Annotated in this window: 45 protein-coding genes; 21 read left to right on the top strand and 24 right to left on the bottom strand. The window is 67.3% G+C overall.

Features of this window, described 5'->3' with window-relative positions:
• From HCZ97_RS17250 to HCZ97_RS17225, 6 genes are all read left to right on the top strand, one after another.
• On the top strand, positions 1-456 hold a 456-nt coding region (locus tag HCZ97_RS17250), incomplete at its 5' end, for an HlyD family efflux transporter periplasmic adaptor subunit (protein WP_167690329.1).
• A 175-nt stretch (positions 457-631) separates the two neighbouring features.
• A complete protein-coding gene (locus HCZ97_RS17245; protein ID WP_167690327.1) occupies positions 632-1,096 on the top strand; it encodes a RidA family protein in 465 nt (154 codons plus the stop codon).
• 3 nt (positions 1,097-1,099) lie between these two features.
• Complete coding sequence (locus HCZ97_RS17240) at positions 1,100-1,876, top strand: glycerophosphodiester phosphodiesterase family protein (protein WP_167690325.1); 777 nt, start codon at positions 1,100-1,102, stop codon at positions 1,874-1,876.
• Between the two features lie 32 nt (positions 1,877-1,908).
• On the top strand, positions 1,909-3,105 hold the full coding sequence (locus tag HCZ97_RS17235; RefSeq protein WP_167690324.1) for a GNAT family N-acetyltransferase: 1,197 nt from the start codon (positions 1,909-1,911) through the stop codon (positions 3,103-3,105).
• Positions 3,102-3,398: a 4a-hydroxytetrahydrobiopterin dehydratase gene (locus HCZ97_RS17230; protein WP_167690322.1), complete on the top strand. Its 297-nt coding sequence runs from the start codon at positions 3,102-3,104 to the stop codon at positions 3,396-3,398. Before HCZ97_RS17235 ends, HCZ97_RS17230 begins: the two co-directional genes overlap by 4 nt.
• The gene (locus HCZ97_RS17225) at positions 3,395-4,270 is read left to right on the top strand and encodes a mechanosensitive ion channel family protein (protein WP_167690320.1); all 876 of its coding nucleotides are present in this window, start codon (positions 3,395-3,397) and stop codon (positions 4,268-4,270) included. Before HCZ97_RS17230 ends, HCZ97_RS17225 begins: the two co-directional genes overlap by 4 nt.
• Before the next feature lie 102 nt (positions 4,271-4,372).
• Here HCZ97_RS17225 and HCZ97_RS17220 read toward each other — a convergent pair whose 3' ends face one another.
• A complete protein-coding gene (locus HCZ97_RS17220) occupies positions 4,373-4,984 on the bottom strand; it encodes a GntR family transcriptional regulator (protein ID WP_167690318.1) in 612 nt (203 codons plus the stop codon).
• A 156-nt stretch (positions 4,985-5,140) separates the two neighbouring features.
• On the opposite strand from HCZ97_RS17220, the gene HCZ97_RS17215 reads away from it, so the two are divergent.
• On the top strand, positions 5,141-5,749 hold the full coding sequence (locus HCZ97_RS17215) for a hypothetical protein (protein ID WP_167690317.1): 609 nt from the start codon (positions 5,141-5,143) through the stop codon (positions 5,747-5,749).
• 389 nt (positions 5,750-6,138) lie between these two features.
• On the opposite strand, the gene HCZ97_RS17210 is transcribed toward HCZ97_RS17215, so the two are convergent.
• On the bottom strand, positions 6,139-6,627 hold the full coding sequence (locus tag HCZ97_RS17210) for a peroxiredoxin (RefSeq protein ID WP_167690315.1): 489 nt from the start codon (positions 6,625-6,627) through the stop codon (positions 6,139-6,141).
• A gap of 104 nt (positions 6,628-6,731) precedes the next feature.
• Between HCZ97_RS17210 and HCZ97_RS17205 the strand changes: the two genes are divergently transcribed.
• Entirely contained in the window at positions 6,732-7,940 is a 1,209-nt protein-coding gene (locus tag HCZ97_RS17205) for an NAD(P)/FAD-dependent oxidoreductase (protein ID WP_167690314.1), read from the top strand.
• Entirely contained in the window at positions 7,940-8,542 is a 603-nt protein-coding gene (gene rsmD / locus HCZ97_RS17200; protein WP_167690312.1) for a 16S rRNA (guanine(966)-N(2))-methyltransferase RsmD, read from the top strand. Before HCZ97_RS17205 ends, rsmD begins: the two co-directional genes overlap by 1 nt.
• A 66-nt stretch (positions 8,543-8,608) precedes the next feature.
• Here rsmD and map read toward each other — a convergent pair whose 3' ends face one another.
• Entirely contained in the window at positions 8,609-9,403 is a 795-nt protein-coding gene (gene map / locus HCZ97_RS17195; protein WP_167690337.1) for a type I methionyl aminopeptidase, read from the bottom strand.
• 129 nt (positions 9,404-9,532) lie between these two features.
• A complete protein-coding gene (gene sfsA / locus HCZ97_RS17190; protein WP_167690311.1) occupies positions 9,533-10,240 on the bottom strand; it encodes a DNA/RNA nuclease SfsA in 708 nt (235 codons plus the stop codon).
• 64 nt (positions 10,241-10,304) lie between these two features.
• Here sfsA and HCZ97_RS17185 point away from each other — a divergent pair, with 64 nt between their 5' ends.
• From HCZ97_RS17185 to HCZ97_RS17175, 3 genes are read left to right on the top strand one after another with little or no spacing between them, the layout of a single operon-like run.
• Positions 10,305-11,027, top strand: a complete 723-nt coding sequence (locus HCZ97_RS17185; protein WP_167690310.1) for a molybdopterin-binding protein — start codon at positions 10,305-10,307, stop codon at positions 11,025-11,027.
• Entirely contained in the window at positions 11,024-11,776 is a 753-nt protein-coding gene (locus HCZ97_RS17180) for a GNAT family N-acetyltransferase (RefSeq protein WP_167690308.1), read from the top strand. The genes HCZ97_RS17185 and HCZ97_RS17180 overlap by 4 nt, the downstream gene beginning before the upstream one ends.
• Positions 11,773-12,813, top strand: a complete 1,041-nt coding sequence (locus tag HCZ97_RS17175; protein WP_167690307.1) for an OmpA family protein — start codon at positions 11,773-11,775, stop codon at positions 12,811-12,813. Before HCZ97_RS17180 ends, HCZ97_RS17175 begins: the two co-directional genes overlap by 4 nt.
• Positions 12,814-12,830: 17 nt before the next feature.
• On the opposite strand, the gene HCZ97_RS17170 is transcribed toward HCZ97_RS17175, so the two are convergent.
• From HCZ97_RS17170 to HCZ97_RS17155, 4 genes are all read right to left on the bottom strand, one after another.
• Positions 12,831-13,739 carry a LysR family transcriptional regulator gene (locus HCZ97_RS17170; protein ID WP_167690305.1) on the bottom strand — a complete coding sequence of 303 codons (909 nt, stop codon included), beginning with the start codon at positions 13,737-13,739 and terminating at the stop codon, positions 12,831-12,833.
• Between the two features lie 194 nt (positions 13,740-13,933).
• A complete protein-coding gene (locus tag HCZ97_RS17165; protein WP_167690303.1) occupies positions 13,934-14,305 on the bottom strand; it encodes a hypothetical protein in 372 nt (123 codons plus the stop codon).
• Between the two features lie 60 nt (positions 14,306-14,365).
• Positions 14,366-15,136 (bottom strand): DUF6478 family protein, encoded by a 771-nt coding sequence (locus tag HCZ97_RS17160; RefSeq protein WP_368484391.1) that lies wholly within the window; start codon positions 15,134-15,136, stop codon positions 14,366-14,368.
• Positions 15,137-15,324: 188 nt separating this feature from the next.
• A complete protein-coding gene (locus HCZ97_RS17155; RefSeq protein WP_167690301.1) occupies positions 15,325-15,984 on the bottom strand; it encodes a hypothetical protein in 660 nt (219 codons plus the stop codon).
• Positions 15,985-16,301: 317 nt separating this feature from the next.
• On the opposite strand from HCZ97_RS17155, the gene HCZ97_RS17150 reads away from it, so the two are divergent.
• The 4 genes from HCZ97_RS17150 to HCZ97_RS17135 all read left to right on the top strand — a co-directional run bounded on the left by HCZ97_RS17150 (position 16,302) and on the right by HCZ97_RS17135 (position 20,420).
• A complete protein-coding gene (locus tag HCZ97_RS17150; RefSeq protein ID WP_167690300.1) occupies positions 16,302-17,132 on the top strand; it encodes a CPBP family intramembrane glutamic endopeptidase in 831 nt (276 codons plus the stop codon).
• On the top strand, positions 17,129-18,034 hold the full coding sequence (locus HCZ97_RS17145; protein WP_167690298.1) for a CPBP family intramembrane glutamic endopeptidase: 906 nt from the start codon (positions 17,129-17,131) through the stop codon (positions 18,032-18,034). Before HCZ97_RS17150 ends, HCZ97_RS17145 begins: the two co-directional genes overlap by 4 nt.
• Before the next feature lie 62 nt (positions 18,035-18,096).
• The gene (gene accD / locus HCZ97_RS17140; RefSeq protein ID WP_167690297.1) at positions 18,097-19,149 is read left to right on the top strand and encodes an acetyl-CoA carboxylase, carboxyltransferase subunit beta; all 1,053 of its coding nucleotides are present in this window, start codon (positions 18,097-18,099) and stop codon (positions 19,147-19,149) included.
• On the top strand, positions 19,146-20,420 hold the full coding sequence (locus HCZ97_RS17135) for a folylpolyglutamate synthase/dihydrofolate synthase family protein (protein ID WP_167690295.1): 1,275 nt from the start codon (positions 19,146-19,148) through the stop codon (positions 20,418-20,420). Before accD ends, HCZ97_RS17135 begins: the two co-directional genes overlap by 4 nt.
• Positions 20,421-20,791: 371 nt before the next feature.
• On the opposite strand, the gene zapE is transcribed toward HCZ97_RS17135, so the two are convergent.
• Positions 20,792-21,874 (bottom strand): cell division protein ZapE, encoded by a 1,083-nt coding sequence (gene zapE, locus HCZ97_RS17130; RefSeq protein ID WP_167690294.1) that lies wholly within the window; start codon positions 21,872-21,874, stop codon positions 20,792-20,794.
• Between the two features lie 143 nt (positions 21,875-22,017).
• Between zapE and HCZ97_RS17125 the strand changes: the two genes are divergently transcribed.
• Positions 22,018-23,262 carry an MFS transporter gene (locus HCZ97_RS17125; RefSeq protein WP_167690292.1) on the top strand — a complete coding sequence of 415 codons (1,245 nt, stop codon included), beginning with the start codon at positions 22,018-22,020 and terminating at the stop codon, positions 23,260-23,262.
• A 23-nt stretch (positions 23,263-23,285) separates the two neighbouring features.
• Here HCZ97_RS17125 and HCZ97_RS17120 read toward each other — a convergent pair whose 3' ends face one another.
• From HCZ97_RS17120 to HCZ97_RS17110, 3 genes are read right to left on the bottom strand one after another with little or no spacing between them, the layout of a single operon-like run.
• Positions 23,286-24,230, bottom strand: coding sequence for an alpha/beta fold hydrolase (locus tag HCZ97_RS17120; RefSeq protein ID WP_167690290.1), 945 nt, complete (start codon positions 24,228-24,230; stop codon positions 23,286-23,288).
• A 49-nt stretch (positions 24,231-24,279) separates the two neighbouring features.
• Positions 24,280-24,909: an HAD family phosphatase gene (locus HCZ97_RS17115; RefSeq protein ID WP_167690289.1), complete on the bottom strand. Its 630-nt coding sequence runs from the start codon at positions 24,907-24,909 to the stop codon at positions 24,280-24,282.
• A gap of 16 nt (positions 24,910-24,925) precedes the next feature.
• Positions 24,926-25,381 (bottom strand): YaiI/YqxD family protein, encoded by a 456-nt coding sequence (locus tag HCZ97_RS17110; protein WP_167690287.1) that lies wholly within the window; start codon positions 25,379-25,381, stop codon positions 24,926-24,928.
• Between the two features lie 122 nt (positions 25,382-25,503).
• On the opposite strand from HCZ97_RS17110, the gene HCZ97_RS17105 reads away from it, so the two are divergent.
• Positions 25,504-26,148, top strand: a complete 645-nt coding sequence (locus HCZ97_RS17105) for a TetR/AcrR family transcriptional regulator (RefSeq protein WP_167690286.1) — start codon at positions 25,504-25,506, stop codon at positions 26,146-26,148.
• A 100-nt stretch (positions 26,149-26,248) separates the two neighbouring features.
• On the opposite strand, the gene HCZ97_RS17100 is transcribed toward HCZ97_RS17105, so the two are convergent.
• On the bottom strand, positions 26,249-26,686 hold the full coding sequence (locus tag HCZ97_RS17100) for a cytochrome c (RefSeq protein WP_167690284.1): 438 nt from the start codon (positions 26,684-26,686) through the stop codon (positions 26,249-26,251).
• Positions 26,687-26,824: 138 nt separating this feature from the next.
• On the opposite strand from HCZ97_RS17100, the gene HCZ97_RS17095 reads away from it, so the two are divergent.
• Positions 26,825-28,525: a DNA polymerase Y family protein gene (locus tag HCZ97_RS17095; protein WP_167690282.1), complete on the top strand. Its 1,701-nt coding sequence runs from the start codon at positions 26,825-26,827 to the stop codon at positions 28,523-28,525.
• A gap of 136 nt (positions 28,526-28,661) precedes the next feature.
• Entirely contained in the window at positions 28,662-29,003 is a 342-nt protein-coding gene (locus tag HCZ97_RS17090; RefSeq protein ID WP_167690281.1) for a DUF2794 domain-containing protein, read from the top strand.
• 28 nt (positions 29,004-29,031) lie between these two features.
• Here HCZ97_RS17090 and HCZ97_RS17085 read toward each other — a convergent pair whose 3' ends face one another.
• The 3 genes from HCZ97_RS17085 to HCZ97_RS17075 form a co-directional block, all read right to left on the bottom strand.
• Entirely contained in the window at positions 29,032-29,880 is an 849-nt protein-coding gene (locus HCZ97_RS17085) for a C40 family peptidase (protein WP_368484390.1), read from the bottom strand.
• Positions 29,877-31,280, bottom strand: coding sequence for a M17 family metallopeptidase (locus HCZ97_RS17080; RefSeq protein WP_167690279.1), 1,404 nt, complete (start codon positions 31,278-31,280; stop codon positions 29,877-29,879). The genes HCZ97_RS17085 and HCZ97_RS17080 overlap by 4 nt, the downstream gene beginning before the upstream one ends.
• A 244-nt stretch (positions 31,281-31,524) precedes the next feature.
• Positions 31,525-31,884 carry a hypothetical protein gene (locus HCZ97_RS17075; protein ID WP_175581761.1) on the bottom strand — a complete coding sequence of 120 codons (360 nt, stop codon included), beginning with the start codon at positions 31,882-31,884 and terminating at the stop codon, positions 31,525-31,527.
• 366 nt (positions 31,885-32,250) lie between these two features.
• Between HCZ97_RS17075 and HCZ97_RS17070 the strand changes: the two genes are divergently transcribed.
• The gene (locus HCZ97_RS17070) at positions 32,251-32,901 is read left to right on the top strand and encodes a carbonic anhydrase (protein ID WP_167690276.1); all 651 of its coding nucleotides are present in this window, start codon (positions 32,251-32,253) and stop codon (positions 32,899-32,901) included.
• Positions 32,902-33,273: 372 nt separating this feature from the next.
• Here the strand turns inward: HCZ97_RS17070 and HCZ97_RS17065 are convergent, their stop codons facing one another.
• From HCZ97_RS17065 to HCZ97_RS17030, 8 genes are all read right to left on the bottom strand, one after another.
• Complete coding sequence (locus tag HCZ97_RS17065; protein WP_167690274.1) at positions 33,274-35,004, bottom strand: DUF4139 domain-containing protein; 1,731 nt, start codon at positions 35,002-35,004, stop codon at positions 33,274-33,276.
• 216 nt (positions 35,005-35,220) lie between these two features.
• Positions 35,221-36,243, bottom strand: coding sequence for an aspartate-semialdehyde dehydrogenase (locus HCZ97_RS17060; protein ID WP_167690272.1), 1,023 nt, complete (start codon positions 36,241-36,243; stop codon positions 35,221-35,223).
• 448 nt (positions 36,244-36,691) lie between these two features.
• A complete protein-coding gene (locus HCZ97_RS17055) occupies positions 36,692-37,447 on the bottom strand; it encodes a glucose 1-dehydrogenase (RefSeq protein ID WP_167690270.1) in 756 nt (251 codons plus the stop codon).
• Positions 37,448-37,483: 36 nt separating this feature from the next.
• Positions 37,484-38,926: an aldehyde dehydrogenase family protein gene (locus HCZ97_RS17050; RefSeq protein WP_167690268.1), complete on the bottom strand. Its 1,443-nt coding sequence runs from the start codon at positions 38,924-38,926 to the stop codon at positions 37,484-37,486.
• 13 nt (positions 38,927-38,939) lie between these two features.
• Entirely contained in the window at positions 38,940-40,529 is a 1,590-nt protein-coding gene (locus HCZ97_RS17045) for an ABC transporter ATP-binding protein (RefSeq protein ID WP_167690267.1), read from the bottom strand.
• Positions 40,526-41,368, bottom strand: coding sequence for an ABC transporter permease (locus tag HCZ97_RS17040; protein ID WP_254871587.1), 843 nt, complete (start codon positions 41,366-41,368; stop codon positions 40,526-40,528). The genes HCZ97_RS17045 and HCZ97_RS17040 overlap by 4 nt, the downstream gene beginning before the upstream one ends.
• Positions 41,365-42,312: an ABC transporter permease gene (locus tag HCZ97_RS17035; protein WP_167690265.1), complete on the bottom strand. Its 948-nt coding sequence runs from the start codon at positions 42,310-42,312 to the stop codon at positions 41,365-41,367. The genes HCZ97_RS17040 and HCZ97_RS17035 overlap by 4 nt, the downstream gene beginning before the upstream one ends.
• A 210-nt stretch (positions 42,313-42,522) precedes the next feature.
• The gene (locus tag HCZ97_RS17030; protein WP_254871588.1) at positions 42,523-43,947 is read right to left on the bottom strand and encodes an ABC transporter substrate-binding protein; all 1,425 of its coding nucleotides are present in this window, start codon (positions 43,945-43,947) and stop codon (positions 42,523-42,525) included.
• Positions 43,948-44,013 lie beyond the last annotated feature (66 nt).

Here is a 44,013-nt window from a genome sequence, read left to right as displayed (position 1 = left end):
CAGCTGCAGATCCGCGCGCCCGTCACCGGCATCGTCTACGGGCTGCAGGTCACCGGGCCGGGATCGGTCATCACCCCGGCAGAGCCGCTGCTGAACATCGTGCCGGAAGACCGCCCGCTGGTCATCGGCGCCCAGGTCGCCCCGATCCATGTCGATGCGCTGCACCTGGGCCAGGACGTGCTGCTGCGCTTCCCGGCCTTCGACCAGCGCACCACGCCGGAACTGGAAGGGACCCTGACCCGGATCAGCGCCGATGCCTTCCGGGACGAGAGCAGCGGCGCGACCTATTTCCAGGTCGAGATCCGCCTGAACGAGGGCGAGGCAGAGAAACTGCCCGGCAACCTTCGCCTGATCCCCGGCATGCCGGTCGAGGCCTACCTGCGTACCGGCGACCGGTCGCCGCTGGCCTACCTGGTCAAGCCCTTCACCGATTACTTCGCCCGGGCCTTCCGCTGATCCCCGCTGCCCGGCCCCTCGCTTTGGGCCGGTGCAGGGAACTGGCGGCGCAGGTTCAGCGGGCAGCCCCCTGCGCTGCGCGCGCCCGCCCGCTTTCGCGGTTGCAATCGCCGGCACGCCTAGTAGCGTCGCGGCAATTGCGACACCCACACCTGCGACCGTGAGAGGTATTTCCATGACCACCGATATCGACGCCCGCCTGGAAGAACTTGGCCTGACCCTGCCCGAAGCCATGGCGCCCGTTGCCAACTACGTGCCCTTCGTCCAGGTCGGCAACATGCTCTTCGTGTCCGGCCAGATCTCCAAGGATGACAGCGGCCCGATCGAGGGCAAGGTCGGCGCAGAGCTGTCCCCGGAACAGGGCGCCGAAGCGGCGAAAAACTGCGGCCTGGCCCTGCTGGCACAGGTCAAGGCGGCCTGCGGCGGCGACTGGAGCAAGTTCAAGCGCGTGGTCAAGCTGACCGGCTTCGTGAACTCCACCCCGGAATTCGGCGGCCAGCCCGTGGTCATCAACGGCTGCTCGGACCTGCTGGTCGAAGTGCTGGGCGATGCCGGCCGTCATTCGCGCTCTGCCGTCTCTGCCGGGGCGCTGCCCGGCAATGTCGCGGTAGAGATCGAAGGCATCTTCGAGCTCGCCTGACAGATGCCCAGCACCCCTGCCCTTCCCGGCGCCTTCCTGAGGGCGCCGGTTGCCCATCGCGCCTATCATGACCGCGATGCGGGCCGCCCCGAAAACAGCATCGAAGCCGTGCAGGCCGCCATTGACGCGGGCTACGGGATAGAGATCGACCTGCAGCTGTCTGCCGATGGCGTGGCCATGGTCTTTCACGACGCCACCCTGGATCGCGTGACCGGCGAAAGCGGCCCCATCAACGGCAAGACCGCCCGCCAGCTGGGGGAAATCCCGCTGACCGGCGGCAAGGCGGGGATCCCCACCTTTGCCGAGGTGCTGGAGCTGGTCGCGGGCCGCGTGCCCCTGCTGGTGGAGATCAAGGACCAGCACGGCGCCATGGGCCCGGTGCCTGGCGCGCTGGAAGAGGCCGCCGCGCAGGATGCCATGGGCTACGAGGGGCCGCTGGCGTTCATGTCCTTCAACCCGCACAGCATGGTGCAGATCGCCCGCCAGGCGCCGCAGTTTCCGCGCGGGCTGACCACCGCCGCCTATGATCCGGAGCACTGGTCCCACCTGTCGGACGACCGCCGCGCAGAACTGGCCGCGATTTCCGCGCTGGAAGACGTGGGCGCCAGCTTCATCAGCCACCAGGCCAATGACCTGACCCGCGAAAGGATCACCGGCTTGCGCGACAGCGGCTTCCCGGTCCTGTGCTGGACCATCCGCTCTGCAGAAGAAGAAGCGCTTGCGCGGGCCCATGCCGACAATGTGACCTTCGAACATTACCCGGCGCCCATTCCCGCTTGATCCCGGGGCGGGGTGACACAGATACTGCCCCCATGGATACTTCCCGCGATCAGAGCGTCGAGATCCGCCTGCTGCCCTCCCTGTCGGAGATCACGCAGGCGGATTGGGACAGCTGCGCCTGCCCCGAGGCCGCCGATGGCGGGCGGCCGCTTGATCCCTTCACCACCTGGCGCTTTCTCAAGGCGCTGGAGGACAGCGGCTCTGTCGGGACGGGGACCGGCTGGCAGCCCTTCTACCTGACCGCCCGCATGGGCGGAGAGCTGATCGGCGTGGCCCCGGCCTATGCCAAGTCCCACAGCCAGGGCGAATACATCTTCGATTTCAACTGGGCCCATGCCTATGAGCGCGCGGGCGGCCAGTTTTACCCCAAGCTGCAGATCGCCGTGCCCTTCACGCCCGCCACCGGCCGGCGCTTCCTGGTGAAACCCGGGTTCGAGGCAGAGGGGCTGTCCGCCCTGGTGCAGGGCGCGGTGCAGCTCTCCGCGGATCGCGGCCTGTCCGGCGTGCATGCCACCTTCTGCACCGAAGCCGAGGCCGTCGCCGGCGAGGCCATGGGCCTGATGCGGCGCTATTCCACCCAGTTTCACTGGCTGAACCGGGATTACGCGGATTTCGATGATTTCCTGGCCGGCCTCAGTTCGCGAAAGCGCAAGAACATCCGCAAGGAACGCCGCGAGGCCCAGGCCTTTGGCGGAACGATCCACGCGCTGACCGGCGATGACATCCGCCCGGAGCACTGGGACGATTTCTGGCGCTTCTACATGGATACCGGCAGCCGCAAGTGGGGCACACCCTACCTGACGCGCGACTTCTTCGACATCGTGCAGGAAGAGATGCGCGATGACGTCCTGCTGGTGCTGGCCGAACGCGACGGGCGCAACGTGGCCGGGGCGCTGAACATGATCGGGCGCGAGGTCCTGTTCGGGCGCTACTGGGGCTGCATCGAACACCATCCCTGCCTGCATTTCGAACTGTGCTATTATCAGGCCATCGACCATGCCATCGCCACCGGCAAGCTGCGGGTCGAGGCCGGCGCGCAGGGCGAACACAAGCTGGCGCGCGGCTACCTGCCCGCCCACACCCATTCGCTTCACTGGATCGCCGATCCGGGCCTGTCCCAGGCGGTGGGGGAATTCCTGCGGGCAGAAGCCCGCGCCGTCGACGAGGATATCGAGGTGCTGACCGCATTCGGACCCTTCCGACGGGACACACAGGAGGAACAGCAATGACCGAACTTCTCAGCGCATCCGTCAAGGACACCCTGTTGAAACCCTTGTTTGAAACCGGCTGGCAGCTTGATGAAGAGGGCAAGACCCTGAGCAAGACCTTCACCTTCGCCGATTTCACCGAGGCCTTCGCCTTCATGACCCGGGCCGCCCTTTGGGCGGAGAAATGGGACCACCACCCGGACTGGAGCAATGTCTACAAGACGGTCAACGTCAGGTTGACAACCCATGACATGGGCGGCTTAACCTCGCTTGATGCGAAACTTGCACGTAAAATGGACCAATTGCTGACATGAATTTTGACGAATTGCTGAATACCGAGGTCTGGAACGGCCAGACGATCGGTTCCTACCTCACCCTGGACATGGTCACTTCCCTCGTGGGCAATATCGTCGCTGCGCTGCTGATCCTGGTCGTCGGCCTGTGGCTGTCGGGTTTCGCCAAGCGCCGGATCATGGGGCTGTCCAAGAAGCACAAGCAGCTGGATGACACGCTGTTCTCCTTCCTCGGGTCGATCCTGGGCTACACGATCATCGGCTTCACGCTGCTCTTCGTGCTGAACACCTTCGGGGTGCAGACGACCTCCATCATCGCGCTGCTGGGTGCCGCGGGCCTGGCCATCGGCCTGGCGCTGCAGGGCACGCTGTCCAACGTGGCGGCGGGCGTCATGATCGTCTTCTTCCGCCCCTTCAAGAACGGCGACTTCGTCGAGATCGGCGGCCAGATGGGCACGGTCATGTCGATCAGCCTGAACAACACGGAGCTGGCAAGCCTGTCCAACACCCAGGTGATCATTCCCAACAGCCAGGTCTGGGGCAACACGATCACCAATTATTCCGTCTACCCGACGCGGCGCGCGGAATGGACCTTTGGCGTCAGCTACGACAGCGACCTGAAGAAGGCAGAGCAGATCATCAAGGACACGATCATGGCCGACGAGCGCGCCATGTCCGATCCGGAGCCCTTCATCCAGGTCACCAACCTGGGCGACAGCTCCGTCGATTTCCTGGTCCGTGTCTGGTGTGACCGGACGGTGCTTTTCGGCTTCCAGGCCGACATGACCCGCAAGGTGAAGGAGGCGCTGGACGCAGGTGGGATCGAGATCCCCTTTCCCACGCGCACGATCTCTGTGAAAACCGAGGAAGAGGCCGCGCAGCTCAGCGCGTGACCTCTGCGCCCGGTGGTGCAGGAAACAGGGGCCGGTCCGAAAGGGCCGGCCTTTGTCATTCCGCCCTGCCGGGACTGGCTGGCAGCGCGCGCGGCTGTCCGGTCAGTGCCGGCGGTTGGCCAGGTGGGACAGCACCACGTCGGGGGCCTTGCTTTCGGCCAGGCGGATCGCCTGGTCCAGCCAGCTGCCGTATTCGGCGGCCGGATCCCGGAAGGTGCCTTCCCGCAGCTCCGCCACCAGCCAGCGGATATGGCGCAGGGTGGCGGCACGCATTGCAGTGACGATCACGTTGTCATCCACCAGCATGGTGGTGGCCTCAAGCAGCCAGGCGAGCGCGCGGTAAAGCCGGGCCTCTGGCGTGCCGTCCTGCTGATCCAGCGCCGCGCGCGACTTGCGCAGCAGCCCCAGCACATCCTCAAGCACCGCGCGCCCGGTCACCGGGCAGGCCGCCCCGGCCCCCAGCAGCGCGCGAAAGGCGGCTTCGTCAGCCTCCCGGCGTTCGGGCCGCAGCGGCGTGGCGATCGTGCCCACGCCCGAGCGCGTCTCGACCAGGCCTTCGTAGGACAGCATCTGAAGCACTTGGCGGATCGGCGTGCGCGACAGGCCGAATTCCTCAGCCAGCTGCCCTTCGTGCAACAGCATCTCTCCGGGCCCCGGATAGAGGCAGATCCGTTCGCGCAGGATCACGGCGATTTCGGCACTGGTCTTCTTCATCTTCCTCACCCGAAGCCCGCCCGGTTCCGGCACGGCCAAAGCGGTGCTTTCCGGGCTGTTGCCAGACACACATGCGGCAAGCACGATCTGGCTATTTTGTTGTATCGCGCACAAACTAGCCGAAATTTCCCGGATCGTAACGCATGGAAATGCCCCATGGCCGACAAGACCCCGCCTGACCCTGCGACAGGGCAGCCCGATGCCCTCCTGTCCAGCGGGACAGAGGCGCTGTCGATCCGCGCCGTCATGGCCGTGCCGGGCGGCGGGCGCTGCATCCTTGCGGGATTTCCCGGCCTGTCCAGCGGGGTCGATGGCAGCAGCTACATGGATCCGGAGATCCTTTCCGCCACGCTGGACTGGTGCCGCGCGGCCGGGGCCAGCCGCTGCCTGGCCCTGCCAGAGGCCAAGGAGCTGCCCGAGGGCGCGCTGCCCCTGCTGGCCGCGGGGCTGGAGCGCTGCGGTATCGCCCTGTCCCATCACCCGATCCGGGATTATTGCGCCCCTGACGAGGGTTTCATGCAGCATTGGGCCAGCCTTGGCCCCCGGCTGCATGCGCTGCTGGACAGCGGCGGCACCTGCGTTCTGACCTGTCTTTACGGGGCCGGGCGCAGCGGGCTTGTCGCCGCACTGCTGCTGATCGAACGCGGCATGGCGCCGGACGCGGCCATCGCCCATGTGCGCGCGGCCTTCAGCGAAGCGGTGGAAAGCAAGGTGCAGATGCGTTGGCTTCAGGCGCTATCCCCGGGGCGCCCCGCCGCGCCCTGACGGGGCCTGCGGAGCGGGTTTGCCCGCCCTGCAACGCCATGCTCAAATTTCAGGCGGCGGGGCCCTGACGTTTCCGTGATCAGAAAAACGAAACGCTCAGGCTTTGACTCCGAACCTGTATACAAGCTATCCATGGAGCAATCGTAGAGCTGGGGATCCGCCGCCCTTGGGGACATATGGGCGCGGCGTTTGACGGTGCGAGCGAACAGCCGCGCCAGTCCAGGGGACAATACGAGGGACAGAAAGACATCCGGAGACTGCAGCCTTTGACAGCGGCGAGACAGGGTCCGAAACACTCCCGGCCCCTGCTTGCGCAGGGCCGGGTTTTTCATTTCGACCGCCTGCCACCCCGGCAGGCGAGTGGCGGACCCGGGGGCCCGCCGAAATGGTCAGATCGCGTCCAGCAGGCTTTCGCCGCCTGAGATCTCGCAGGTGCCGGCGTTCTCTTCCAGGTGCAGCACCTTGACCACGCCGTCTTCGGCATAAAGGGCATAGCGCTTGGAGCGATCGATCAGGCCCACCGGCGGGGCAGAGAACTCAAGGCCGATCGCCTTGGTGAATTCCGAATGCGGATCGCCCAGGAAGGTCAGCCCGGCCTCTGTCGCGCCGGTGCTTTCGCCCCAGGCGCTCATCACGAAGGGATCGTTGACGGAGACGCAGATGATCTCGTCCACGCCCTTTTCGTCAAAGCCCGGCTTGGTGCGCATGAAGCTGGGCACATGGGCGGTGGTGCAGGTGCCGGTGAAGGCGCCCGGCAGGCCGAAGATCACGACCTTGCGGCCCGCAAGCTTGTCTTTCAGTGCAACCTGCGCCGGTCCCTCGGCGCCCATGCCCACCAGTGTCGCATCCGGCAGGGTGTCTCCAGTCTTGATCGTCATGTCTTGCGTCCCCTTCTCTATTTTGCGCGTCGATTTGCGTTTCCCGTGTGCGGGACTATAGCTTGGCCATTCGGACGTACCAGATGAGAGCGAGGGATTTTCGCATGACTGACATTGCCGTGATCGGGGCCGGGCAGGCAGGTGCCTCTCTTGTTGCCAAGCTGCGTTCGGAAGGTTTCGAGGGCTCCATCACCGTTTTCGGGGCGGAAAGCGCGCCGCCCTACCAGCGCCCGCCCCTGTCCAAGAAGTACCTGCTGGGCGAGATGGAGGAAGCCCGGCTCTACCTGCGGCCCGAAAGCTGGTACGCCGATCATGACATCACCCTGCGCCTGGGCACGCCCGTCTCGGCCATCGCGCCCGCCGCGAAAGAGCTGGTCCTGGGCGATGAGGTGGTGCATTACGGCCAGCTGGCCCTGACCACCGGATCGGTGCCACGTCACCTGCCCAAGGCGCTTGGCGGCGAGTTGCAGGGCGTTTTCGCCGTGCGCAGCCTGGCGGACGTGGATGCGATGGCACCGCAGTTCCGCGAAGGCGCAAGGCTGCTGATTGTGGGCGGTGGCTACATCGGGCTTGAGGCCGCGGCGGTGGCGGCGAAGCTGGGCCTGAAGGTCACGCTGATTGAGATGGCCGACCGCATCCTGAAACGCGTCGCCTGCCCCGAGACCTCAGATTACTTCCGCGAGCTTCACCTGGTCCAGGGTGTCGACCTGCGCGAGAACACGGGTCTTGAGCGCCTGACCGGCGACACCCGGGTCACCGGGGCCGTACTAGGCGACGGGACAGAGCTTGAGGTGGATTTCGTCATCGTCGGCATGGGCATCCTGCCGGATGAGAAACTGGCCGAGGAAGCGGGCCTGGACATCCGAAACGGCATCCAGTGCGATGAACATGGCCGCACCAGCGATCCGCATATCTTCTCTGCCGGCGATTGCGCCAGCTTCCCCTGGAAGGGCGGGCGGCTGCGGCTGGAAAGCGTGCAGAACGCCATCGACATGGCGGAGAACGTCGCGCTGAACATGCTGGGGCGCGATGTGCCCTATGTGCCCAAGCCCTGGTTCTGGTCCGACCAGTTCGACGTGAAACTGCAGATCGCCGGGCTGAACACCGGCTATGATCACGTGGTGCAGCGCCGGGGCGACAAGGGCGCGCTCAGCAACTGGTATTTCGCCGGCGACACCCTGCTCGCGGTGGATGCCATGAACGATCCGCGCGGCTACATGGTGGGCAAGCGCCTGATCGAGGGCGGCAAGACCGCGGATCCGGCAAAACTGGCCGATCCGGCCGTGGATCTGAAGGAGCTGATGAAGGGCTGATGCGGATCATCGGGGGCGAATATCGCGGCCGCAAGCTGGCGGCCCTGGGCAAGGGCGATGCGGGCGCGCACCTGCGCCCCACCACGGACCGGGTGCGCGAAAGCCTGTTTTCCATGCTCATGGGCGGGCGCTTCGGCGATCCGGTCAGCGATGCCGTGGTGCTGGACCTTTTCGCGGGCACCGGCGCGCTTGGGCTTGAGGCCCTGTCGCGCGGGGCCAGCCATTGCACCTTTGTCGATGACGGGCGCGTGGCGCAGCGGCTGATTTCCCAGAACGTGGCAGAGCTGCGCGCCAAGGACAAAACGCGGCTGCTGCGCTGCAACGCCACCCGCCTGCCGGCCTGCGATCGCGCCCCGGCCACGCTGGTCTTCCTGGATCCGCCCTACGGGCGCGGGCATGGCGCGGTGGCTCTGGCCTCTGCGCTGGAGCAGGGCTGGCTAGCGCCGGAGGCCTTCGTCGTCTGGGAGGAAAGCGCGACACAGGCCGCGCCAGAGGGCTTTGCCCTGCTGGAACACAAGCGCTACGGCGACACCTGGGTCACCCTGCTCGAACGCAGCCCAAAGGACGCGGAAGAAGACGGGGACGAGGGCGACGCGGCCTGACCCCCCAACGCAAGAGGGGCCCCGAAGGGCCCCGCCATGTCATCAGATCCCGAAGATCCCGCCGGTTCAGCCGGCCTTGTAAGTCGGGTGGAACAGCCCGCCGGGCGAGGTGGTGAAGATATCCACGCCGTCCGCGGTCACGCCAACCGAATGTTCGAACTGCGCTGACAGCGACTTGTCGCGGGTGACGGCGGTCCAGTCATCGGCCAGCACCTTGGTTTCCGCGCGGCCCAGGTTCACCATCGGCTCAATCGTGAAGATCATGCCCTCTTCCAGCGTCGCGCCAGTACCCGGGCGGCCGTAGTGCAGCACGTTGGGCGGCGCGTGGAACACCTTGCCCACGCCGTGACCGCAGAAATCGCGGACCACGGACATGCGGTGGCCTTCGACGAACTGCTGGATGGCATGGCCGATGTCCCCGAAGGTATTGCCCGGTTTCACGGCCTCGATGCCCAGCATCAGCGCGTCATGGGTGACCTGGATCAGCCGCTCCGCCTTGCGGTTGGGCTTGCCGGCCACGTACATCCGCGAACTGTCCCCGAACCAGCCATCCTTGATGACGGTCACGTCGATGTTCAGGATATCGCCGTCCTTCAGCTTCTTGTCGCCCGGGATCCCGTGGCAGACCACGTGGTTCACGGAGATGCAGGAGGCGTGCTTGTAGCCCTTGTAGCCGATGGTGGCGGAAACGGTGCCGTATTCGGTCACCTTCTCTTCGATGAAGCGGTCGATCTCTGCCGTGCTCTGGCCGGGAAAGACCAGCTCTGCCACCTCGTCAAGGATACGCGCCGTCACCTGGCTGGCCGCGCGCATGCCGTCAAAATCGGCGGGCTCGTAAATACGGATGCCTTCACGGGTCATGCGGCCACGATGTTCCTGTTTCAAATCTCTCGCCTCTGCATTGGGAGTGTGATGCTCTCCGGGCGGATCCCGGTGGCGCTTTGCGCTTCAGATAATGCAAGACGCGAGCAATTTCCAGTCAGCCGGGCCTCAGCCCGGCGGTGGGGGCAATTGGTCCCCAAGAGTAATCGCCTCCGGGCTGATCCGGCAACCGAAAGCAAGCGCCTCGACCCCGGCGGCACGGGCGCTTGCATAGCCCTGCGCATAGGCCGGATCGATATCGGCAGCGATGGCGCTGGCGCCTGCATCCGTGCGCTGGACCAAGAACAGCATCACCGCCCGGTGGCCCGCCTGGGCCATCTGCGACAGCTCTTGAAGGTGCTTGAGCCCGCGCGCCGTGACGCTGTCCGGAAATTCGGCCAGGCCCGGCTGGCGCGACAGGGTGACGGATTTCACCTCGACATAGCAATCGGGGCGGTCTGCGCCGCGCAGCAGGAAATCGATCCGGCTGGCGGTGCCGTATTTCTGTTCCGGCAGGACCTGGTCATAGCCTGTCAGGCCGGGGACCTCCCCGGCGATCAGGGCCTCGCGCAGGGCGCGGTTGGGCACGGAAGTATCGACGCCGGTGAAATGGCCGTCCGCGTGTTCCACCAGCCGCCAGCCGTACTTCAGCTTCTTGCGGGGATCGTCGTTCGGTTCGACCCAGATCCGGGTGCCTTCGTCCTTCAGACCCATCATGGAGCCGGGGTTGGCGCAATGGGCCACCGCCTCGGTCCCATCCTCAAGCCGGATGTCCGCAAGGAAGCGCTTGTAACGGCGCAACAGCGTGGCAGGCAAAAGTGGGGTTTGAAAGCGCATGTGGCGGCCCTATAGATTTTGTCATCCGGCCTCAAGATGCCGTGCCAGCCGCAAGGAGCGCCCCATGCCGAACCCCACCGCCGCAATGCTTGTCATCGGGGATGAGATCCTCTCGGGTCGGACCCGTGACGCCAACATGTTCTTCCTGGCCGGGGAACTGTGCAAGGTGGGGATCGACCTGAAGGAAGTGCGCGTGGTCAGCGATGATGCCCCGGCCATCGTGGCGGCAGTGCAGGCGCTTTCCGCCGCCTATGACGAGGTGTTCACCTCTGGCGGGATCGGGCCGACCCATGACGACATCACCGCCGATTGCATCGCCCGCGCCTTCGATCGCCCGATCGACGTGCGCGAGGATGCGCGCAAGCTGCTGACCGATCACTGGGAGGCCCGCGGGGTGGAAATCACGCAAGCCCGCCTGCGCATGGCCCGCATTCCCGAAGGCGCCAAGCTGATCGACAACCCGGTCTCCATCGCGCCCGGCTTCACCGTTGAGAACGTGCATGTCATGGCCGGGGTCCCCATGGTCTTCGAAGCCATGGTGGCCTCTGTCCTGCCGCATCTGACCGGGGGCAGCCCGCTGCTGTCCCAATCCCTGCGCATCAACCGTGGCGAAGGTGAGATCGCCGGCCCGCTGTCCGACCTGGCGCGCGACTTCCCGGCGCTGTCCATCGGCTCCTACCCCTTCCAGCGTGACGGGGTCTTCGGGGCGAACATCGTCATCCGGGGGGCCGACGGGGCAGAGGTGGACGCCGCCATGGCCCGGCTGGCAGAGCTGTTCCCGGCATGACGACACAGGCCGCAGCGGACCCCACGAAGCGCCTGATGGACGTGGTGGACGGCACCTGGCCGGCCGCCGATTACATGGCGATCGGCCCCTGGTGCCTGCGCCGTGGCGCGGGCGGGGGCAAGCGCGTCTCTGCCGCCTCGACCGATCAGCCGGTGACGCCGGCGCAGATCGCCGCTGCCGCCGCCGCCATGCAGGACCTGGGCCAGCACCCGCTCTTTCGCCTGACCGGGGACCAGCAGGCGCTGGATGACACCCTGGCCGGGCAGGGCTATCGGCTGGTCGATCCGGTCAACGTCTACCTGGCCTCCGCCACCGCCATGGCGACCCAGCCCCTGCCCCCCGCCTGTTCCGCGATGGAGATCTGGGAGCCCTTGGCCATCCAGAAAGAGATCTGGGCCGAAGGTGGCATCGGCCCCGGCCGCATCGCGGTGATGGAACGGGCCAGAGGGCCGCGCGTCTCTCTTCTGGGCCGGTGGGAGAACAGCCCGGCGGCCACCGCCTTTGTCGCGCTGCATGACGGCGTCGCGATGCTGCATGCGCTTGAGGTGCGCGCGGACTTTCGCGGCAAGCGCCTGGGCTACGCGATGATGATCCGCGCCGCCGCCTGGGCGCAGGCACAGGGCGCCGAGGAGTTCTCCGTCATCTGCACCAAGGCGAATGTCGCGGGCAACGCGCTTTATTCAAGGCTCGGCATGACGGTGATCGGCAGCTACCATTACCGCGAGCAAGCCCCGGACGCGCCGCAATGATCCCATCACGCCCCTCCCCCCTGCCAGACCCGCTGCGGCGGGTGCGCGCAGGCTGGGACCGACGCGGGCGGGGACGCGGGGGATGGGCGCGCACCGCGCCTGCGGTGGCGCTTCTGGCCTGCCTGGCCGCGCCGCTCTGCGCGGGTCCGGCCAGCGCCGCGCCGCTGGCGCTGAGCCTGCCGGCGGGCGCGACAGAGGGCCTGAACCAAACAGAGACGGCCACCCTGGCCCTGCCCACCGCCCCCGTGCGGGATGGCGACCTGCCGGTGCAGGAGCTTTCGGGACAGGTCACGACCCGCAGCTGGCGCCTGCCCGGCACAAGCCGCACGACGCTGCAGATCCTCATGCCCCTGCGCGACCAGCTGGTCGAGGCCGGCTTCACCCCGCTGCTGGACTGCGCGACCGATATCTGCGGAGGCTTCGATTTCCGCTTCGCCGCCCCGATCCTGCCGCCGCCCGACATCTACGTGGATCTTTTCGATTTCCGCGCCTTTTCCGCCCGCCGGGAGACCGAGGCCGGGACCGAAGCCGTCTTCCTGCTGGTCAGCCGGTCAGAGGCCACGGGTTTCGTGCAGATCACCCATGTCGCGCCCGAAGGTCCCCCCGCCGATGTCACCACCACGCCGGACGCCGACCCGACTCCGGTCTTCACGCCCGGTTCCGCCTTGGTGGAAACGCTGGTCGACAAGGGCCACGTGGTGCTGTCGGACCTGGCCTTCGCCACGGGCTCGTCAGAGCTTGAGGACAGCGATTACCCCAGCCTCACCGCGCTGGCGGATTTCCTGAAGGAACGGCCCGGCGCGCGCGTGGCCCTGGTGGGCCATACCGACACCGAAGGCACTCTAGAGGGCAACATGGCCCTGTCGCGCCGCCGGGCCGAGGCCGTCCGCAGCCGCCTGCAACAACGCCACGGCGTTGCGAACGGGCAATTGATGGTCGAGGGGATCGGCTACCTGGCGCCTGTCACCGGCAATGCCTCCGAAGCCGGGCGCGAACGCAATCGCCGGGTCGAAGCGGTGCTGACCGAAGAGCCCTGACGCCCGCGTCGGGCGCCTTACCAGCCCGCGTCGGCCTGCGCCGCGAAACTGCTTTCCAGGAACTCCACGAAGGCGCGCACCTTGGGCTGGGTGAACCGCCCCTCCGGGTAGACCGCGCAGATGCTCATGCGCTCCTCCGGCAGGTCAGGCAGGACCTCTGCCAGCCGCCCTTCTCGCAACGCCGCTGCACAGAGGAAGCCGGGCAGATAGGCGATGCCCAGCCCGGCCATGGCCGCATTCAGCAGCGATTGGCCGTCATTGACCGACAGCCAGCCGGCGCTACGCACCTGCCGCTGCGCGCCCGAGGGCGCGGTGAGGGTCCAGACATTGCCGCTGCCATCCTGCGAATAATGCAGCAGCTTGTGATGGTTCAGATCCTCGATCCGCTCCGGCACGCCATGGCGGCCCAGGTACTCCGGGCTGGCCACCAGCCGGCGAGAGGTCTCTGCCAGCTTGCGCCGCTGCAAGCCGCTGTCATGGCCCGGATCGCCGATGCGCACGGCCAGGTCATAGCCTTCGCTGACCAGTTCGACGTAGCGGTTGGACAGCTCCATGTTCACCGTGACATCCGGGCAATCGGCCAGGAAGCGGCCCAGCAGCGGGCTCAGGTGATGGGCGCCCAACTCCGTGGCGACAGAGATACGCAAGCGTCCGGAGGGGGCCGATTGCATCGCCGTCACCAGCGCATCGGCCTCTCCTGCCTGGGTCAGAACGTTGCGGGCGCGGTCGTAATAGGCCAGCCCGATCTCTGTCGGAGAGACCCGGCGCGTGGTCCGGTTCAGCAGCCGCGCGCCAAGACGCGCCTCAAGCGCAGAGATGTACTTGGACACGGCGGACTTGGAGATCCCCATCTTCTTCGCCGCATCGGTGAAACCGCCCTGGTCCACCACATTGGCGAAAGCTTCCATCTCCGTCAGTCGATCCATGCGCCGCACGATTCCTTCTGGCCCCACCGCAACATGACGTTTATTAGCGTCAATTCGGGCAAGAAAGGGGCAGGGCGTGGACAATATCGCGGTAAAACCAAGATCGTTCCCCGCCCGGAAACGCGGAAACAGCCTGTTCAGTATGGTGAAACAATGCCCCCCGACGCCGGACAGGGGCGCAGGGCCGCGCGCCCCTAGCCCTGCCGGGACTGGCGGCGGAAGGCGCGCTTGAGCATGTCGAGCTCTGCGCGCAGCAGCGCCACCTCTGTCGCCAGGCTGTCCTGAAGCGCATCCCCGGCCAGCACGGCAAAGCTGGCCAGCACCGTGCCGCGCGCCTTGTCCAGGATCAGCACCACGCGCACCCCGTCCCCGATGGCCCCCGGCGGCACCGGCAGTTTCACCGCCCATTCGCCCGCCGTCCCGGTCGGCTCTAGCACCGGGGCGGGCAGCGGCTGACCCTCCAGCATCGCTTCAAGCTCCGGCGCGGTGTCCTGCTTCGGCGCGCTCAGCAGGCCTTCCCAGGTGGCATTCTCAAGCCGGATCTTGGTCAGGGTGATCTGCGTCATGGATGGCTCTCCGTCATGCGTCTATCCCGGGGATGGGCCGGTTAGCCCGGCGGCGGCGGGTCACAGCTCCGCCCGCGGCCTGCGCGAGAACGTCAGGTCCCGCAGGATCACCGCGTTCATCGCCGGATCGTCGAAGATGATATCGACCCAGACCTGTTCGATGCGCTTTTCGTTGATGGAGGAATAGGCCAGGTCGAATTCGACCAGGCTTTCCTCTGAATGCCAGGGCAGCGGTTCCACCAGCTGTTCGGTATTGGGGCCGTGCTTGATGTTGAGCCGGGCATAGATCGGCACCGGCCGCTCCAGCGTGACATCGGCGGAGACGCTCACCAGATGGCGGCGGGTCAGCCCTGTCGCGGCCTCCTGGGGCAGGTTTACCGCGAGGGACAGGAAGCTGCCCTCGAAGCCGAAGACCTCCATCCGCAGGCAATAGGGGGCCAGCACGTCCTCTCGCTGGTTGCGCATCTGGTGCAGGATGACCTCTGGCCAGTCGCAATCGTGGAACAGCTGGACCTCTGCGCCCAGTTCCTCTCCGGAATGCAGGACGGTCAGGCCCTGCCGCGTCAGGGCGCCGCGCCAGATCTCGGGCCGCCAGGACCAGTCCACGTCGAAGGGCAGGTCAAAGGCCTCTCCCCCGGGGGCGGACAGGGCCAGGCGCCGGTCGGCCACCTGGATCAGCGCATCCAGCGGGCCGCGCAGGTCGCGGGCCTGTGTCACCTGGCCGCGCAGGGTGGAAAGATGGGTGTCCTCGGCGGCCTCGGCACGGGCGCGCCAGCGGCGCAGTTCCCGCCGCGCGATCAGCTTGCCCAGCACAGATCTGATCGAAGCCACCTTGCCATCTCCCGTTGCAATCCGGTCCTGAACCTATCGCCCGCAGCGCGCCGCCACGCAAGGTCCAGAGGGCGCCAATGCGCGGAACGACAAGGGAAACATGGCCGTTGCGCCACGATGCCTGCGCGCGGGGGCGAAAAGTGCCGCACAGTCACCCGTCTGCGGATCGTCGCGAAAGACCAGAGCGCTCAGGGCCGGGCTTCGGCCACCACCTGGGGTCTGGGCTTGTCGGGGCTGGCCTTGCGGATCGCCTCTGCCAGCCGGACCAGGACCCGGCTGCCGCCATCGCCGGCCAGGGCGCCATCGGCCGGCCCATAGGCCGCCATGGAGACAAGGTAACCGTTCAGCAGGAAGGCGCCGCGCCATTGCTTGGGATCGGCTGTGCCCACCATCTCGTCCCCGCCAGAGGCCATGTGCAGCAGCCGCACGTCGCGCGACTGGGCCACGCCCAGCACCTTGCCGGGGCCGAAGCCCCGCGCCAGGTCGCGGGCGGCGGGCAGATCTGCCTCGGCATAGGGGGTCACGGTGACGGTCAGCACGCCCAGGGCCACCGGGCTGCCAGAGATCCCGCCCAGCAGGTCGCAGCGCGCCAGCATGGCAAAGCCGGTGTCATTGCGCGACCGGACGCTGCCGCGTTCCACGCAATAGCCGGAGGGGCCGCGGACGACCACGTCGCCCTCGACCAGCTTCGCGGCCGTGACCGCCGTGCCCGTGGGCCGCCCTGTCGAGGACAGGAACCCCATGGAGCCTTCGCTGCCGCCGGGCGCACAGCCTGCAAGCGCCGCCAGCACCAGTCCCGCTGCCGCGCCCTTCAGGCCCCGCAACCCGTTCTTCAAGTCAAAGATCATATGCCGCTTTTCCGTCCCTCATCGCGGGCCATCCCCGGCCCTCATCCCGGCCAGCCCGCCGTCCCGGCAGGCCAGTCCCCCCGGAATGGCTGGGGCGGGCATAGAGCAGCGCCCCATACCGCACAAGCCGCAGCCCCGGCCGCGCCCCCTTCACCGGCAGGCCACCGCCGAAACGCCCAATGCGCGGGCAGCGCGCCGCCCTTTGACGGGCGGTCCCACCGCGCACCGGCGAAGCACCCGGGACCGGCGCGCCCTGCGACACCGATACCGACCGGAGAGTGATTGCCCCTTTCCCGGCCTGCGGATAGCTTGCCGCCATGATGCAGCCGCCCGAAAGCCCCGCCTGGCCGGATACGCCGCCCGCGCTCTGGCGCACCGGGCTGGGTTTCGGGCTGTTCGCCGCGCTCTACCTGGTCATGACCTCCATCTGGTACGTGCTGCTGCCGGCCCCAGCGGATCCGCAGGGGTTGACGCTGATGATGCTCAGCTCCTTCGGGGCGGCACTGGCGGCGGTGGCCCTGATGATGCAGATCCTGCACCAGCGCAGCCTGCTCACGCTGATCGGCCCCCCGGTCGAGGCCCTTCGGCAGGCCTTCCGGGTGGGGCGCGCGGTGGCGCTGCTGCTGGGGCTGGTCTGGCTGATGCCCCTGCCGCGCGACCTGGCCCCGATCCGCTACATGCCGCTTGGCGACTGGGCCGCGCTGCTGCCGCTGGCCCTGCCCCTGCTGGCAATCCAGGTCACGGCGGAAGAGCTGCTCTTTCGCGGCTACCTGCAATCGCGCCTCTCGGCCCGGTTCCGCAGCCCGCTGGCCTGGGCGCTGGTCCCCTCGCTGGTCTTCGGGCTGCTGCACTACCAGGGCCAGGCCGGGGCGAACGGCTGGCTCTTCGTGCTCTCGGCCACGGCCTTCGGGCTGGCGGCGGCGGATCTGACCGCGCGCAGCGGCACCCTGGGCCCGGCGCTGGCGCTGCATTTCGTCAACAATGTCTTCGCCGTGCTGCTCATGTCCCTGCCCGACGGGCTGGGCGGGCTGGCGCTCTATCACCTGCCGGTCGTGGCCTCTGACCCGGCCCTGCGCCCCTTCATCCCCATCGACCTTGCCACCACCCTGGTGATCTGGCTTGCCGCGCGGCTGGTGCTGCGCAGATGAAGGCCCCCGCCGTCTATGCCCCGCACGAGGCCTATGTCTTTCCGGCGCGCTACCGCAGCCACCCCGGGCGGCTGATCCTGGGCATCCTGCTGGCAGAGGTGCTCTTCACCCTGGGCCTGGACCTTTTCGACCGGCTGATGATGCGGATCTCTCCGGAGTTTGCCGATGCGGTCTATTACGGCGACAGCCCGACGGGTCTGCTGCTGCAACTGGCCTCCTACGGGATCCTGGCGCTGGCGCTGGTCGTGGTGGTCAACAAGCTGCACCTGCGCCATACCGCCAGCCTTTTCGGCCCCGGCGATCAAAGACGCCTTCTGCCGCGCGCCTTCATCGGCGCCATGGCCTTTTACCTGGTGCTGCAACTGGCCCCGCCCTGGGCCGATCTGATGGCCGCGCAGAGCCACCGCAACCTGGCCGGCTGGCTGGGGCTGCTGCCCTTCGCCCTGCTGGCCCTGCTGATCCAGACCGGCGCGGAAGAGATGTTCTACCGTGGCTACATCCAGCAGCAGATCGCCGCCCGCTTCCCCGATCCCCGGATCTGGATGGTGGTGCCCAACCTGCTGTTCGCCTGGGTCCACTGGGAAAGCGGCGGCCAATGGGTGGCAAACTGGCAATACGTGATCTGGGCCTTTGCCTTCGGGCTGGCCTGCAGCGACCTGACCGCGCGCAGCGGATCGCTTTACCCCGCCATCGGGCTGCACCTGGCCAACAATGCCTATGCCTTCCTGTTCTTTGCCGACCTGGACGGCTTTGACAGCGGGCTGGCGCTGTTCCTCTACCCGGCGGCCCCGCTGACCCAGCCGGTCACCGCCGATGGCCCCATCGTGACCCTTGCCCTGCTCGTGGAACTGTCGCTGATCGGCCTGGCCTGGCTTGCCACGCGCCTTGCGATCAGGCGTTGATTGCAATCTGCGCCGCACGCCCTTATCTGAGGGGCCAAAGCGAAACCGGGGAATAGCCGCCGATGAACTGGATCACGAATTACGTCCGGCCTCGAATCAACTCGATCTTCTCGCGCAGGGAGACGCCGGAGAACCTGTGGTCCAAGTGCGACAGCTGCGGCAGCATGCTGTTCCACCGCGAACTCAGCGACAACCTGAACGTCTGCACCAACTGCGGCCACCACATGGCCATCGCGCCGCGTGACCGCTTCCGGGCGCTCTTCGACGGTGGCATCTTCACCGAGGTCGATGTGCCGGAACCGGTGCAGGACCCGCTGCATTTCCGCGATCAGAAGAAATATCCCGACCGGATGCGCGAAGCGCGCCGCAAGACAGCCGAACATGAGGCGATGCTGGTCGCCCAGGGCGAGATCGGGCGTACCCCCATCGTGGCCGCCTGCCAGGACTTCTCCTTCATGGGCGGGTCCATGGGGATGTACGTGGGCAATGCCATCATCGCCGCCGCCGAACGCGCGGTGCAGCGCAAGTGCCCGCTGATCCTGTTCTCTGCCGCCGGTGGCGCGCGGATGCAGGAAGGGATCCTGTCGCTGATGCAGATGCCGCGCACCACAGTGGCCGTGCAGATGCTGAAGGAAGCCGGCCTGCCCTATATCGTCGTGCTGACCCACCCGACCACGGGCGGCGTGACGGCCTCCTACGCGATGCTGGGCGATGTGCATATCGCCGAACCCAACGCGCTGATCTGCTTTGCCGGGCCGCGCGTGATCGAACAGACCATCCGTGAGAAACTGCCCGAAGGGTTCCAGCGCGCCGAATACCTGCTGGACCACGGCATGCTGGACCGCGTGACCCCGCGCACAGAGATGCGCCAGGAGCTCATCACGATCACCCGGATGCTCATGGGCCTCAGCCCGGCCGTGGCCGGAGAGCTGCCCGCGCCCGATCCCGTGGCCGCCCTGCCCGACCCCGCTCAGGCAGCCGCCGCCGCGATCCCCGCGCAGCCCGATGCAAAGCCCGCCGCGCCCCAGCCCAAGGCAGAGGCCAAGCCCGATGCCAAGCCGGCCCCCGCGCCCAAGGCCGACGCCCCAGCCCAAAAAGCCAAAGACAAGTCGTGACCGCCACAAGTTCCGATGCGCTGCTCGACCGGATGATGCAGCTGCATCCGAAGGTCATCGACCTGGTTCTCGATCGCGTCTGGCGCCTGCTCGCCGCGCTCGACCACCCGGAAAACGCCCTGCCGCCGGTGATCCACCTGGCGGGCACCAACGGCAAGGGCTCCACCCAGGCCATGCTGCGCGCCGGGATCGAAGGTGCGGGGCTCAGCACCCATGCCTATACCTCTCCGCACCTGGTGCGCTTCCACGAGCGCATCCGCCTGGCCGGAGAGCTGATCTCCGAACAGGCGCTCTCCGAGCTGCTGGATGAATGCCTGGCCGCCAACGGCCCCGATCCCATCACCTATTTCGAGATCACGACCTGCGCCGCCATCCTGGCCTTTGCCCGCACCCCGGCGGACTGGTGCCTGCTGGAAACCGGCCTTGGCGGGCGGCTGGATGCGACCAACGTGGTGGAAAAACCCGCGCTGACCGTGATCACCCCGATCTCCATGGATCACGAAAGCTTCCTGGGCGACACGATCACCCAGATCGCCGGCGAAAAGGCCGGGATCCTGAAGCCCGGCGTGCCCTGCGTGGTCGGCCCCCAGACGCCAGAGGCGCTGGAGGTGCTGGAAACCCGCGCGATGCAGATCGGCGCGCCACTGCTGGTCCATGGCCAGGATTGGCAGGTCTGGAGCGAACATGGCCGCCTGGTCTTCCAGGACCTCAACGGCCTGCTCGACCTGCCGCTGCCCAACCTGCCCGGCGCCCACCAGTTGCAAAACGCCGGGGCCGCCCTGGCCGCCCTGCGGCACCTGGGCTTCGATGAAGCCGCCTGCGAAGCGGCCGTGACCTCGGCGCAATGGGATGCCCGCCTGCAACGCCTGCGCCGTGGCCCGCTGGTCAGCGCCGCCCCCGGGGCAGAGATCCTGCTGGATGGCGGCCACAATCCCGCCGCGGGCGAAGCGCTCTGCGCCCACCTGGAAACCCTGCCGGCGCGGCCCACCCACATGATCTGCGGGATGCTGAACACCAAGGACGTGCGCGGCTACCTGCGCCCGCTTGCCAGCCAGGTCGCCAGCCTGCACGCGGTCTCCATCCCCGGTGTCAGCGCCACGCTCACCGGTGCCGAAACCGCCCAGGCCGCCCGGGATGCGGGCCATGACGCGCAGGAAGCCGCCTCCGTTCAAGAGGCCCTGGCCGCGATCATCGCCACGGATCCCCAGGCCCGCGTGCTGATCGGCGGTTCGCTCTACCTGGCCGGCACGGTGCTGGAAGAGAACGGCTGAAGAGGCTTCGGGGCGGCCGCTACCGCCCCTTCCGCTGCCCCTTCGCCCCGTCAGGCGCGTCTCAGGCAAGAAAGCGGAAACTTTTCTCACATCAATAGGGGCACGTAACACCCTGTTCCGAATCACCTTTCCGAATCGCACTCCGGAAACGCCCCGAAATCGGGGCCCGGGCGATTCGGTTTTGGTTGACCGATTCCCAGTGATTCGGCTAATGTCCCTTTAGAAACAAGACTTTCTCCAGAAGACGCACCGCCCTCAGGGACAGCAGCTTTCAGGGCGGCACGCGCGACTACGGGACTTGGGACCATCGGGCATAATAATAGGGGGTCGGTTCAACGACCCCCTTTTTTTGTCCGCCATTAGGCCGCCTTTCAGTCCCCGTCCGCGTCCTTACCCCAATCCTTGTCCTGCATCTCCCGCAGCCGGCTTGCGGTGCGCTCGAATTCAAAGACGCCCTCGCCTTCCAGGTACAGGCTTTCGGGTTCATCGGCGGCAGAGCAGATCAGCCGCACCTTGGCCTCGTAAAGCGCGTCGATCAGCGTGACGAAGCGCTTGGCTTCGTTGAAGTTCGACCGGCCCAGGCAGGGGATGTTCTCAAGTACCAGGACCTTCATGGCCTTGGCGATCTCAAGGTAATCACCCGGCCCCAGCATCGCCCCGCAAAGGTCATGAAAACGCGCGCGGCCCACGCCGTTGCGATAGGCGGGGATGACCACTTCGCGGCCCTTCACGCTCAGCACCAGCGGCTCTGACGCGCCGCCCGTCAGGTCCTGCCAGATCTCCTCGATCGCGGCGCGGGCCTCCGCATCGTTGGGCGTGAAATAGACCTGCCCGCCTTCCAGCCGGTTCTGGCGGTAATCATGCGGGCTGGCCAGCTCATGCACCACCAGCCGTTCCTTGATCAGCGCGATGAAGGGCAGGAACAGCTGCCGGTTCAGCCCGTTCTTGTATAGATCGTCCGGCACCCGGTTGGAGGTCGTCACGACCACGACCCCGGCGGCAAAGAGCGCCTCGAACAGGCGGCCCACGATCATCGCATCGGTGATGTCGGTGATCTGCATCTCGTCGAAGGCCAGCACGCGCACGCTTTCGGCGATCTTCGCGGCCACCGGCGCCAGGCTGTCCTGGGTATTGGCCTTGCGGGCCTCGTTCAGGCCCTCCTGGATTTCCTGCATGAAGGCATGGAAGTGGACCCGGCGCACCGGCACGTCCAGGCTTTCCACGAAGAGATCCATCAGCATCGACTTGCCGCGCCCGACCCCGCCCCACAGGTAAAGCCCGCGCACCGGCTCAGGCGGCTTTGCCTTGCGGAAGAAGCCGCGCTTCACCGGCGCGGCCTCGGCCAGCCCGGCCTCGATACGGTCAAACTCCGGCAGGACGGCCTCCTGCGCGGGATCGGGCTGGATCGCCCCTTCGGCCACACGGGTCCGGTAAAGCTCTGACATGCTGCTCATGACGGTTAGATAGCCCGGGCGGTGTCGCTAGGAAAGGCGGCGCGCGCGCATCTCCACGTTTCGTCATGGCCCTGGCCACAAAGCTTGAATTGACGCCGCGACAGGGCTGGGTAGGCTTTACGGGCTTTCAGAGGATCCCCCGAATGACACCAGCCCCCCGCCTGATTTCCCCGGTGCTGATCGCCGGCTGCATCATCATCATGGTCAGCTTCGCCATCCGCGCCAGTTTCGGGGTCTTCCAGATCCCCATCGCGGCTGATTTCGGCTGGGCGCGGGCGGACTTCTCGCTGGCCATCGCGATCCAGAACCTGGCCTGGGGCATCGGGCAGCCGCTCTTTGCCGCCTTCGCGGAGAAGGTGGGGGACCGCAAGGCCATCGTGCTGGGCGCGCTGGTCTATGCGGCGGGTCTGGTGGCCTCTTCCTTCGCCGTCACGCCAGAGGCGCACTGGGGCCTGGAGGTGCTGGTGGGCTTCGGCATCGCGGGCACCGGCTTTGGCGTCATCCTGGCGGTGGTCGGGCGGGCAGCCGCGCCGCAGCACCGCTCCATGGCGCTGGCCATCGCCACCGCGGCCGGGTCTGCGGGCCAGGTCTTCGGCGCGCCGGTGGCGCAGTGGATGCTGGGCTTCATGACCTGGCAATCGGTCTTCCTGGCCTTTGCCGCAGCCATCCTGGCCGTGCTTGTGGTGCTGCCGATGATGCGCGCCACCCAGCCCCCCGCCACCAAGGCAGAGCTTGAGGAAACCCTGGGCCAGATCCTGTTCCGCGCCATGAAGGATCCGACCTTCGCGATGATCTTCATCGGCTTCTTTTCCTGCGGCTACCAGCTGGGCTTCATCACCGCGCATTTCCCCGCCTTCGTGACAGAGCTTTGCGGGCCGATCGCGCCCGGCGGCATCCTGGCCTCCATGGGGATCACCACAACCTCGGCGCTTGGCGCGATCTCGATTTCGGTGATCGGGGTGATGAACGTGGCGGGCACGCTGCTGGCGGGTTACCTGGGCAACCGCTTTACCAAGAAATACCTGCTGTCGGGCATCTACGTGCTGCGCACGCTGGTCGCCGCCTGGTTCATCCTGGTGCCGATCACGCCGGCCACGGTGCTGATCTTCTCTGCCGTGATGGGATCGCTCTGGCTGGCGACGGTGCCGCTGACCTCTGGCCTTGTCGGCTACATCTACGGGATGCGCTACATGGGCACGCTTTACGGGATCGTCTTCTTCTCACACCAGCTGGGCGGCTTCATGGGCGTCTGGCTGGGGGGCAAGCTTTACGACATCCACGGCGATTACACGCTGGTCTGGTGGGTCGGCGTGGGGGTCGGCGCGGTCTCTGCGCTGGTGCATCTGCCGATCCGGGAAAAGCCCTCGGTCCTGCCGCAACCGGCCTGATGCGCCGCAGATCCTCCGGGGGCTCAGGCGCCCCCGGCCTGCCAGTCGGTCACGGCCTCCACCACCGCCTGGGGATGGGTCAGGGGCAGCCAGTGATCGGCCCCCGGCACGGTCACCTGCCCGGCCTGCGGGTTCCATTCCGCCAGCACCTCCCGACGGGAGAGGGGGATATCGCGATCCTCTGCCGCCCAGATCGCCAGCACCGGCACCCCGGCCTGGGCCAGGGCGCGATGCTCCACCACAAGGTCGCCGCGCAGCAGGTGGCGCAGGGATGACATGACCCCCGGGGCAAAGCCGCGCAGGTCGGCCTCGCGCTGCTGGGCGCGTTCCAGCGCCTCCGGCAGGCCGTGATCGCGGGTCAGAACGCGCCCGGCCCGGCGATGCATGCCCGGATAGATCAGCCGGAACAGCCACATGCCCGGCCCGTCCGCATCCCGCAGGGCCCGCAGCCAACCCGTGCCGACGCCGCCCATGCCCGCAGGGGCCACCAGCACCAGCCGCGCCACCCGTCCGGGACGCGTCGCCGCATAGCTCGCACTGATCGCGCCGCCCATGGAAAAGCCCATCATCGTGACCGGCCCGGTAACCTTCTGATCCGCCAGCAGGGCATCGAGCTGGCGCAGGAAGAACTCCGCGTCCTGCGCGCCGGAGGGGCGGTCCGAATAGCCCCGCCCCAGCAGGTCATAGCGCAGCACCCGCTCGCCCCGGGCTGCCAGCAGCCGCGCCACGCCGTCCCAGACGAAACAGGGGGTGGTCTGACCATGGACCAGCACGGTGATCGGCCCGTCCTCCGGCCCGTCCCAGCGGTAATGAGTCACGCCGCAGGGCAGCTGCGCGAACTGCCCCGGCGCATCGGCGCGGGCGGCGGCATCCATCTTTTCGTGAAACAGCAGATCGACCAGCCGGGGCCAGAGCGCGACCAGCACACCCAGTCCCGCAAGCACAAGGATCACACCCCACCAGGTCATCGCGCGCCCTCCGCGATGCAGGCCACCACGGCGGAAACGCCCCGCCGGCTCACGCCGCTTCTTCCGCGGTCAGGAAACCATCGGCCACCAGCCGGTCGGCCCAGCCCTCGGGCCCGGTGAAATGATGGGTCTGCCAGCCACGCGCCTGCGCGGCGGCGATATTGTCTTCGCGGTCATCGGTGAACAGGATCTCTGCGCCCGACAGACCCGTGCCCTCTTCCAGGATCTCGTAGATCCGCGCGTCCGGCTTGATCACGCCCAGGTGGCCAGAGATATAGGGCTGGTCGAATTCCGACAGGAAGTCATAGGCCGCCTGCGCCTTCTGGAAGGTCCCGATGCCAAAGTTGGACAGCGCATGGACCGGCACGCCCTTCTGGCGCAACCGGCGCTGAAGCCGGACAGAGCGCGGGATCGCCGGAGAGGCCATCTTGATCCAGTCGCCATGCCACATGCGGATTTCCTCGGCCCATTCGGGGGTGCTGCGGGCCAGCTCCTCGAACAGGGTGCCCATGTCGCCGCCCCGGTCGACCTCGTCGTTCACGGCATGCAGATCGACCGCCTCGAACAGCGCCTTGCGCCGGCTCTCTCCGATCACCGCGTCGTAATGCCGCTCCGGCTGCCATTCGATCAGCACATTGCCGATGTCGAAGACCACGGCCTTCGCCCTTTGTCCGCTCATGTCAGATATCTTCCTGTCACTGCCGTGTCTTGGCCGCGCGGATCGCGCGTTCCAGCGCGTCCAGAAAACGGGAGCGGTCGGCCTTTGTAAAGCCCTTGCCCCCGCCCTGCCGGAAGGGATCCGCCGCACGCAGATCGGCCATCAGGTCGCGCATCGCCAGCTGCTGTCCGATATTGGCCTGGGTGAAGCGTTCGCCGTTGTGGCGCAGGCATTCCGCCCCGGCTTCCACGCATTTTGCCGCCAGCGGGATGTCCCCGGTGATCACCACATCCGCCGGGCCGCAGCGCTCCGCGATCCACATGTCGGCCACATCCGGCCCGTCGGGCACGATCACTTGCTCCACGTAGGGATTGTCAGACGGGCGCAGCCCGCCGTTGGACACAAGTTTCATCATGAGCTTGTGACGCGTCGCCACCCGCTCGGTCTCTGCCTTCACTGGGCAGGCATCCGCATCGACATAGATTATGGTCATGAAGGCGCAGTTTCACGCCCCGGCCCCGCCCGTCAAGCCCGGAGCCGCCGCCCGACTTGGCAGGAAAGCTTGCCGCAGAGCGTTTAAGCAGCCAATATGCGCCAACTGTCGCCGGAGGACCCATGACACGCTGCATCCTGCAAAAACGCCGTGGCCGAAAGCTGGACCAGGTCCTTGATGGCGCACGAGAGGTGTTTCTGCGGGACGGTTTCGAAGGCGCCAACGTGGATGACATCGCCCGCGCGGCCTCTGTCTCCAAGGCGACGCTCTACAGCTACTTCCCCGACAAACGCCTGCTTTTCCTGGAAGTCGCCCGGCAGGAGTTCCGCCGCCAGGCCGATTCCGCCGGCTGCATCGTCCAGCCGGACCTGCCCCCGCGCGACATGCTGGAACATGCCGCCAAGCGCATGGTCGATTTCTTCACCAACCCCATGTCGGTCTCGACCTACCGCCTCTGCGTGTCAGAGGCAGAGCGCTTCCCCGATCTTGCCCGCGATTTCTACGAACACGGGCCGCTGCTGGCCGAAAAGATGCTCTGCCTCTATTTCGAAAAGGCCGTGGAGCGCGGAGAGCTGGTGATCGAGGATCACTCCATGGCCGCGCATCAGTTCTTCGAGCTCTGCAAGGCAGAGATCTTTGCCAGCCAGCTCTTCTGTCCGGACATCAAGATCAGCGCCGAACGCGCCCGCCAGGTCGCCCATGAGGCGGTGGAAACCTTCCTGGCCCGCTACGGATCCGGTGCCTCCCTGCGCACGGCAGCGGAATAAGCTCCCCCGGGCTCACCTGCGACCTCGCCAAGAAAAAGGGCCGGCACGCTGGCCAGCCCGATCCCGTTCTTCAGCACCCGGCCCCGCAGGGCCCGCAGGCTCACTCCGTGCGATAGGCCTTGTGGCAGGCCCCGCAGGCCCCCGCAACCGTGCGGAAACCGGCCTTCATCGCCTCCAGCGACTCGGTGTCCAGCCCGCTCAGAGAGGTTTCCAGCGCGGCGGCCTTGTCGGCGAAATCATCCCAGTTGGTCCAGATCTCCGGCTTGGCTTCGGATTTGGGATCCATCGCCTCCGTCTCGAAGACCGTGGTGATATCGGTTGACGCCTCCAGCGCGGCGGCCTTGGCATTTGCAGCCGCAGCCGCGTCGAATGCCGTCTTGCCCTGCGCCATGGAGGCGATGGTGCCGAAGTTGTCGCGGATGGTCTCCATGACCTCCATGCGCGCCTTGACGGTCGGGTTCTCCACGTCCTCGTGGGCCATTGCGCCCCCTGCCAGAAGTGCGGCGCCCGTGACCAGCGTCAGAAACTGCCTTTTCATTGGGTAACTCCATGTTGGATCCTGCCCTCACCATACCCCTATTGCGAGAACCGAGAACCCGTCTCGACTCTGCCTCACGAAAACATTAGAAATGGAACATAACAGGAACATCCGAATCTCTGCCCAGCCCGGTGTCCCATGCCCCGTCCCAGCCGCATCATGCATCTCTGGTTTCCCCGCCTTGGCGCGGATCGTGTCCTGCGCCGCCTGGGCGCGGAACCCTCGCTGCCGCTGGCGGTGGTGGACCAGGCCGGAAACCTCCAGACAATCAGCAGCTTGAGCCCCGGCGCGGAAGAGGCAGGCCTGCGCCCCGGCATGGGGCTGCCCGATGCGCTGGCGATGTATCCCAACCTGGTGACACGCCCGCGCAAGGCCCAGGCAGAGGCACAGCTGCTGGCCTCCCTGGGACGCTGGGCCGGGCGCTATTCGCCCTGGGTGGGGGACAGCGGGCTGGACGGGCTGATGCTGGACATCACCGGATGTGCCCACCTTTTCGGCGGGGAAGAGGCCATGATCGGCCACGTGGAATCCGATTGCGCGCGCTTCTCGCTCTCCATGCGGGCGGCGATCGGCGACACCCCCGGCGCGGCCTGGGCCCTGGCCCGTTTCGCCGGAACCGAAGGGGCCGCCCTGCATCCCGCCGGCCATGACGGCGACGCGGTGGACATGGAGGCCCGCGCGACCCGCTCGCGCGCCGCGCGCAAGCGGCACTGGGAACGCGGCGGTGCCCGCCCCCCGCTGCCAGAGGTGACCGGCACCGCGCGGCGCATCCAGCCCCCCGGCCGCGCGGCGGATGTGCTGGCCCCGCTGCCCGTCGCCGCCCTGCGGATCGAGTCAAAGCTGGTAGAGGACCTCAGCCGGGTCGGCCTGCGCCGGATCCGCGACCTTATGGAACAGCCCCGCGCGCCACTGGCCCGGCGCTACGGGCTGCCGCTGGTGCAGCGGCTGGACCAGGCGCTTGGCCATGCCCATGAACCGGTCTCTCCACGGCGGCACCGCCCGGCCTTCTCCGTGCGGCTGACCCTGCCCGATCCCATCGGCCTGCAAGAGGATCTGCAAGCCGGGGTGGACAAGATGCTGCCCCGTCTTTGCGAGATGCTGCGTGAGGCCGGCAAGGTCGTGCGCCTTGTCCGGCTTGAGGCCTGGCGCAGCGATGGCACCATGCAATGGGTGGCCGCCGGGCTGGCCCGCCCGGCCGCCGATCCCGATCGCATCCGCCCCCTGCTGGCGATCAAGCTGGCAGAGGTGAAGGCCGGCTTCGGCATCGACATGCTGCGCCTGATCGCCGAACAGGTCGAAGCCCCGCTGCGCGACAGCTCCCAATCCCCCGCGATCGTCGGCAGTGGCGGCAGTGGCGGCGGCAGCCGCGAAGCCGCCGGGCTGGCCGCCGCCCGCGAAGAGCTGATGTCGCGCATCGGCGCCCGCTTCGGGATGGAGGCGATCACCCGCCGCCACCCGGCGGACAGCCATATCCCCGAAAAGACCGACATCACCCTGACCGCCGCCTGGTCCAAACCGGCCCCGCACTGGGAAGGGCACCCGCTGCCACGCCCGCTGCATATCTTCCGCCCGGAACTGGTGACGCCGCTGGGCCCGCAGCCCGATTTTCCCCGCGCGCCCCCCGCCCGCTTCCGCTGGCGGCGCTATGAAAGCGTCACCCACAGCTACGGAGAGCGCGAACGCATCGCCCCCGAATGGTGGCTGGACGACCCCGCCTGGCGCTCCGGCACCCGCGACTACTGGCGCACCGTCACCACGCGGGGAGAGGCGCTCTGGCTTTTCTATGCCCATGGCGGGGCGGTCTCCGGTGGCTGGTTCTGCCAGGGGCGTTTCGCCTGACGCGCCCCTGGCCCGACCGGCGCGCGCCCCCAGCGGGCCGGGAAAGCGGCAGGAAAATGCCTTGAATGCCGTGCAACCGGCTCGCGGGCCCCGCATCCCGCTTGATTTTGCCGCGCACCGGGCGCAGGATTCCGTCATGACGCTACACTCGACGCCTCCGGTTCCCGGACCCCAGCAAGCCCAGGTCGCCTTTCACCGCACGGAGCTCAGCGTGATCCTGTCGCTCTACGGGCGCATGGTCGCCGCAGGCGAATGGCGCGATTACGGGATTTCCTGCCTGTCGGACATGGCGGTCTTCTCCGTCTTCCGGCGCAGCGCGGAACACCCGCTCTATCGGATCGAGAAACGGCCAAGACTGCGCAACAAGCAGGGCATGTATGCCGTGGTCGGCATGGACGGCCAGATCCTGCGCCGGGGGCATGAGCTGAAAACCGTGCTGCGGGTGCTGGAACGCAAGATGATCCGCGCGGTGGACTGACCCGCCGCGCCTCTCAGCCCCACTCCAATCAGTCCCGCACCAGCCTGCGCCGCAACGTGACCGGCCCGTCGCCGGCCGCCTCGATCCGCGCGATGGCGGCGCCAAGCCCCTCGAAGGCAACGGACATCGTGCCCGCATTGGCATGCAGGATCAGGTCGGGCCCCGCCACCCAGGCCACGTGCCCCTTCCAGAACACCAGGTCGCCACGCTCCAGCGGCGCATCCGGCTCCAGCGCCACGCCCAGCTCGCGCGCCTGCATGTCGCTGTCCCCGGGACAGGTCCTGCCCAGCATCTGCAGGGGCAGCTGCACCAGGCCAGAGCAATCCACCCCGAAGGCCGAATTCCCACCCCAAAGGTAGGGCGTGCCCAGCAGGCGCTCGGCCAGGGCGACCGGATCGCGCGCACCGGGGGCACCCAGCGGGGCCAGGTGCTGGCGCGGGATCCAGCCCGCCTCCGTCGCGGCAAAGTCATTTTCCCAGGCGGTGACATGAACCTGCGCCCCAAAGGACAGCGCCATCCGGTCGGGGCTTTTCAGATCCGCCGCCGCATAGGCCTGGCTGGAGCGCGCCACCAACCAGTGGCTGGGCGTGTCCCCCACCCCGCCGGCCAGCGCCGCCTCTGCCACATAGCCGGTGTAGCCATCCGCCTGCGCCTCGACAAAGGCCCAGCCCTGCGCCAGCTCGTAGACCGTCACCGCGGCGCCGAACAGCAGCTGGCGGTCCCGCTTGCCCCCCGGCGCGGCACAGAGATCCGCCACCGGCTGGGCGATACGATCCGCCTGGCCTTCGGTGAAACGCGCCGCCTCTGCCCGGCCCTTCAGCCGGGCCGCGGCCACCCGGCCATTGGCCGGCCAGCGGCGGCGATCCACGGCGCTCACAGCCCCAGCAGGCCCGGCAGCGCGGAAAACAGCGCCCGCGCGCCCATGCCCGTGCCGCCCTTGCTGCGCCCCGGCTGGTCAGAGGGCGACCAGCCGTAGATGTCGAAATGGGTGTAGCGCACGCCCGAACCCGCAAAGCGGCGCAGGAAGAGCGCGGCGGTGATCGACCCGGCGAACCCGCCCTTGGGCGCATTGTCCAGGTCCGCGATGCCCGGCTCGATCATGCTTTCGTAGGGCTCGTGGAAGGGCAGGCGCCAGACCGGATCGGCCGCCAGCTCCGACACCGCCGTCAGCGCGCCGGCCACATCCGGGTCATCGGTAAAGAAGGGCGACAGGTCCGGCCCCACGGCCACCCGCGCCGCGCCGGTGAGCGTGGCGAAAGACACCATCATCTCCGGCTTGGCCTCTGCCCCCAGCGCCAGGGCATCGGCCAGCACCAGCCGCCCCTCTGCATCGGTATTGTTGATCTCAACTGTCAGGCCATTGCGCGCGGTCAGGATATCGCCGGGGCGGAAGGCCTCCCCCGCGATGGCGTTCTCCACCGCCGGGATCAGCACCCGCAGCTGCACCGGCAGATCGCGCGTCATGATGATCCGCGCCAGCCCCAGCACCGTGGCCGCCCCGCCCATGTCCTTCTTCATCAGGCCCATGGAGGCCCCGGGCTTGATGTTCAGCCCGCCGGTGTCGAAACAGACCCCCTTGCCCACCAGCGTCAGCGCCGGCCCGTTGCTGCCCCAGCGCAGCTCGATCAGGCGCGGCGCACGGGCGGGGGTGGCCGCGCGGCCCACCGCGTGGATCATCGGGAAGTTCTGCTCCAGCAGCTCTTCCCCCGTGATGACCGAAATCTCGGCCCCGCAGTCCTCCGCCAGGGAGCGGGCGGCGGCTTCCAGCTCTGCCGGGCCCATGTCATTGGCCGGGGTGTTAATCAGGTCGCGGGTCAGCGCCTCTCCGGCGGCCAGCGCCTCGACCCGCCTGGCATCGACGCCCTCCGGGGCGATCAGCGCGGGCTTGAAGCTGCCCTGCGCGCGGTAGCGGTCATAGCGATAGCCCTGCAGAAGCCAGCCCAGCGCCTCCATGTCCGCGACCTCCTGCGGCAGGCCGGAGGCGATCCTGTAGACCCCCTCTGGCAGCCCCGCCGCTGCCCCGGCCAGCCAGAAGCGGCCCCGGGCCCGCGCCCCGGCATCGCCATAGCCTGCCAGCGCCATCACCGGCGCGCCATCCGGCCCCGGCACAAGGCAGCTTTGCTTCAGGGCCCCGCTGAACCCGGTGGCCCTGACCCAGGCCGCAACCTCGGGCCCCTGCCCCTCAATGAAGGTTTCCAGCGCATCAGTCGCGATCACGTGCAGCGGCAGCGCATCATCGGTCTCGGCAGCAAAGGTCAGGGGGGAGCGGTCGGCCATGGGGTGTCCTTGCATTGTCAGACCCGAAAACCTCGGGCCTGCCACAGCCTAGCCCCGCGCCACGTCGCTGCAAGGGGCTTTCGCCGGGCCCTGCCGCCCGGTCAGCAGCCCCTTGCCGGACGGGCGCCTCTTGGAAACCGCGCCCGGGGAACCATGCCAAAAGACCCACAGCCGAAGTCCAAACGGGACCTCAGCCGCAAACCGGCGCCCCCGCGCCCCGCAGCCCCCTCGCCTCAGGCAGGGATCACAGATGCGCGCCCTGCAGGTCCCAGACAGCAGTCAGGGATTGCTCTCCCACGCGAAGCAGGCGGGCCAGGGTGGCGGTCAGCGCCACCTCGTCGGCCGCATCAATGCAGCAGGTCACATCCCCGGCCACACGGGCCAGGGCGTTCATGCCGATCTGCTCGGCAATGGCCACCAGCGAGCGGGCCGATTTGCGCATCTCTTCCATCCGGCCCTGGCGGAACAGTCGCTCGGTATGGCTCAGGCGCAGGGCGATCTCCTCCATGGCGCGGCACAGGACATCCTCTGCCCCGGCTTCCCCCATCTGAAGAAACAACGACTCCAGCCGGCCCGGATCAAGCCGCACATCTTCCTGCTGCATCAGAACAAGCACTTGTTCCACGTTCACCACACCCTTCTCATTGCCCCCACGGCCCGCAGACAATGCCCTGATGAAGTTCCCAAATCCTTGCCCACCCACCGGAAAGACACGGAAACCACCGTCAAATGCACGCCGATTTTTCGGTATGTTTTCCGCGTCTTTTCAGCAGTTTTTCGGCAATTTTCAGATGGCGTGTCGAAGTAGTGTCAGGGAACTGGCCGGGAGCCGTCGCGCGCCTCCGGGCACCGCGTCCAGGTCAGCAAGCGCCCTGCACGGGCATTTTGCGAAAATTCTCCCTTTCGTCATTTGCCGCGGCACCCACGCAGACTATAACAGCCCGAGGATTGACCCAACCCGGAGACCCCGATGGACAAGGCGAAGCCGCTTCCCAACCTTCTCGTGCAACGCTACCACGGCTGGAAGGCCACCGCCTTCGCAGAGAACAAGGCATGGTACCGACGCCTGGCCGACGAAGGGCAGCGCCCCAAGACCATGATCATCTCCTGCTGTGACAGCCGCGTGCATGTGACCAGCATCTTCGGCGCGGATCAGGGCGAGTTCTTCATCCACCGTAACATCGCCAACCTGGTGCCCCCCTATGAACCGGACGGCAACCAGCACGGCACCTCCGCCGCGGTGGAATACGCGGTGACGGCGCTGAAGGTCGCGCATGTGGTGGTGATGGGCCATAGCGCCTGTGGCGGTGTGCAGGGCTGCCTGGACATGTGCTCCGGCCGCGCCCCGGAGCTGGAAGAAAAGAGCTCCTTCGTGGGCCGCTGGATGGACCTGCTGCGCCCCGGCTACGAACGGGTGAAGGACCTGGAAGGCTATGACAAGCAACGTTCCGCGCTGGAACGCGAAGCCGTGCTCGTCTCGCTCGAGAACCTGATGACCTTCCCCTTCGTCGAAGCCCAGGTGAAGTCCGAGAACGTCTCCCTGCACGGATTGTGGCACGACATCGGCAATGGCACGGTGGAACAATACATCCCCGCGGAAAAAGCCTTCCGTCCGATCTGAAAAAGCCGCCCGCGCCCTCGCGGCCCGGGCGCGCCACTTCAACTCAGCGGCCGGCCAGCAGGCCTGCCGCGCCCTCACTCCCGATTTTCAGGCCCAGTTTTCAGAGCGCAGCACGGCCTGTCCCTGTAGGATGCCTCCGGCGGGAGTTTCCCGGCAAGAAGAAGACAGGATCGAGCCCCCAACCGACCGGCCGAAGCGGGGCGACCGGGGGCCTTCTCCTTGCACGATCATGAACGCTCCCGTCCTGACCGCAGGGGGACGATGCCCCGCCTTGGTTAAGAAGGGGTTTCTTCTTGCCGGAAAACTCCCGCCGGAGGCCTCACGCCACCAGACCGGGGCACGACGCCGGGGGCTGAGGCGCCCCCGCCGGCGTTACTGCAGCATCTTGTCGGCGGGCCAGCTGGCCGTGTAGCTCAGCGCGACCTCGGTTTCCTCGCCGGCGGGCAGGTCGAGCTGCCATTCCAGCAAGCCGCGCTGACCATCGGGGCTTTCCGTCGTGGGGGCGGGGTTGGCCTGCCAGTCGATCTGCAGGGCCTCCTGTTCGGAGTAGGGCACGCGGTCGGTCAGGCGCAGGGGCCAGGCGCGGTTGGTGCGGTTGGTGAGCGTGATGGTCACCGCCTCGTTCAGACCGTTGCTTTTCCGGATGAAGCCTTCCTCGCCTTCCATGCGGTCTTCGACCTGGCGCTCCAGGCGCAGGCCGTCGATGGCTCCGAAAGACCAGTCGGCACTGGCGCCGGCCGCGACCAGGGGCGTGGGGCGCTGGCCCATGTAGGTGCCGTCGACGAAGAAGCGGGTCTGGGCACCGGGCAGCAGGGGCTCATCCTCCTGGTTGGTGAAGCCGGCCATAAGATAGGCGTTCTCATCCAGCAGCGGGACGGCGCGGGCGTAGACCTCTGGGGTGAAGCGCGTGGTGCCCAGGTCCACGCGCAGCTCTTCCGCGCCGGAATCCAGCGAGAGCGCCTCGGGGTAGCCATAGGTGATCGACACGCCGTTATCGGCGATCTTGCCGGCAACAGGGGCCGCGCCCAGCCTTTGCAGGCTCATGGTGTCCTCCATGACCTCGGACTGCCTGGCCAGGGGGATCGGGCGGCCCGGTTCGAAGATGCGCAGCGGCAGGGGCTGAAGTTCGCCCGGCTGGGCGCGATCCGAGGGGCGCGCCGTGGACAGGGTCAGCGCCACGTCCTGCCAGTTCTCGCCCGTTTCCTGACGCAGGAAGGCGGCGCGGGTCAGGGTCATCTCGGGCGTCTCCCCGGTGCTCAGCGCCATGTCGTAGGCCGGGCGCCAGCTGGCCTGGTCGGTGGTGTAGCTCAGCACCAGCACGCCCTCGCGCGGGGCATCGGCGGTCAGCGTCACCGAGAGCGAGGAGCGCTCCTCGTCCTCGTTCAGCAGGGCGGCCAGGGCCTCTTCTGCCGTTTCCAGCTCTTCCTTCACCGGGGACTTCTCTTCGCGGATCTCGGCGGCGCGGTCGCGGGCCTCCTGCGCGATCCGGCGGGCTTCCAGGTCCTCGGCACTGATGGTCAGCAGGAGCGCGCGCAGATCCTCGGGCGAGGCGGAGGTGCCGGCAGAGCTGCTCATCCCCTGCAGGAAGCTGACGCGGGCCATGGCCGCCTCTGCCTCAAGATCCACCTGGGCGGCGCGGGCCTCGATCTCTTCCAGCTTCTCTTCCAGCGCCTCGATCCGGTTGCGTGCCTCTGCGATGGCAACGCTGTCTTCCTTGCTGCGGGGCCGGACGAAATCGTCACGGTAGGTGACCGGGCCCAGCTCCACGCCCTCGCCGGCCTGCAGGCGCAGCGCGGCGGGGTCGATGAAGGGCATGTCCGACAGCACCAGCGCATGGCGACCTTCGGGGATGGAATAGCTGACCTCACGCCGCACGGTGGCGGCAGAGGGATAAAGCGTCACCGCACTCACCTGGGAGGGCAGGGCGAAATCCTCGGCCCCGGCCAGGGCGGGCAGACCGGCCAGGAAGGTTCCGGCCAGAAGGGTGGTGACAAGCGGTGCTTTCAGGCGGGCGTCGGGCATCATGTCCTCGTTGTTGCGGGGCGCCCGGTCGCCATCCTGGCGGATGGCACCCTTTGGCCCCTGTTCGCGCCATGATGGCAAGCCGCGCGCTCCGGGGAAAGTGACATCCCCGTGCGGCCCGCGTGAGGGGGCCTGACCGGCGGATAAGGGCCAATGCAGCGGGGTGCGCGCGCCATTCGGGCCCGCTGCGGCGGGCAAAGCCACCCGCCATGCAAAAGGGGCGCCCCCGAAGGCGCGCCCCTTTCCTCATTCCCTCGGGCCGGTTTGCCCGCCGCAGCGGGCCGGCCCGGTCCGGCCTCAGCCCTTTTTCAGCACCCGTGCGCCCAGGGTCTCGGCGATCTGAACCGCGTTCAGCGCCGCGCCCTTGCGCAGGTTGTCCGACACGCACCAGATGTTCAGCCCGTTGTCGATGGTGCTGTCCTGGCGGATCCGGCTGATGAAGGTGGCGAAATCGCCCACGCATTCGACCGGCGTCACGTAGCCGCCGTCTTCGCGCTTGTCGATCACCATGATGCCCGGCGCCTCGCGCAGGATCTCACGCGCTTCATCTTCGTCCAGGAAGTCCTCGAACTCGATGTTGATCGCCTCGGAGTGGCCCACGAAGACCGGCACGCGCACGCAGGTCGCGGTGACCTTGATGGCGGGATCGACGATCTTCTTGGTTTCCGCGACCATCTTCCACTCTTCCTTGGTGGAACCGTCTTCCATGAAGACGTCGATATGCGGGATCACGTTGAAGGCGATCTGCTTGGGGTAGGTCTCGGACGAATAGTTGTCCGTCGGGTTGTAGATCGCCTTGGTCTCATCCCAGAGCGTATCGATGCCCGCCTTGCCCGAGCCGGAGACCGACTGGTAGGTCGACACGACGACGCGCTTGATCTTGGCGCGGTCATGCAGCGGCTTCAGCGCCACGACCATCTGCGCGGTAGAGCAGTTGGGGTTGGCGATGATGTTCTTCTTGGCGTAGCCCTCGACCGCCTCCGGGTTCACTTCCGGCACGACCAGCGGAACGTCCGGGTCGTAGCGGTAGAGAGAGGAGTTGTCGATCACGACACAGCCCGTGGCCGCAGCCTTGGGCGCGTATTCCTTCGTCGCGGTGGAGCCAACGGCGAAAAGCGCGATGTCCCAACCGGTGAAATCAAAGGTGTCCAGGTCCTGGGTCTTGAGGGTCTTGTCACCGAAGCTGACCTCGGTCCCCAGCGACTTCCGGGATGCGAGCACAGCGATCTCGTCCACCGGGAAGTGGCGCTCGGCCAGGATGTTCAGCATTTCGCGGCCCACGTTGCCCGTGGCACCAACGACGACGACTTTATAGCCCATAGTGGAAGACTCCTTTCAATTGGGACGGGGGTCCATACCCCATGCGCGGTTGGGTTGGAAGGGTATTGCGGTGATGGGCCGTATCAAGGGCGGCGATGGGACAGGCGCCCCCGGGGCCAATGCAGGGGGCAGCGAAGGCCCTGGCACGCAAGGGACGCCCGTGCCCCCCATCGAGGGGGCGCCGCGCGTTGTCGGCCTGCGCCTCCCAGACAAGCGGCAGGGCACGGCGCGACGCCGGTCAGCGCGCGCCTGTGCGCCTGTGCACATTACCGGAAGGTGACCCCAGCGTGCGCTGCGCACCGACGTGATACCGACGCGATACCGACATAAAACAGACGTGGGACCGACGCGGTTTTCCAGCAGGATCAGCCTGTGCGCCCTTGCACAGATACGGGACGGCGGGCGGGGCGAGGCCGCCCCGGCGGCGAGCGCCGGACGGCCCCGCCTCTCAGATGCAGCGCCCGCCGTCGACCTTCATGCATTGCCCGGTCACCATCCCCGCCTCTTCAGAGGCCAGGAAGACCGCCGCATCGCCGATATCCTTGGGGGTGGTGAAGCGGCCCATGGGAATGGTCGACAGGAATTTCGCCCTGATTTCAGGAGTATCCTGCCCCATGAAGCTTTGCAGCAGCGGCGTTTCCCCGGCCACGGGGCAGATCGCATTGACCCGGATGCCCGCCGGGGCCAGCTCCACCGCCATGCTCTCCGTCGCGGTGTTCACCCAGCCCTTGGAGGCATTGTACCAGGTCAGGTTCGGGCGCGGCGAAATCCCCGCCGTGCTGGAGACGTTGACGATCGCCCCGCCCTGCCCGCGCGTCTTCAGCCGCGGCACCAGCAATTGGGAGGCCAGGTATATCGCCTTGATATTGACTGCAAAAATCCGGTCAAAGTCGCTTTCGGTGACCTCTTCCATCGGCATGGGGAGATGGGTCACACCGGCATTGTTGACCAGGATATCCACTGGCCCCAGCGCGCTTTCCGCCCGCTCCAGCATGGCCTCCACGGCGCCCCGGTCCGCGACATCGGCCCCATGTCCCAGCGCGCTGCCAGGGCCGCTCAGCCCTTCGGCAGCGGCCTCGGCCTTCTCGCCCTGCAGGTCCACGACCAGCACCTTGGCGCCCTCTTCCACGAAGCGCTGCGCGATCCCCAGGCCAAAGCCCTGGGCCGCGCCGGTGACCACGGCCACCTTGTCTTTCAAACGCATCACACCCTCCCGATCTTCCTGATTCAATTGATGTTTTCAGCCGTGATAGGCCGCGACGGTCTTCAGCGCGGTGAAGCCGTAAAGCGCCTCGAAGCCCTTCTCCCGCCCATGTCCGGATTTGCCGATGCCGCCAAAGGGCAGCTCAACGCCGCCCCCGGCCCCGTAGTTGTTCAGGAACACCTGCCCCGCCCGAAGGCTGCGCGCCAGGCGCATCTGGCGCGCGCCCTCGCGGCTCCAGACGCTGGCGACCAGCCCGTAATCGGTGCCATTGGCTAGCGCCACGGCTTCCTCTTCATCCTCAAAGGGAATGACCACCTGGACCGGTCCGAAGATCTCTGACTGGGCCAGGATGTGATCCCCGCCCGCCCCGGAAAACAGCGTCGGCGCCACGTAGTATCCGCCCTCCGGCAGGTCGCCCAGCCGGGCCTGCGCGGCCACTTCAAGATCCGCGCCGCGCTCCAGCCAGCCGTTGACAAGCCCTTGTTGTTTCGCGGAAATCACCGGCCCCACGTCCAGGTCCCGGACCGCCGGGCCAACCCGCAGCGCCGCGTAGCGCTCTGCCATCCGCTCCAGGACCTCGTCATAGCGAGAGGCCTGGACCAGGATCCGCGAGGAGGCCGAGCAGGTCTGCCCCGCGTTCTGGATTCCGGCGTTCACCAGGAAAGGCAGCGCCGTCTCAAGGTCGGCATCCCCGAAGACCAGCTGCGGCGACTTGCCCCCCAGCTCAAGCGTGACCGGCACCACGTTCGCCGCAGCCGCTATCTGCACCGCCACACCGGTGGCAACCGATCCGGTAAAGCTCAGGTGGTTCACGCCCGGATGGGCCGACAGCGCCGCGCCGGCCTCTGCCCCCAGGCCCGGCACGACGTTCAGCACGCCGTCCGGCAGACCGGCGGCCTTGGCCAGGTCGGCAAAGGCCAGCGCGGTCAGGCAGGCATCCTCTGCCGGCTTGAGAACACAGGCATTCCCCGCCGCCAGCGCCGCCCCGACAGAGCGCCCGATGATCTGCATCGGGTAATTCCAGGGCACAATATGTCCGGTCACCCCGTGCGGCTCCCGCAAGGTATAGACGGTATAGCCGTCCAGGTAGGGGATCGTCTCGCCCAGCAGCTTGTCCGCCGCGCCGCCGTAGAACTCCAGGTAGCGGGCCAGCGCGACGGCATCTGCCCGCGCCTGTTTCAGGGGTTTGCCGACGTCCCGCGCCTCGATCATGGCAAGGCTGTCGACCGCTTCTTCGACCAGCTTGCCAAGGCGCATCAGGATACGCCCGCGCTCGGCCGCCGGAGTGCGGTTCCAGCCCCCCTCGAAGGCGCGCCGGGCCGCGTCCACGGCCGCGTCGACCTCCGACGCGCCGCCCCGGGCAATCGCGCCGATCTCTTCCCCCGTCGAGGGATCGTAAAGCGGCAGGGTCCCCGCCGCAGCGGGCGTCCATTCCCCGCCGATCAGGCAGTTGGACGGATCGAACCAAAGCTCTTTCATGGTATTTCCTCCGCTACAGCACGCCCTCAGGCAGGCGCGGCGCCGCAGCAACCAGTTTCTTCGTATAGGGATGGGTGGGCCGTTCCAGCACCTGCTCGGTCGGGCCTTCCTCGACAATCTCGCCGGCCTGCATGACCAGCACCCTGTCGGTGATCGAGCGCACCACGGAAAGATCGTGCGAAATGAACAGGTAACTCAGCCCGAACCGGCCAGAGAGATCGGCCAGCAGGTCCAGGATCTGCGCCCGCACCTGCACGTCCAGCGCCGAGACGGCCTCGTCCAGCAGGATCAGCTCCGGCTTGGTGATCAGGGCCCGCGCGATGGCGATGCGCTGCCGCTGGCCGCCGGAAAATTCGTGGATATACTTGGACTTGTCAGATGCCTTCAGGCCCACGGCCTCCAGCGCCTCGGCGATGGCCGCCTCCCGTGCGGCGCCGGTTGGCGGGTTCTCTGACAGGTGGAAGGGCTCTGTCACCAGGCGCCCGACGCGATGGCGCGGGTTGAAGCTGCCATAGGGGTCCTGAAAGACCACCTGCATCCGCCGCCGCACGGCCGGGTTGGGCTTGTCCCCGGTAAAGACCGGCTGGCCGCCAAGGCGGATCTCACCGCCCTGCACCTGCTCCAGCCCCAGGATCGCGCGGGTCAGCGTGGATTTTCCGCAACCGGATTCCCCAACAAGGCCAAGGCTTTCCCCCGCCTTCAGCGTCAGGGAGACCCCCTTGACCGCATGGAACTCCTGCCGCGGGCCAAAGAGGGTCTTGCGTGCCATCGGGTAGCGCCGGTGGACATCGCGCACCTCAAGCAGGGGCGCACCTTCCTCCTGGGGCGTCATCACCGGCGCATGGGCAGAGGCCGCCAGCAGCGCCTTGGAATAGGGATGCTGCATGGTGTGGAACAGGGTCCTGGCCGGGCCTTCCTCTACCACCCGGCCGTTTTGCATGATGGCGATCCGGTCGGCCATGTCGGCCACCACCGCCAGGTCATGAGAGATCATCAGCAGCCCCATGCCATCCTCCCGCACGAGGCGGGTCAGCAGCGCCAGGATCTGCGCCTGCGTGGTCACGTCCAGCGCTGTCGTAGGCTCATCCGCGATCAGCAGCTTGGGGCGCAGGGCGATGGCCATGGCGATCACCACGCGCTGGCGCTGCCCGCCGGACAGCTCATGGGGATAGCGCGACAGGGGGAAGCGATCCGCCGGCAGCTCGACCCGCTCAAGGGCTTCCTGCGCAAGCAAAAGTGCCTGCCTGCGCGAGGTTTTCTGATGGATGCGGATGGTTTCCGCAACCTGGTCGCCGATGGTCTGAAGCGGGTTCAGCGCGGTCATCGGCTCCTGGAAGACCATACCAACGGCAGACCCCCGCAAGGCGCACAGCTGCGCCTCCGGCAGCTCAAGCATCTCCTGCCCGTCCAGGGCAATGCGCCCCTCGCAACGCGCGCCCTCCGGCAGAAGCTGCATGGTGGCAAAGGCGGTCATCGACTTGCCGGATCCGCTTTCGCCGATCACGCCCAGGATCTCTCCGGGTGCGACGCTCAGGGAGACCCGGTGCAGGATCTCGTAGGTGCCGATCGACAGGCTCAGGTTCTGGATCTCAAGAAGGCTCATTCGCGACCCCGCCGCAGTTTCGGATCCAGAAGGTCGCGCAGCCCGTCGCCCATCAGGTTCAGCCCCAGCACGGTCAAGAGGATCGCGAAGCCCGGGAACAGCGCCATGTGGGGGGCAAAGGTGATGAAGGTCTGGCTTTCCGCCAGCATCCGCCCCCAAGAGGGCACAGGAGGCTGCGCGCCAAGGCCGACGTAGCTCAGCCCCGCCTCTGCCAGGATGCCGAGGGAAAACTGGATCGTGCCCTGAACAATCAGCAGGTTCAGGATGTTGGGCAGGATATGCTCCCAGGAAATCCGGGCGGATCCCTTGCCAGCGACCCGGGCCGCCAGGATGAAATCCCGCTGCCAGAGCGACAGCGCGCCAGAGCGTGACAGCCGCGCGAAGACCGGGATGTTGAAGACGCCGATGGCGATGATCGCATTCGTGGCCGACGGCCCCAGGATCGCCGTGATCATCACCGCGATCAGCAGCGCGGGGAAGGCAAAGACCAGGTCATTGCCGCGCATGATCAGCTCGTCCAGCAGGCTGCCGCGGCGCGCCGCCGCCCAAAGCCCCAGCGGCACGCCGAAGCCCATGCCGATCCCCACCGCCAGGACCGCCACGGCGATGGAGGTCCGCGCCCCCACCATGATCATCGACAGGATATCGCGCCCGAACTGGTCCGTGCCCAGCCAATGCGCGGCCGAGGGCGGTTTGATCTTGTTGGCGATGCCCATCAGCGTGACGTCGTAGGGCACCCAGAGAAAGCTCACGACGGCCGCGCCAAAGAAAACCAGGCTCAGCGCCGCCCCCAGGACCAGGCTGCGCGAGCGCAGGACCATCTGCATCGTTCCGGTCATCGGGCGCTCCTCAGACGGGGGTCGATCAGCGCATAGGCCACCTCGACCAGGAAGTTCACGACGATCACCGCAAAGACCAGCAGCATCACGACGCTTTCGACGACCACCAGGTCCCGGGCAGAGATCGCCTGGAAGATCAGCCGCCCAAGCCCCGGCAGGTAAAAGACATTCTCGATGATGATCCCCCCCGCCAGCAGGAAGGAGAACTGCAGCCCGATGATCGTCAGCACCGGGATCAGCGCATTGCGGAAGGCATGGCGCCAGAGCGCCTGGCGCCGCGTCAGCCCCTTGGCCCGCGCCGTACGGACAAAGTCCTCTCCCAGTGTATCCAGCAGGGCAGAACGCATGACCCGCGCCAGGATGGAAGCCTGGGGAAGCGCCAGCGCAATGGCCGGCAGGGTCAGGCTTTTCAGCGCGGGCAAGATCCCTTCATCCCAGCCGGCAAAGCCACCCGCGGAGAACCAGCGCAGGTTCACCGCGAAGACCAGCACCATGAGCATCGCGAACCAGAAGTTCGGCACAGCCACGCCCAGCTGCGTCACCCCCATGACCCCAAGATCCACGGCGCTGCCCCGGCGCGAGGCGGCCCATATACCCACGGGAATGGCGATCACCACCGTCAGCACCAGCGCGAACAGCGCCAAGGGCAGCGACACCTGCAAGCGGTCAGAGATCATCTCGGCCACCGGGATGCGGTAGGAATAGGAAACCCCGAAATCGCCCTGCAACAGCCCGGTGACCCAGTGGAAATAGCGCATGACCGGCGCTTCCGTCAGGCCCAGCTCTTCGCGCAGGGCCGCCAGGGTATCTTCCTGGGCATTCACGCCCAGCATGACGGCAGCGGGATCGCCGGGAAGCACCTCGATCACGGCAAAGATCACCGCCGAGGCGACGACAAGGCTCAGGACCAGGGAGGTCAGGCGTGTCAGGAGAAAGCGCAGCATGAAAGGGCCAGTGCGGTCTTGAATTGCGGGCAGGGCATCAGAAAGTCAGGGGCACCGCCCCGCGGGGCCTGCGGCCCGCCTCCCCCCGTGCAACCGGCACGGGCGGGAAACGGGGCAGGATCTTCTTCTTGCCGGGAAACTCCCGCCGGAGGCATCCGCCGCCCTCCGGCCGTGACCGGCCGGAAAGGGCGTGCCCCGGCGCAAGCGGGGTCATTCCTCCCAGTAGACACCGGTCAGATCGGCAGCCTGCGTCGGCGCATTGAGCCAGAGGCCCTCAAGCCTGGTATCGGCAACCGTGTGCAGGGGAAGCTGGAAGAGATAGCCGTTCACGTAATCCTCCGCGATGGTGGTCTGGGCCGTTTTCAGCAGTTCAGAGCGCTTCTGGGGGTCGCTTTCCACGTCAAGCTGCGCCAGGACGTCCTGGAACTCCGGATTGTCGTAGCCGAAGTAGTACTCCGGGTCGGCGTAGATCCCGATATCCATCGGCTCCGTGTGGCTGATGATCGTCAGGTCAAAGTCATGGGCGTTGCGGAAAGTGGATTCCAGCCATTGTGCCCATTCGACGTTCTCGATCTGCGGCTCGATCCCGACGGCGCGCAGCTGGGCCGCCACGATCTCTCCGCCGCGGCGCGCATAGGAGGGGGGCGGCAGGGTCATCTTGACCTTGAGCGGCAGGGTGACACCCGCCTCTTCCAGCAGCGCCTTGGACCTCTCGGGATCGAAGTCGGACAGCCCGGTCAGATCGACGTAATCGGGGTTGTGCGGCGCGAAATGGGTCCCGATCGGCGTGCCGTAGCCGAACATGGCGCCGTCGATGATGTCCGCCCGGTTGATCGCATGGGCAACGGCCTCACGCACGGTCTGGTTCGAGAAGGGTTCGCGGGCGTTGTTCATCGCCAGGATCGTCTCGCCCTCGGTCGAGCCGATCATGACCTTGAAGCGCGGATCCGCGTCGAACTGCGGCAGGTTCTCAGGGGCCGGGAAGGCGGCAAAGGCATCGACGTCACCGGCCATCACGGCGGCGAAGGCGGCAGAGGGATCAGAGATGAACTTGAAGGTCACCTCGTCCAGCATCGCCGGTTCGCCCCAATACTCGGGGTTCTTCGCAAGCTCGATGGAATCGCCCTGGATCCGGCTGGCAAAGGTGAAGGCCCCGGTGCCGACCGGATGGGTCTTGATCTGCTCGATGCTTTCGGGCGCGACGATCACCGCATCGCCCCAGGCCATCTTGAACGGGAAGGCCCCGTCCGGATTGGAAAGCGTCACCGCCACGGTCAGCGGATCCACCACGGTCACCTCCGAGATACCGGCGAAAAGCGCCTTCTGGGCGTTGGTGCTGTCCTCCGCGCGGGCCCGGTCCAGGGTGAACTTGACGTCTTCGGCGTCAAAGCCGGTGCCATCGTGGAAGGTCACGTCCTGTGCCAGGTGGAAGGTATAGGTCAGACCGTCCTCAGACACGTCCCAGCTGCGCGCCAGGCCGGGGTTGATCGATCCATCGGGCCCGAAGCGCGTCAGCCCCTCCATCACGTTGGAATAGACCACCTGGTCGATCGCTCCCGCCGCGTCCGAGGTCGGGTCCAGGTGCGGCGGTTCCCCCTGCCATCCCCCCGGCCTCTCTGCCCTCCGCCGTGCCAGGGCCCGGGGCGCAAAGGCCGCCCGCCCCCCCGCCCCCGCCCCCGGCGCTCAACATTCACGCGCCAC

The organism is Pseudooceanicola sp. HF7, assembly GCF_011806405.1.
In the GTDB taxonomy this organism is placed as follows: domain Bacteria; phylum Pseudomonadota; class Alphaproteobacteria; order Rhodobacterales; family Rhodobacteraceae; genus Pseudooceanicola.
The sequence above is the reverse complement of the archived record's forward strand: the minus strand, read 5'-3'. Positions and strand labels throughout refer to the sequence as shown.

Bases quoted from the DNA above. Each gene is read 5' to 3' on its own strand.
- HCZ97_RS17245 (WP_167690327.1), top strand. From the start codon at position 632: ATGACCACCGATATCGACGCCCGCCTGGAAGAACTTGGCCTGACCCTG.
- HCZ97_RS17240 (WP_167690325.1), top strand. From the start codon at position 1,100: ATGCCCAGCACCCCTGCCCTTCCCGGCGCCTTCCTGAGGGCGCCGGTT.
- HCZ97_RS17235 (WP_167690324.1), top strand. From the start codon at position 1,909: ATGGATACTTCCCGCGATCAGAGCGTCGAGATCCGCCTGCTGCCCTCC.
- HCZ97_RS17230 (WP_167690322.1), top strand. From the start codon at position 3,102: ATGACCGAACTTCTCAGCGCATCCGTCAAGGACACCCTGTTGAAACCC.
- HCZ97_RS17225 (WP_167690320.1), top strand. From the start codon at position 3,395: ATGAATTTTGACGAATTGCTGAATACCGAGGTCTGGAACGGCCAGACG.
- HCZ97_RS17220 (WP_167690318.1), bottom strand. From the start codon at position 4,984: ATGAAGAAGACCAGTGCCGAAATCGCCGTGATCCTGCGCGAACGGATC.
- HCZ97_RS17215 (WP_167690317.1), top strand. From the start codon at position 5,141: ATGGCCGACAAGACCCCGCCTGACCCTGCGACAGGGCAGCCCGATGCC.
- HCZ97_RS17210 (WP_167690315.1), bottom strand. From the start codon at position 6,627: ATGACGATCAAGACTGGAGACACCCTGCCGGATGCGACACTGGTGGGC.
- HCZ97_RS17205 (WP_167690314.1), top strand. From the start codon at position 6,732: ATGACTGACATTGCCGTGATCGGGGCCGGGCAGGCAGGTGCCTCTCTT.
- rsmD (WP_167690312.1), top strand. From the start codon at position 7,940: ATGCGGATCATCGGGGGCGAATATCGCGGCCGCAAGCTGGCGGCCCTG.
- map (WP_167690337.1), bottom strand. From the start codon at position 9,403: ATGACCCGTGAAGGCATCCGTATTTACGAGCCCGCCGATTTTGACGGC.
- sfsA (WP_167690311.1), bottom strand. From the start codon at position 10,240: ATGCGCTTTCAAACCCCACTTTTGCCTGCCACGCTGTTGCGCCGTTAC.
- HCZ97_RS17185 (WP_167690310.1), top strand. From the start codon at position 10,305: ATGCCGAACCCCACCGCCGCAATGCTTGTCATCGGGGATGAGATCCTC.
- HCZ97_RS17180 (WP_167690308.1), top strand. From the start codon at position 11,024: ATGACGACACAGGCCGCAGCGGACCCCACGAAGCGCCTGATGGACGTG.
- HCZ97_RS17175 (WP_167690307.1), top strand. From the start codon at position 11,773: ATGATCCCATCACGCCCCTCCCCCCTGCCAGACCCGCTGCGGCGGGTG.
- HCZ97_RS17170 (WP_167690305.1), bottom strand. From the start codon at position 13,739: ATGGATCGACTGACGGAGATGGAAGCTTTCGCCAATGTGGTGGACCAG.
- HCZ97_RS17165 (WP_167690303.1), bottom strand. From the start codon at position 14,305: ATGACGCAGATCACCCTGACCAAGATCCGGCTTGAGAATGCCACCTGG.
- HCZ97_RS17155 (WP_167690301.1), bottom strand. From the start codon at position 15,984: ATGATCTTTGACTTGAAGAACGGGTTGCGGGGCCTGAAGGGCGCGGCA.
- HCZ97_RS17150 (WP_167690300.1), top strand. From the start codon at position 16,302: ATGATGCAGCCGCCCGAAAGCCCCGCCTGGCCGGATACGCCGCCCGCG.
- HCZ97_RS17145 (WP_167690298.1), top strand. From the start codon at position 17,129: ATGAAGGCCCCCGCCGTCTATGCCCCGCACGAGGCCTATGTCTTTCCG.
- accD (WP_167690297.1), top strand. From the start codon at position 18,097: ATGAACTGGATCACGAATTACGTCCGGCCTCGAATCAACTCGATCTTC.
- zapE (WP_167690294.1), bottom strand. From the start codon at position 21,874: ATGAGCAGCATGTCAGAGCTTTACCGGACCCGTGTGGCCGAAGGGGCG.
- HCZ97_RS17125 (WP_167690292.1), top strand. From the start codon at position 22,018: ATGACACCAGCCCCCCGCCTGATTTCCCCGGTGCTGATCGCCGGCTGC.
- HCZ97_RS17120 (WP_167690290.1), bottom strand. From the start codon at position 24,230: ATGACCTGGTGGGGTGTGATCCTTGTGCTTGCGGGACTGGGTGTGCTG.
- HCZ97_RS17115 (WP_167690289.1), bottom strand. From the start codon at position 24,909: ATGAGCGGACAAAGGGCGAAGGCCGTGGTCTTCGACATCGGCAATGTG.
- HCZ97_RS17110 (WP_167690287.1), bottom strand. From the start codon at position 25,381: ATGACCATAATCTATGTCGATGCGGATGCCTGCCCAGTGAAGGCAGAG.
- HCZ97_RS17105 (WP_167690286.1), top strand. From the start codon at position 25,504: ATGACACGCTGCATCCTGCAAAAACGCCGTGGCCGAAAGCTGGACCAG.
- HCZ97_RS17100 (WP_167690284.1), bottom strand. From the start codon at position 26,686: ATGAAAAGGCAGTTTCTGACGCTGGTCACGGGCGCCGCACTTCTGGCA.
- HCZ97_RS17095 (WP_167690282.1), top strand. From the start codon at position 26,825: ATGCCCCGTCCCAGCCGCATCATGCATCTCTGGTTTCCCCGCCTTGGC.
- HCZ97_RS17090 (WP_167690281.1), top strand. From the start codon at position 28,662: ATGACGCTACACTCGACGCCTCCGGTTCCCGGACCCCAGCAAGCCCAG.
- HCZ97_RS17080 (WP_167690279.1), bottom strand. From the start codon at position 31,280: ATGGCCGACCGCTCCCCCCTGACCTTTGCTGCCGAGACCGATGATGCG.
- HCZ97_RS17075 (WP_175581761.1), bottom strand. From the start codon at position 31,884: ATGCAGCAGGAAGATGTGCGGCTTGATCCGGGCCGGCTGGAGTCGTTG.
- HCZ97_RS17070 (WP_167690276.1), top strand. From the start codon at position 32,251: ATGGACAAGGCGAAGCCGCTTCCCAACCTTCTCGTGCAACGCTACCAC.
- HCZ97_RS17060 (WP_167690272.1), bottom strand. From the start codon at position 36,243: ATGGGCTATAAAGTCGTCGTCGTTGGTGCCACGGGCAACGTGGGCCGC.
- HCZ97_RS17055 (WP_167690270.1), bottom strand. From the start codon at position 37,447: ATGCGTTTGAAAGACAAGGTGGCCGTGGTCACCGGCGCGGCCCAGGGC.
- HCZ97_RS17050 (WP_167690268.1), bottom strand. From the start codon at position 38,926: ATGAAAGAGCTTTGGTTCGATCCGTCCAACTGCCTGATCGGCGGGGAA.
- HCZ97_RS17045 (WP_167690267.1), bottom strand. From the start codon at position 40,529: ATGAGCCTTCTTGAGATCCAGAACCTGAGCCTGTCGATCGGCACCTAC.
- HCZ97_RS17040 (WP_254871587.1), bottom strand. From the start codon at position 41,368: ATGACCGGAACGATGCAGATGGTCCTGCGCTCGCGCAGCCTGGTCCTG.
- HCZ97_RS17035 (WP_167690265.1), bottom strand. From the start codon at position 42,312: ATGCTGCGCTTTCTCCTGACACGCCTGACCTCCCTGGTCCTGAGCCTT.